Source organism: Nonomuraea sp. NPDC050328 (assembly GCF_044459405.1).
In the GTDB taxonomy this organism is placed as follows: domain Bacteria; phylum Actinomycetota; class Actinomycetes; order Streptosporangiales; family Streptosporangiaceae; genus Nonomuraea.
In genome coordinates, this window is sequence record NZ_JBITIW010000005.1 from 560,012 (window position 1) to 613,589 (window position 53,578).

The window sequence follows — 53,578 nt, forward strand, 5'->3', positions numbered from 1 at the left end:
CACCCGGGTGTGCCCGACCAGGCGGGTGAGCAGGTCCTGGGCGCTGGGCCGCTTGGCCGGGTCCTTGTCCAGGGCCGCGGCCACCAGCGGGCGCAGCCCCGGCTCGACCACGTCCAGGTCGGGGTGGGTGTTGACCACGCGCATCAGCGCCTCGGGCACGGTCCTGGCGGCGAACGGCGACACCCCGGTCGCCGCCGCGTAGACCACGCAGCCCCAGGCGAAGACGTCCGCGGCCGGGGTGAGGTGGTTGGAGTTGATCACCTCGGGCGCCATGTACTCCGGCGTGCCGAGCAGCCGCCCGGTGACCGTCTTGCCGCCGCCGAGGTCGAGCGCGCGGGCGATGCCGAAGTCGATCACGCGCGGGCCGAGCGGCGACAGCAGCACGTTGCCCGGTTTGAGGTCGCAGTGCACCACGCCCGCGCCGTGGATCGCGGTCAGCGCGGTGGCCACGCCGACGGCCAGCGCCTCCAGGTTCGAGCCGGTCAGCGGCCCGCTGTCGCGCAGCACCCGGCCGAGGTCGGGCCCGGCCACGTACTCGGTGACCACCCAGAAGGGGGCCACGTCGAGCTGGTGGTCGAGCACGGGCGCGGTGCAGAAGCGCCGCACCCGGCTGGCCGCGGCCACCTCCCGGCGGAAGCGGCCGGCGAACTCGGGGTCGGCCGCCAGGTGCGGGTTGATCACCTTCACCGCGACCGGCCCCTGCGGGCCCTCCGCCAGGTAGACCGCGCCCATGCCGCCCTGGCCGAGCCGTCCGGCGATCCGGTAGGGGCCCAGCGCGGCGGGGTCGCCTTCACGCAGGTCTTGTACGGCAGGCGGACCGTAGGCACTCATGGGCGGACATGTTAGTTGATTAGGGAACGAGCACCCCAGGGTTCAGGATCCCCGCCGGGTCCAGCCGCTCCTTCACCCCCCGCAGGATCTCCACCCCCAGCGGCCCGATCTCCGCCGCGTAGGCGTCGCGGTGGTCGCGCCCGACCCCGTGGTGGTGGGAGATCGTGCCGCCCGCCGCCACGATCGCCGCGTTCACCTCCCGCTTGGCCTGCTCCCATCCGGGCAGGTCGGCGTTGGTGACGACGGTGAAGTAGAGCGAGGCGCCGGTCTCGTAGACGTGCGAGATGTGGCACATCACGAGCGGGCTCCCGAGCGCGCCGAGCAGCGCCAGCCGGACGGCGTCGTAGAGCCTGGGCAGGTTCGCCCAGAATCCGGCCGTCTCCAGCGTCTCGACGGTCGCGCCCGCGGCCAGGAGGGAGTCGCGCAGGTACGGGGCGGAGAAGCGGCCATGCGCCCAGGCCGTTCCGGGCTCCTCGCCGAGCGGCGTGCCGCCGTGGGCGGCCAGCACGGCTCGCGCGCCCTCGGCCCGGGGCTCGGACTCCTGGAGGCTGTCGAAGCCGAGGACGGCCAGGCAGCCGCCCGGGGCGTCCTGGCCGATGGCGTCCGGCTTGGCCAGGCCGATCATCGTCTCGGTCTCGTCGGACAGCCGCAGCACGGTCGGCAGCGGCCCGCGCTGGGCGAGCGCGCGCAGGGCCGCCGAGCCCTGGGCGAAGCTGTCGAAGCGCCAGCCCTCGTAGGCCTGCCGTACCGGGCGGGGCCGTACCCGCAGGCGCAGTTCGGTGATGACGCCGAACGCGCCTTCGGAGCCGAGGACGAGCTGGCGCAGGTCCGGGCCGGCCGCGGACTTAGGCGCGCGGCCGAGGTCGAGGGTGCCGCGCGGGGTGGCGACCTTGAGCCCGGCGACCATGTCGTCGAAGCGCCCGTAGCCGGCCGAGGCCTGGCCGCTGGAGCGCGCGGCGGCGAACCCGCCGAGGGTGGCGTACTCGAAGGACTGCGGGAAGTGCCCGAGGGTCAGGCCGTGCTCGGCCAGCAGCCGTTCGGCCTCCGGGGCGCGCAGGCCGGGCTCCAGCGTGGCGATCATGCTGTCGGTGTCGACCGCGAGCAGCCGGTCCAGCCGGGCCAGGTCGAGCGCGACCACCCCGGCGAAGCCGGTCCGCTCCGGTGTCAGGCCGCCGACCACCGAGGTGCCGCCGCCGAAGGGGACGACGGCCAGGCGCGCGGCCTCGCAGGCCGCGAGCAGGTCGAGCACCTCCTCGTGCGAGCCGGGCGACACCACGACGTCGGGCGCGGCCGAGCCGTCCCCGGCGCGCATCCGCATCAGGTCGGGCGTGGACTTGCCGCGGGTGTGCCGGACCCGGGTCTCGTGGTCGTCGCGCACGTGCGCCTCGCCCACGACCGCGGCCAGCCGTTCGCGGGCGCCCTCCGGGAGCGCGGGCGGCGTGAGCCGTACCTCGCCGAGCTCCACCGCCGGGATCTCGCGGATCCCGAACAGGTCCTGCAGCAGCTTGACCACCGGCTCGGGCAGCTCTCGCGCCTTGTCCGGATCGCCCCAACCTCGCCAGTTCATCGCATACACCTCTACACTGTGACACATGGTGGCAATTCGTCACAATGACCGAGTGCTGGACGCGGCCCGCGAGTGCGTGCTCGCGTACGGCGTGCGCCGCACCACGCTGACCGATGTCGCCCGCCGGGCCGGGGTCTCGCGCATGACGCTCTACCGGGGCTGGCCGGACGTGCGCAGCCTGGTCGGCGACCTGATGACCCGCGAGTGGACCGCCGTGCTCGGCGAGCTCGACCTGTCCGACCCGGTCCGGGCGATCGTGGCCGGGGTGCGGGCCATGCGGGCGCACCCGCTGTGGCGCAAGATCGTCGAGGCGGACCCCGAGCTGCTCCTGCCCTACCTGCTGGACCGGCGCGGCGGCACGCACGAGGCGATCCTCGCCGCGCTCGAACCCGCCGCCGGGTCCCCCGCCCGGGCGCGGGCGCTGCTGCTGGTCGCGCAGTCGTTCCTGATCTCCGCGCCGACGATGCTCGGCCCGGTGACCCTGGACGAGCTGGACGCCGAGCTCACCCTCCTGCTGGAGCGCTACCTGTCCCCTTCGACACCGGAGTCGCCATGACCTCGCCCACCGGTTCCGCCGGCTCGCTCAACGCCGGGCGGCGCGCCCGCGACCTGCGGCGCGTGGCCGAGGAACAGGTCGACGTCCTGGTCGTCGGGCTCGGCGCCACCGGCGCGGGCGCGGCGCTGGACGCCGCCGCGCGCGGCCTGTCCGTCGCCGCGATCGACGCGCACGACCTGGCCTTCGGCACCTCGCGGTGGAGCTCGAAGATGATCCACGGCGGCCTGCGCTACCTCGCCAAGGGCCAGGTGGACGTGGCCTACGAGAGCGCGGTCGAACGGGGCCGCCTGCTGCGCAACACCCACCTGGTCCGCGCGCAGCCGTACGTCCTGCCGCTCACCCCCGAGGTCGGCCGCGCCCAGGCGGCGCTCACCATGACCGGCTACCGCCTGGGCGACGCCCTGCGCACCGGCGCGCGCACCCCGCGCCCGCTCCTGCCCGGCCCCTCCCGGCTGCCCGCCGCCCGGGTGCGCGAGCTCGCCCCCATGATCTCCCCGTACGGCCTGCGCGGCGGCCTGCTGTCGTGGGACGGCCGCCTCCTGGACGACGCCCGCCTGGTCGTCGCCCTGGCCAGGACCGCCGCCTGGTGCGGCGCCCGCGTCCTGACCCGCTGCCGGGCGCTCAGCCTGGAGCCCGGCGGCGCGGTGGTGGAGGACACGCTGACCGGCGAGCGCCTCACCATCCGGGCCCGCGTCGTCGTCAACGCCACCGGCGTGTGGGCCGGCGGCCTCGACCCCTCGGTGCGCCTGCGCCCCTCGCGGGGCACCCACCTGGTGGTCCGCGGCCTGGAGGGGCTGCGGAGCGGGTTGCACCTGCCGATGCCCGGCTCGCTCAACCGGTTCGCGCTGGTGCTGCCGCAGGCCGACGGGCGGGTGTACGTGGGACTGACCGACGAGCCGGTGGACGGGCCGGTGCCGGACGTGCCCGTCGCTCCCGAGTCCGACGTCTCGGCGCTGCTGGCCCTGCTCAACTCGGTCCTGGACACCCCGCTGGAGCGCTCGGCGGTGACCGGCGCCTTCGCCGGGCTGCGCCCGCTCCTGGACACCTCCGCCGGCGGCCGGGCGGCCACGGCCGACCTGTCGCGGCGGCACGCCGTCCTGTCGCGGAGCGGCGTCGTCACGGTGGTGGGCGGCAAGCTCACCACCTACCGCCGGATGGCAGAGGACGCGATCGACCACGCCGTGGCGCTGCGCGGCCTGTCCGCCGGTCCCTCCATCACGGCGGCCCTCCCGCTCATCGGCGCCGGGCCCGTCCCCGAGGGGGTGCCGCGCCGCCTGGCCGAGCGGTACGGCAGCGAGGCCGCCGAGGTCTGGGCTTTGGCGCGCGAGTTCCCGCAGGAGGCCGGGCTCGGCCTCACCCTGGGCGAGCTGGTGTGGTCGGTGCGGCACGAGGGCGCCCTCGACCCCGCCGACCTTCTCGACCGCCGCACCCGGCTGGGCCTGGTCGCCGCCGACCGTGAGGCCGCCGCGGCCCTGGCGGCGCAGGCCTTCGGCCTCTGAGCGGCCGGGGACAAAACCGATTGTCGCGGCGGCGGCCGTCCCACTAGCGTGTGGCGGTCGCCGTCGGGGAAGAGGGAACGTGTCCGTGTTCGCAGCCGCCGTCCATGCCTACCAGCGGTCCGTGGCCGGGCCTCGGGCCCATCGCTCCGGGCCGTTCGTGATCCGCTTCGACGAGCACGACGCCGCGCTGCCGTTCAACTACGCCGTCCCGGACGACGGCACCGACCCGACCGCGGACGAGGTCGCCGCGCTGGTCGAGACCTTCCGCGACCGGGGCCGCACGCCGCGCCTGGAGTACGTGCCGCAGGCCGCGCCCGGGGTGGAGCCGGCGCTGCTGGCGGCCGGGTTCGCCGTCGAAGGGCGCTTCCCCCTGCTGGTCTGCCCGCCGGAGACGGCGGTGGACGCCCCGGCCGACGCCTCGGTCCGGCTCGCCACCGTGACCTCCGACGCCGGCCTCTGGTCGGCCGCCCGCGTCATGAACGCCGCCTTCGAGGCTCCCGAGGCCACCGAGCACGACGTGGCCCGCCTGCGCGGGGTCCTGGACAAGGGCGGCCTGGTCGCCGTCGGCACCGACACCACGACCGGCCAGGCGGTGGCGGCCGGGCAGCTCGGCGGGCCCCATGAGGGCGTGGCCGAGGTCGCGGGGATCGCCGTCCTGCCCTCGCACCGCCGGCGCGGCCTGGCCGGCGCACTCACCGCCCTGCTCACCCGCGCCGGCGCGGCCCAGGGCGTCGGCACGCCGTTCCTCACCCCGGCCGACGACCACGCCGCCCGCGTCTACGCCCGCGTCGGCTACCGCAAGGTCGGCGAGGCGCTGTTCATCTCCCTGCCCTGACCCACCGGCGGATCGGCCTGCGGATCGGCCGCCGAGAGCTGCCACATCGCGGCGTAACGGCCGCCGAGGCGGAGCAGGTCGTCGTGCGTGCCGGCCTCGGCGATCCGGCCGTCCTCCAGGTAGACGATCTGGTCGGCCCGCTGGACGGTCCGCAGCCGGTGCGCGACCAGGACGACGGTCCGGCCGGCCATCAGCCGGTCGATGCCCGCGTGCACGGCGGCCTCGTTGACCGGGTCCAGCGCCGAGGTCACCTCGTCGAGCAGCACGACGGGGGCGTCCTTCAGCAGCGCCCGGGCGATCGAGACCCGCTGGCGCTCGCCGCCGGACAGCAGCGCGCCGCCCTCGCCGACGCCGGCCGCCCAGCCGCCGGGCAGCCGGTCGATCACCTCGTCCAGCCCGGCGGCGCTCGCCGCGGCCCGGACCTCCTCGGCGCTCGCCTCCGGCCGGCCGAGCCGGATGTTCTCCTCGATGCTGCCGTCGAAGAGGTAGACGTCCTGGAAGACGATGGCGAACTGCGCCATCAGCGCCTCGGTGCTGACCTCCCGCACGTCCACGCCGCCGACGCGCACCGAGCCCGAGTCGACGTCGTGGAAGCGGGCGAGCAGGTGCAGCAGGGTGGTCTTGCCGGAGCCGGAGGGCCCGACGACGGCCAGCCGCCCGCCGGGTGGCACCCGCAGCGACAGCTCGTCGAGGACCGGGCGGCCGTCGCGGCGGAAGGTGACGGACTCGAACTCCAGCCCGGACCCGGCCGGCTGGACCGGGCGGGCGGGCTCGGGCAGCGGCTCGGTCGCCAGGAGCGTCTCCAGCCGGCTCAGCTCGGCCTTGGCCGCCCGCACCTTGCCGCCGAGGTCGGCCAGTGACAGGACGGGGTCGGCGCACCGGGCGGCCAGCAGCAGGATCGCCAGCACCTCGGCCGCCTCGACCGCTCCGCCGAGCGCGAGGTAGGCGCCCAGGACCAGCACGCCGGTGAACACCGCCTGCACCGCGAGGGTCAGCCCCACCGCGCCCGGCACCGCCGCGACCACGCTGCGGCGGGCCGCCCGCTGGAGCCCGGCGAGCGCCTCGTCCAGCAGCCCGAACCGTTCGGCGGTCCGGCCGCCCGCGCGCAGCACCGGCTGCGCCTGCAGGTACTCGATGACGCGCCCGGCCGCCTCGTGGTCGCGTTCGTGCCGCTCGGCGTCGGCCGCGGCGACCGCACGCCCCGCCCAGCGGTCGACCGCCGCGACGACCGGCACGCCGAGCAGCGCGGCCAGGCCCATCCGCACGTCGTAGGCGAGCATCACGGCCACGATGGTCAGGGGCGTCACGACGGCCGAGACGAACGGGCCCAGCAGGTGGGCGAGGATGCTCATCGCCTGCAGCAGGCCCTTGCTGGCGAGGACGGACACCTGGCCGACGCGGGCTCCGCCGTACCAGCCGATGGGCAGCCTGGCGAGGTGGTCGCCGAGCCGGTGGTACATGCCGCGCAACATGGTGGTGCCGACCCGGAACCCGGCCAGGTCGCTGAGGTAGCGGAGCACCGCGTACCCGGCGAACGCGCCGCCGAATCCGGCCAGCCAGGGCCAGGCGGACCCCGGCTCGTCGCCGAGCAGCGCCCGCAGCACCGGGACCAGCAGCGCGTAGGCCAAGCCCTCGGCGATGGCCGCCGCGGTCATGAGGGCGATGGTGCGGCGCACCGGCCCGGCGTAGTGCTCCCCCAGGACGCGTACCAGCATGCGGATCATCGCGAGCCTCCCCGGGCGGCGGTGTGGTGGGTCTGCCAGAAGGCGGCGAACCGGCCGCCGCGGGCGAGCAGGTCAGCGGGCCGCCCGCGTTCGGCGACCACGCCGTCCTCCAGCAGGACGACGGTGTCGGCGTCGGCGATCGTCTCCAGCCGGTGGGCGATGACCAGGATCGTCCGCTCGCCGGCCAGCGTCGCCAGGGCCCGGCGCACGGCCCGTTCGGTGTGCGGGTCGGCGAAGGCGGTCGCCTCGTCCAGCACCAGGACGGGGGCGTCGGCGAGCAGCGCGCGGGCCAGCGACACGCGCTGCGCCTCGCCGCCGGACAGGACGGCCTCCTCGCCGATCACCGTGTCGTAGCCGCGGGGCAGCCGCAGGATCCGCTCGTGGACGCCGGCCAGCTTCGCGGCGCGGATCACCTGGTCGCGGCTCGCTTCGGGTACGGCCAGCGCGATGTTGTCGGCGGCCGAGGCGCGCAGCAGGCGCACGTCCTGGAAGACGAAGGCGACCGTGCGGTGCAGCCGGGCGCTGCCGATCTCCCGCAGGTCGGCCCCGCCCAGCAGGATCGAGCCCTGGACCGGGTCGAAGAAGCGGGGCAGCAGCCGGACCAGCGTGGACTTGCCGCTGCCGGAGGGCCCGACGAGCGCGGTGACCGTGCCAGGTTCGAGCACCAGGTCGATGCCGCGCAGCACCTCGTGGCCCTCCTCGTAGCCGAAGCGCACCCCGCGGAGCTCCACCCGGTGGCCGCGCGGCGGCACCGGGCGGGCCGGCTCGGGCAGGGACGGGACGGCGAGCACGTCGCGGATGCGGCCCACGGCCTGGCGCGCGGCCCGCAGGTCGTCGAAGCCGTGGCCGAGGGCGGCCACCGGCGCGGTCAGGCCCAGACCCAGCAGCAGGAAGGGCAGCAGGTCGGCGGCGGGCAGGCCGCCGCCCGTGATCAGGGCCGCGCCGCCGATCAGCACGACCAGGAGCACGAACACCGGGGACAGCGCGAGCTGCATCGCCGCGGCGATCGGCGACAGCCCGTGCGCCCAGCGCAGGAAGGTGCCGGCGAACTCGTCGGCGGCCGCGCGGAAGCGCCGGTGCGCCCGCCCGCCGCCGCCGAACGCCTTGACCACGGCGATCCCCTGCACGAACTCGATCGCGGAGCCGGCGATGCGTCCCATGCCCGCGTCGAACTCCTCCTGCTCGCGCAGCCGCGCCGGGGTCATCATCAACGGCACCAGAGCCATGGCCAGGACGACGGGGATGAGCGTGATCAGGGTGAGGCGCCAGTCGACGGCGACCAGGTAGGCCAGCGAGACCAGCGGCACCACGAACGCGGAGACCAGCTCGCCGGGCGCGTGGGCGATGAACGGGTGCACCGCGCTCACGGCCTCCCCCACCACCTTGGCCAGCTCGCCGGTGCGCCGCCGGGAGAACCAGCCGATCGGCACCCGGCCGAGCCGGGCGGCCAGCCGCCGCCGGAAGCCGAGCTGGACCCGGCCGTCGAGCAGGTGCCCGGTGGCGGAGGAGGCGGCGGTGAACACCAGCCGGACGAACAGGCCGGCCGCGCCGGCGAGCACGATCGCCCACACGTGCCCGGGATCGAGGGGTCCGGGCGAGAGCAGGACGCGGCCCAGTTCGACGACGGCCAGCAGCGGGGCCAGGCCCGCCACCGCGCCGACCACCTGGAGGAGCACCACGGCCGCGAACGTCCCGAGGTGCGGGCGCAGCAGCCCGCCCAGGCCCGTGGAGCCGGCTTCCGTCTCGGCCGGGTCGAGGGCGGCCGCCGGACCGCCGGAGTTTCGGAACATGTTCCTAAAGTAAGCTCAAACCGCACCGGCTGCCAACCCGGCAGCCACGAACGGACGGCATGATGGGACCGATGACCCGATCCGAAGCACCGAACGGCCGCACCGGCCGCCCCCCGGTCACCTCCCGCGCGCAGATCCTGGCGGCGGCCCGCCGCATCCTGGAGCGCGACGGCTGGGAGAAGCTGACCGTGCGCCGGCTCGCGGGCGAGCTCGGCATCGGGACGACCACCCTGTACCACCACATCCGCGACCGGGAGGACCTCCTGGTCCAGCTCATCAACGAGCTGGCCGAGCCGACGCTGCGCCTGGACCTGCCCGCCGACCCGCGCGAGCGCGTCATCGCCGCGGCGACCTCGATCCACGACTCGCTGGCCGCCGTGCCGTGGGCCCCGGAGATCCTCACCACCGACGGCTTCCTCGGCCGTCTCGGCGAGCCCGCGCTGCGGCTGGTCGAGGCCATCGTCTCCGGGGCGCTCGACTGCGGCTGCACGCCGGAGCAGGCCGTGGCGGTCTTCCGCAGCGTCTGGTACTACACCGTCGGCGAGATCCTGGTCCGGGTGCACTCGGCCGGGCGACCGGCGGCCCAGCCGCCCGGTGGCGGCTTCTTCGGCCCGGACGTGGACACCTCGCGCCTGCCCCACCTCTCCGCCCTGGCCGAGCGATGGGAGGAGCTCGCCGCCCGCGACACCTTCGCCGAGGCCCTGGAGGCGTTCGTGGACGGCCTGCTCGGGCGGGCCGCCCGATCCGGCTGAGCGCCCGGCTTTCCGAGAGGTTTACGCCCCTCCCGCCCGTCCCACGCGTCTCCTAGGTTAGGCTTGCCTAAGTCAGAAGGAGGCGTCGGGGGAGGCAAGACGGTGGCCAGAGGCTGCGACCATCCGGTGGGGTGCCACGAGGGCATCCTGCCGACCTTCGCCAGCGCGACGGTCGGAGCCAGGACGTGGCTGCTCGTCGAGTACCAGGGCCCCTGGGCGGACCGGGTGGAGAATTCAACTCTCCCCGAGGGAATCGCCAAACTCGTGCGCAGGGCCGCCGAACGCGGTATCAGGCCGCAACTCATCCGCCGACCCGGACGCCGGACCCGCCCGCTGGACCAGGGAATCCGTGTGATAGTGGCCTACGCCGCAGGCCCCGACCCCTGGATGGCGCAGGGCATCATCGCAGGTCCGGATGATCTTGACCTGGACGCGCTGATGGCCGGAGTGGTCCCAGAGTCCTGCATACTTGATGACGAGCCGGTATTTCTGGTCTGCACGCACGCCAAGCGCAACGCGTGCTGCGCCCGCATTGGACTACCCCTCGCTCGGTCGCTGGCAGAAATTTTGCCGGACAGAGTGTGGGAAACGTCACACGTTGGCGGCGATCGCTACGCCGCCAACCTCGTGTGCTTGCCACACGGACTTTATTACGGCAGCATGTCTCAGGCTGCCGCGTTGTCGGCGGCTAACGCGTACCGGTCGGGCGAGGTCATCCTCGACCGCTACCGGGGACGCGCAGGCATCCCTGAGCCACTGCAAGCCGCCGAGCATTTCGCCCGCCTCCACACGGGAGAGCTCTCGGTCGGCGGAGTGGCCGTGGAATCCTCCAGGTTGGACGGCGACGTCACCGAAGCCCTCGTGCGCTGCGGTGACGTGCGGCTCCGGGTTGTGGTTGAGCCATCGGTGTTCCAAGCACCGTGTGGTACGGCTTGCGCCGAAACGATCACAACCTATCGGCTGATCTCGCTGGACAGGCTCACCCCTGTGCGGTACGTCACGCCCGCCCTCACCTGACATGGGAACATCCCGGCCAGACCTTGCGTTGGACCAGTGACGCCAAAAGCGTCCAATGCGGCTCAAAAAGACCGAAATACTCTCAAAAAGGTGGATTTCTCATGTCTCAGGTACGTCGGCAGCTCACCCGCCCGCGCCCCAGTTGGGGTTGGCAGGATGATGCCGCGTGCCGGGGTGAGGACCTCGTGCTGTTCTTCGGCCCCGATGGGGAGCGGCAGCCCGAGCGTGACAACCGCGAGAAGAAGGCCAAGGCGATCTGTGGCGGCTGCCCGGTACGCAACGAGTGCCTGGACTACGCGCTGTCCCGTCCGGAGAAGTACGGCACGTGGGGCGGACTGAACGAGGACGAGCGCGCTTCCGAGCGTCGTCGTCGTATGCGGCGCGCCGCCAGCGCCGGCATCTCCGCCGCCTGAGTTTCTCCCGGCACGTTTTCACGGGTCGAACCCCGGCCGTCTCGTTTCGCCGGCCGATAACCGAAATCTCCGCGTGAGCGTGGATTCCGGAACATCAGTGACCCTCCAGAAGTTACGTGATCACGCAGTTGTCCCGATGATGCCCGTCCTGGCGGCGGGCGCGAACCCGGTCGGGACAACTGCCTGATCAGGTGGGTATGTCCTGAACGCCGATCCGGCGGCGGAACACCCAGTAGGTCCAGCTCTGGTAGAGCAACACCACCGGCAGGAAGATCACCGCCACCCACGTCATGATCGTCAAGGTCTTGGCGCTCGCGGCGGCGTTCTCGACGGTCAGGCTGTAGGCCGGATCGATCGTCGAGGGCAGCACGTCGGGGTAGAGCACCGCGAACAGGCTGATCACCGCGAGCCCGACCGCGCCTGCCGACAGGCCGAAGGCCCACCCCTCCCGCCCGCTGAACAGCAACCCGAGCGCGGCGACGAAGGCCAGCGCGGCCAGCGCCGAGACCAGCACGGTCAGCGGCGTGCCACCCATGAACTGCGTCCACGCCAGGAAGCACACCGCCAGCACCGCGGCCACCATGCCCACGCGCACGCCCAGCCTGCGGGCGCGGGCCCGGATGTCGCCGCGCGTCTTGAGCGCCAGGAAGATCGCGCCGTGCGCGGCGAAGAGCGTGAGCGTGGCCAGTCCGCCGAGCAACGCGTACGGGTTGAGCAGGTCCCAGAAGCCGCCCACGTACTCGTGCGAGGCGTCCAGTTCGAGCCCGCGCACGATGTTGGCGAACCCCACGCCCCACAGCAACGCCGGCACGAACGAGCCGAAGACGATCGCCCGGTCCCAGTTCGCCCGCCACCTGGCCGACTCGCGCGTGCCGCGGTACTCGAAGGCCACGCCGCGCAGGATCAGCGCCACCAGGATCAGGAAGAACGGCAGGTAGAGGGCGCTGAACAGGCTGGCGTACCACTCGGGGAAGGCGGCGAAGGTCGCCCCTCCCGCGGTGATCAGCCAGACCTCGTTGCCGTCCCACACCGGCCCGATCGTGTTGATCATCACCCGCCGCTCGACGCCGTTGCGCGCCAGCACGGGCAGCAGCATGCCCACGCCGAAGTCGAAGCCCTCCAGGACGAAGTAGCCGACCCAGAGCACGACGATCGCGACGAACCAGATGGTCTCCAAGGCGGCTCCTAGTACGCGAAGGCCAGTTGTTCCCGATCACGCGGTTGCTCGTCGAGGGGTGGGGCGGCCTTGCCGTACTTGATCATGAGCCCGAGCTCGATGACGGCCAGCGCGCCGTACAGCAGGGTAAAGCCGATCATGGAGAACAGCACGGTGCCGGCCGGGACCGACGGCGAGACGCCGGAGGCGGTCCGCATCAGGCTGAAGACGATCCACGGCTGGCGGCCCATCTCGGTGAAGATCCAGCCGAAGCTGTGCGCGAGCACGGGCAGGGCCACCGACCAGACGGTCAGCCGCCAGATCCACGCGCGTTCGGGCAGCCGGCCGCGGCGGGTGAGCCAGAGCACGGCCAGCGCGATCAGCGCCGCCAGCGCCCCGCAGCCGATCATGAGGCGGAAGCCCCAGTAGGTGATCGGGATGTAGGGGCGGTAGTCGCCGGGCCCGAACCGGTCCTGGTACTGCGCCTGCAGGTCGTTGATGCCCTCGACCCTGCCGTCGAAGCTGCCGGTGGCCAGCCACGACAGCACGTTGGGCAGCTCCACCCGGAAGACCGGCTCGGTGCCGTCGAGGGTCCCGATGGTGAACAACGAGAAGGGGGCCGGCTGCTGGGTCTCGTAGAGGGCCTCGGCGGCGGCCATCTTCATCGGCTGCGTGTCGGTCATGATCTTCCCGAGCGCGTCGCCGGAGACGAAGATCAGCGCGAAGGAGACCAGCGCGGTCCAGAGCCCCAGCTTCATCGACGGGCGGAAGACGTCCAGGTCCCGGCGCCGGGCGAGATGCCAGGCGGAGACCGCCACGAGCAGGATGCCGCCGGACAGCCAGGAGGCGAAGATCGTGTGCGGGAAGGTGGCCAGCAGCACCTTGTTGCTCAGGACCGCCCCGAAGTCGGTGAGCTCGGCCCGGCCGCCGGCCAGGTGGTGGCCGACCGGCCACTGCATGAAGGAGTTGGCGGCCAGGATGAAGTAGGCCGACAGCGCGGTGCCGATGGCGACCAGCCAGATGCACATCAGGTGCAGCCGCTTCGGCAGCCGGTCCCAGCCGAAGATCCACAGCCCCAGGAAGGTCGACTCCAGGAAGAAGGCGAGCAGGGCCTCCAGCGCCAGCGGCGCGCCGAAGATGTCGCCGACGTAGCGGGAGTAGGCGCTCCAGTTCATGCCGAACTGGAACTCCTGGACGATGCCGGTGACCACGCCCATCGCGAAGTTGATCAGGAGCAGCTTGCCCCAGAACTTGGTGGCCCGCCGGTAGGCCGGGTTGCCGGTGCGGACCCACGCGGTCTGGATGAGCGCGACCAGCAGCGACAGCCCGATGGCGATCGGCACGAACAGGAAGTGGTACACCGTCGTGATGCCGAACTGCCAGCGCGCCAGATCCACCACATCCATATGATCACCCTAGGTGTCCTGACGAACACGCCATGTCAGGACACGCGCGTGACATCTGTCATGGATCCTTCCGTGACGTCCGGACCAGGCGCCGCTCCCCCGCCCGCTGGATGATCGGCAGCATGACGAGCGCGATCGGCCTCAGCGGGCTGCGCAAGACCTTCGGCCAGGTGCACGCCGTGGACGGGATCGACCTGGAGATCGCCCCCGGCGAGGTGGTGGCCCTGCTCGGCCCCAACGGCGCGGGCAAGACCACCACGATGGAGATGATGCTCGGCCTCACCACCCCCGACGCCGGCGAGGTCTGGCTGTTCGGCCGCCCCCCGGCCAGAGCCATGGCCGAGGGCCTGGTCGGCGCCATGCTCCAGTCGGGCGGCTTCCTGCGCGAGATGACCGGGCGAGAGATCGTCCAGGTCATGGCGGCCCAGTTCCCCCGGCCGCTCAAGGTGGAGGAGGCCCTGACCCGGGCCGGCGTCGCCGAGCACGCCAAGCTCCGGTACGGCGGGCTGTCCGGCGGCCAGCAGCAGCGGGTGCGCTTCGCCGCCGCGCTGGTCTGCGACCCGGACCTGCTGGTGCTGGACGAGCCCACGGTCGCCATGGACGTGCGCGGCCGGCACGAGTTCTGGGCCGCGATGCGCGCCTACACCGAGGGCGGCAAGACCGTGGTGTTCGCCACCCACTACCTGGCCGAGGCCCAGGATTTCGCCGACCGCGTGGTCCTGTTGCGCCGGGGACGCATCATCGCCGACGGCTCGGTCGCCGAGATCACCTCCCGGGTGGCCGGCCGTACCATCGCCGCCGTGCTCCCGGGAGCAGATCCGGTACGGCTGCGCGGCCTGCCCGGCGTCGACCTGGTCGAGGTGCGCGAGGACCTGGTGACGATGCACTGCCTCGACTCAGACCGGGCGCTGCGGGCGCTGCTGCGCGACTTCCCCGCCGCCCGCGACGTCGTGGTGAGCGCGATGACCCTGGAAGACGCCTTCGTCGCGTTGACCACCAGCACGGACAAGGAGCAGGTCTGACGATGGGCACCCTGATCGGCACCGAGGTCAAGCTGCTCCTGCGCAGCGGCGAGTTCCTGGTCGTGGCCGTGCTCTTCCCGGCCGTGTTCTTCCTGGTCATGTCGGAGGTCTTCGGCACGATGCCGCCGGCCGGCTTCGACATGTCCACCTACATGATGATCAGCATGGCCGCCTTCGGCGCGGTCTGCGGCGCGGTCAACGTCGGCCAGCGCGTCGCCCAGGAGAAGCAGGCCGGCTGGAACCGGCAGTTGCGGCTGACGCCGCTGCCCGGCTGGTCGTACGTGCTCAGCAAGGTGGTCGCCGCGATGGTCGTGGTCCTGCCGTGCGTGGCCCTGATCCTGCTGGTCGGCTTCCTGGTCAAGGGCGTGACGCTCGAACCGTGGCACTGGCTGGTGATCGTGCTGGCCACCTGGGTGGGCTCGATCCCTTTCGCGCTGCTCGGCCTGCTGATCGGGCTGGCGGCCAAGCCCGAGGCGGTCGCGCCGCTGAGCGTGATGGCCTTCCTGCTGCTGTCGATGCTGGGCGGGTTGTGGATGCCGGTCGAGATCCTGCCCTCGGTCATGGCCGCGCTCGCCCGCGCGCTGCCCAGCTACTGGATGGCCGAGAGCGCCCGCGAGCTGGTCGCCGGGCGCCCGCTCGACCTGGCCGGGATGGCCGTGGTGGCCGTCTGGCTGGTGGTGTGCGGGCTGGTGGTGGGCCGGCTGTACCGGCGCGACGCCGCCCGCGCCTAGGCAACCGGCGATCACCCGCATATGGTGTGATCGCCATGAGCCGGACCAACCACGCAACCCCCCGCACCGGCCCGGCGGCCCGGATCAAGCGGGCGGCCGCCGACGAGCTCGTGCAGCCGGCCAGCCCGCCGTGGGTCTGGCTGGCCTTCTCCTTCCCGTTCACCGTCGCGCTCTGGTTCGACCTGGCCGGCTCCACCGGCTTCGCGGCTCGCGCGGTCTGCCTGGCCTTCATCGCCGCCTACTCGCTGGCCTGCCCGTTGACCGTCTACCGGCCGCTGTCCTGGCGGGTGGCCGCCTGCCTGGTGGTCACCGCGATCAACAGCGCGCACGTGTTCGCCTTCGGCCACGACGCGATGACCTACTCCTACTCGATCGTGCTCATGGCGATCCTGCTGCCCTGGCACTGGGCCGCGCTCTGCGGCGGCGGTCTGGCCCTGGTGGTCGTCGCCGTGCTGGCCGTACGGACCGGCGGGGTGCCCACCAAGCACATGCTCCTGCTGCTGGTCGCGCTCAGCGGGATGGGCATCGGCGGCTTCTTCCGGATGGCGCAGCAGCTCAAGGAGGCCAACGCCACCATCGCCGCGCTGGCCGTGCACGAGGACCGCGAGCGCATCGCCCGCGACCTGCACGACGCGCTGGGCGCGGGGCTGACGACGCTGATCGTCAAGGCCGGGCTGGCCCGGCGGCTGCTGGAGAGCGGCGAGCCGCAGGCGGCGACCACCGAACTGCGCGAGGTGGAGGAGCTCGGGCGGCGGGTGCTCGACGACGTCCGCGCCGCCGTACGGGCGACCGGGGAGCTGTCCATGGCCACCGCGCTCGCCGACGCGCGGCGGGCCCTCGGGGCCGCCGGGATCGGCGCGCGGCTGCCCGAACCGGCCGACGGCACGCCGGAGATCTTCGCCTACGTGCTGCGCGAGGGGGTGACCAACGTGATCCGGCACAGCTCCGCCCGCACCTGCGAGGTACGGCTCGGCCCCGGCTTCATCGAGGTGCGCGACGACGGAACCGGCTCGGCGGAGCCGCTGGGCCGCGGGCTGTCCGGGCTGGCCACCCGGCTCGGCGCGCTCGGCGGCACGCTGAGCGCGGGCTCCGGACCGGCCGGCGGCTACCTGCTGCGCGCCGAGCTGCCGTCGTGATCCGGGTCCTGCTCGCCGACGACCAGGCGTTGCTGCGCGGGGCGCTGGCGATGGTGCTCCGGCTGGAGCGCGACATCGAGGTGGTCGGCGAGGCCGGCGACGGTGAGGCCGCGCTGGCGCTCGCCGGCCGGACCCGTCCGGACGTCGTCCTGCTCGACATCCAGATGCCCGGCCGCGACGGGCTGGCCACGGTCACCGCGCTGACGGCGCTGGGCTGCCGGGTGGTGATGCTCACCACCTTCGGCAAGCCCGGCTACCTCAGCCGGGCCATGGCCGCCGGCGCGTCCGGCTTCGTGGTGAAGGACATCCCGCCCGAGCAGCTCGTCGACACGGTCCGCCGGGTGCACGCGGGGCTGCGCGTGGTCGACCCGCACCTGGCCGCCGCCTCGCTCAGCGGCGGCCCGAGCCCGCTCACCGGGCGGGAACGGGAGGTCCTGCTCGCCGCCGCCGACGGCAGCACCGTGGGCGACCTGGCCAGGCGGCTGCGCCTGGCGGAAGGGACCGTGCGCAACCACCTGTCGGCGGCGATCGGCAAGACCGGGGCCCGAACCCGGGCCGAGGCGATCCGGATCGCCGACGAACAGGGCTGGCTCTGACCGCTCACCGGCGGCGGTCAGGGCTCAGGCGATCAGGTCGTCGAACTCGCCGTCCTTGGTGCCGAGGACGAAGGCCTCGATCTCCGCGCGCGTGTAGACGAGCGCCGGACCGTCCGGGAACCGGGAGTTTCGCATGGCGACCTCGCCGGTGGGGAGCGGGGCGAGCTCGACGCAGTTGCCGTTCGGGTTGCTGCGCGCGCTCTTACGCCAGGCGACGGGGAGACGGCTGGCGGAGATGCCGTTCTGGATGCCCTGCATGGGGGATGGCTCCTCGCGATTACGAATGCACGTGCATCCGAGAATAGGGCAGAGTGCCGATCTTCATATACAGGACGACCAAAAAGGGTCAGGCGAGGAGGTTGCGCAGGAAGCGCGTGGAGTCGTCGGGAGTGAGCGCCTGGGCGCTGAGCCGGTCCATGACCTGGATGTAGTGCTCGGTCTCCACCGGCTTGTCCAGGTAGAGGGCCGAGGTGAGCTGCTCCATGTACACCACGTCGGGCAGCTCCGGCTGGGGGAAGCGCAGCAGCGAGAAGGGGCCGCCGGCGGCGGCGTGGGCGCCGCGCTCGAAGGACATGATCTGGATGGTCACGTTCGGCAGCGCGGCCATGGTCAGCAGGTGCTCGATCTGCTCGCGCATCACGCCGGGGCCGCCGTGGCTGCGCCGTACGACGGCCTCGTCCACCACGGCCCACAGGGTCAGCGGCTGGGCGGCGGTGAGCCGGCGCTGGCGGGTCATCCGGACCGAGACGCGGCGGTCGAGCTCCTCGGTGGAGGCGTGCGCGTTGTCCAGCACGATCACCGCGCGGGCGTAGGCCGGGGTCTGCAGCAGGCCGGGCACGAACTGGTTCTCGTAGGTGCGGATGACCGAGGCCGCGCCCTCCAGGCCGATGTAGACCTCGAACCAGCCGGGCAGCACGTCGCCGTACTTGTGCCACCAGCCGGGCGCGTTCGCCTGGCGGGCGAGCTCCAGCAGCGGGGCGCGCTCGGCCTCGTCGGTGACGCCGTAGAGGGTGAGCAGGTCGGCGACGTCGCGTTCCTTGAAGCTGACCTGGCCGAGCTCCAGGCGGCTGATCTTGGCGTGCGAGGCGCGGATGGAGTAGCCGGCGTCCTCGCGGGAGATGCCGCGGGCGGACCGCAGCTTGCGCAGTTGCGTGCCCAGCAGGATGCGCAGGACTGTCGGGCTGCCCTGGTCGAGGGCCAGGAGCCGGCCCTCCCCGATGTTCTCCGCCGCCGCGCCCATGGGCCTCTCCTTGATCAACAGGGCTCAAGTGTTCCACGCTGCACGTGCAAAAGGAATATGCATTGGTAAATCACGAAAAGTCTTGCATCGTGAATCCCGCCACATAAGTATGGTCCCTGAGATCACGCGACGACCGGGGACTGGGATGACGACCTCCGCCGCCCGACCGCATGCCGCCGCTGCCGGTCAGGCACCGCCAGAGTGGTTACAGGCAGTCCTGTCCGACACCGACGCGGACGGGCATCTGGCCGTGTTCGAGCACCCCGCGCCGGTTTCGGCGGCCCGGGTGTTCGTGGCCACCGTGCTGACCGAGTGGCGCAACGCCGACGCGGTCTTCGACGCCCAGCTCATCGTGTCGGAACTGATCACCAACGCGATGCGGCACGGCGGCGGCGCGCAGAGCCTGTCCCTGGTGGTGCGGGGCGCGCACGTGGGCTGCTCGGTGAGCGACTACAACCACCTGCCGCCGGTCGCGGCGGCCGAGGCCGACCACTTCGCCGAGTTCGGCCGGGGGCTCCACCTCATCCAGGCGCTCTCGCTGTGCTGGGGCTGGTACCAGTCGACGCCCGGCAAGCGGGTCTGGGCCGTTCTGCGCTGACCCTGTCAGCCCGGCCCGTCGCGGCCGAGCAGTTCGACCACGTCCTCGTCGCTGAGCTGGTCGAAACTCCCGTACCACTGCCCCACCGAGCGGAAGTCCCCCGGTGTGGCCAGCACGACCACCTCGTCGGCCTCCGCGCGCAACGCCCGGACCGTCTCCGGCGCGGCCACCGGCACCGCGAGGGTGAGCCGACCCGGCTTGGCGCCGCTGACCGCCCGGAGCGCGGCCCGCGCCGTCCCGCCCGTGGCGAGGCCGTCGTCGATCACCACGACCTCGCGGCCGGTCAGCGACGGCAGCCTCCGGTCGCCCCGGTAGACCCGCACCCGGCGCTCCAGCTCCCGCCGCTCGGCCTCGACCACCTCGGCCACCGACTCGGGGGTGAGCCCGAGCCGGTTCAGCATCGCCTGGTCGAGGACGGGCTCGCCGCCCTCGCAGATCGCCCCCACGCCCAGCTCGGGCGAGGGGGGATAGCCGATCTTCCTGGCCACCAGCACGTCCAGCGTGCCGCCGACCCGGCGCACCACCGGGACGGCCACCGGCACCCCGCCGCGCGGCAGGGCCAGCACGACCGGGTCGCGCCGGCCGTGGCCGGGGTGCCCGAGACCGAGATGGAGCAGGCGCTCGGCGAGCAGTGCGCCGGCCTCGGAGCGGTCGGTGAACAGGGGCCCCATGAAAGGGTGCTACCCCGGCCACCCCCACGACACGCCGAAACCCACCCCACGGGGAAGGCAGGTCCGGCGGGTCACCCGCCAGAACCAGCCCGGCCAATGGGGAAGCCGGCGTGCCGGGGTCAGCGACCCTGGTTCTTGTAGTGCTGGCGCAGTTGCTTGGTGACGCTCTTCCACCGGCCGACATGCTCCTTGCGCAGCCGCGCGTCGCCGCGCGCCGCCATCCAGGCCGCCTCCCGCTGGAGCTTGCGCCAGCTCTCCAGCCGCCGCTCGGGCAGCTCGCCGCTCTCCAGCGCCGCCAGTACGGCACAGCCGGGCTCGCTGTCGTGCGCGCAGTCGTCGAACCGGCACTGCTGGGCCAGCTCGTCGATGTCGGCGAAGACCAGGTCCACCCCGTCCGACATGCCGTACAGGCCGACCCGGCGGATACCCGGCGTGTCGATGACCAGCCCGCCCCCGGGCAGCGGGATGAGCTCCCGGTGCACGGTGGTGTGCCGGCCGCGGCCGTCGCCGGCCCTGACCTGCTGGGTCTCCATGACCTCGCCCCCGGCCAGCGCGTTGACCAGGGTGGACTTGCCCGCGCCGGAAGGCCCGAGCACCACCGCGGTCAGCGAGCCGGCGAGGTAGTCGCGCACCAGGTCCACGCCCTCGCCCTGCAGCGAGGAGACCGCGTGCACCTCGACGCCGGGCGCGGCTCCGCGCACGTCGTCGAGCAGGTCGTCGAGCCCCTGCTCGAACAGGTCCGACTTGGTGATCAGCACGACGGGCGTGCCGCCGCTCTCCCACGCCAGCGCCACCAGGCGCTCGATGCGCCCGAGGTCGGCGAAGTCGGTGGCGTGCAGGGCGGGTTCGGCCACGAAGACGAGGTCGACGTTGGCGGCCAGCACCTGCCCCTGGCTGTCGCCGGACAACCCGCCTCGCGAGTCGCGGGCCACGCCGCCCCGCACGAAGGCGCTGCGGCGCGGCAGGACCGCGACGAGCTCGTAGCGGCCCTCGGGCAGCAGGCGCACCGCCGCCCAGTCGCCCACGCAGGGCAGGGCCACGGGGTCGTGCGCGGCGGCCCGCCGCACGTCCGCGCTGTATCGGGCCTGGTGGGTACCGTCCTCGGCGATGACCTCGGCGGCACCGCGGTCGACGCGGGCCACCCGGGCCGGGATGGTGTCGTTGGGCAACTCGGCGGCGAGAGAGTCGGTCCAGCCGAGCAGAGAAAGATCAAAAGACACTGTGGAACACCCTTGGATGAACCCGGGTGTGTCAGGCGACCACCCGGAGGTTGTTGGACGACGGCAGGATCGTCAGAAAGACCCGCATGTCCTCACCTCCTCGGTCGATGTGCCTGCGCTCACTGTAGCACCACAGCCGGTACGGCGAAGCCCCGCCGTACCGCCAGCGGGCCGGTACGGCGGGGCTGTCCTGGTGCTTACAGGCCCGGGGCCGGGAACTGCGCGGTCAGCTCGCTGACCTCGTGGTGCACGCGGGAGATCACGTCCTCGGCGTCGCCCTTGGCCAGCGCGGTGACGACCTCGTCGATCCAGGCGCCGATCTGCCGCATCTCGCCCTCCTTCATGCCGCGCGAGGTGACCGAGGGGGTGCCGATGCGGATGCCGGACGGGTCGAACGGCTTGCGGGTGTCGAACGGCACGGTGTTGTAGTTCGTCTCCAGCCCGGCCCGGTCGAGCGCCTGGGCGGCGGGCTTGCCGCCGATGCCCTTGGGGGTCAGGTCGAGCAGGATGAGGTGGTTGTCCGTGCCGCCGGAGACCAGGTCGAAGCCGCGCGCGGACAGCTCCTCGGCCAGCGCCTTGGCGTTGGCGACGACCTGGTGGGCGTAGGTCCTGAACTCCGGCTGGGCCGCCTCGTGCAGCGCCACCGCGATGGCCGCGGTGGTGTGGTTGTGCGGGCCGCCCTGCAGGCCGGGGAAGACCGCCTTGTTGAGCGCGGTGGCGTGCTCGTCGGTGGTGGCCATGAGCATGGCGCCGCGCGGGCCGCGCAGGGTCTTGTGCGTCGTGGTGGAGATGACGTCGGCGTGGCCGACCGGCGAGGGGTGCGCGCCACCGGCGACCAGGCCGGCGATGTGCGCGATGTCGGCGGCCAGCACGGCGCCCACCTCGCGGGCGATGGCGGCGAAGCCCTCGAAGTCGATGGTGCGCGGGATGGCGGTGCCGCCGCAGAAGATCAGCTTGGGCCGGTGCTCCAGGGCCAGCTCGCGGACCTCGTCCAGGTCGACGCGGCCGGTGTCCTGGCGCACGCCGTACCGGACCGGGTTGAACCACTTGCCGGTGGCGCTGACCGACCAGCCGTGCGTCAGGTGGCCGCCGAAGGGCAGGCCCATGCCCATGACCGTGTCGCCCGGCTGCAGGAAGGCCATGTAGATCGCTAGGTTGGCGGGCGAGCCGGAGTAGGGCTGCACGTTGGCGTGGTTGACGCCGAAGACGGCCTTGGCCCGCTCCTGGGCGAGGGTCTCGATCTGGTCGATGACCTGCTGGCCCTCGTAGTAACGCTTGCCCGCGTAGCCCTCGGAGTACTTGTTGGTCAGCACCGTGCCGGTGGCCTCGAGCACGGCCTTGGAGACGTAGTTCTCCGAGGCGATGAGCTTGACGGTGTCGGCCTGACGCCGCTCCTCGGCCTTGATCAGCTCGGCGAGCTGGGGGTCGACGTTAGCGAGAGAACTCATGACACTCCTGTCAGTGGTGATCATCGGCGAAGACCCAGGCGCCCGGCCTCCGCCCGCTCGCTCCCCGGTGGTGCCCCACCCACGCGCCAGTCGCGCCCTAGACACTATCAGCGGCCGGTACGGCTGGCGGCGTGCGGCCACAGCCGGTCCACCTCGGCGTTGAGCAGCGCGCCGATCAGAACCGCCAAGGCCGTGATGTACAGCCACAAAAGCACCGCGATGGGGGCGGCCAGCGAGCCGTACACGCTCATCGGGGACAGCCACGAGGCCAGCACCGCGCGCAGGACGGCGGCGCAGACGATCCACAGGAACAGCGCCAGGATCGCGCCCGGAAGCTCGCGGAACCACTTCGTCCGCACCGGCACGCTCACGTGGTAGAGCATCGTCAGGAACAGCACCGACCCGATGACCACCACCGGCCAGTAGAGCACGTCCACCAGCACGTCGTACTCGCGGAAGGCGGCCCGCAGCAGGTCGGGGCCGATCAGCATGACCGGCATCACCACCACGCCGATCAGCAGCGCCACCACGTACAGGCCGAAGGACATGAGCCGGGTCCTGATGATCCCCCGCTCCTCCCCCAGCCCGTAGGCCACCGAGATCAGGTCCACGTAGACGTACAACGCCCTCGATCCCGACCAGAGCGACAGCAGGAAACCCAGCGAGATCAGCGGCACGCTGTGGTTGGGATTGAGCACGTCGTCGATGAGCGGTTTCAGCACCCGCTCGATCGCGTCCTCGGTGAACAGGTACTGGGCCTGGTCGAGGACCGCGTCCTTGACCGTGGTGATGGTGTCGGGGCCGAGCAGCGTGCTCAGCGGCGCGAGCACGGCCAGCAGCCCCAGCACGAACGGCGGCAGCGACAGCAGCGCGAAGAACGCCGCCTCCCCCGCCAATCCGGTCACCCGGTAGGTGACGCCCGCGTTGACGGTCGCGCGCACGATGGACCAGGACCTGGTGTCGAGCACCCAGCTCAACCGGGCCCTGGCCTCTCGCAGAGGCGAGCGTTTGGGTTTCGGCGCTCGCGTGCGCGCATCGGTGGACGTCATCTCGCTCAGCATATGACCTGGGGACATCGCTACCCCGATGCGCGCCGTTTACCGGTCGATGTCCACCACTTTCGCCCCCAGCGGCAGCAAGGAGATCGGAATCATCTTGAGGTTGGCGATGCCCAGCGGAATCCCGATGATCGAGACGAACAGCGGGATACTGGTCAGGACGTGCCCGATCGCCAGCCAGATCCCGGCGACCAGCACCCAGATGACGTTCCCGATCGTGGACATGATCCCGGCCTCCGGGTCGCGGACGACCGTCCTGCCGAACGGCCACAACGCGTACCCCGCGATCCGGAACGAGGCGATGCCGAACGGGATCGTGATGATCAGGATGCAGCAGATGACGCCGGCGAGGGCGTAACCGGCCGCCAGCCAGATCCCGGCGAAGATCAGCCAGATGACGTTCAGGATGGTCCGCATACCTTCAGGATGTCATCGCCCTTTCGCTGGGATCATCCGGCATCCCCCTGGTCAGACCCTGATCCGCTACTCAGGGTCACGGGGCGGGCGTCCCGGTCCGGGAGGGCCGGCGAAGGCCTGGGCCACGTCCATCCAGGCGTCGGCGGTGGGGCCGGTGACGTCGAGGGCGGTGTCGGAGCGGTGGACGCGCTGGGTCACCAGCAGGCAGAAGTCGAGGGCCGGGCCCCTGACCACGTCGGCGGCGTCCGCAGGGCCCGCGGCCCACAGGGTGCCGTCGGGCAGGGTGAGCTCCACCCGGACGGGGTCCGTGGGCACGGGCAGGCCGCGTACGGCGAAGCCGTACGGCATGGCCCTGAAGCCGATCGTCGCGACGTGCCGGAGCCGGGCGGTGGGGCGGCGGGTGACGCCGGCCGCGTCGGCGACGTCCTGGCCGTGGGCCCAGGTCTCCATCAGCCGGGCGGTGACGAACGAGGCGGCCGACATGTCCGGCCCGTACCAGGGCACGCGGTCGCGCGGCGCGAGCGTGGCGAAGGTCTCCAGCATGGTCGCGCGGGCGCGCAGGAACCACTCCAGCACCTCGTGCGGGAGCAACGTCCTGGAGTCCTCGGTGACGGTGTCCACGAAGCCCGGGTCGAGCGAGGCGAGCGAGCGCCGGAAGCCGAACGGGTCGGCCACCGCACGGGTGGCGGCCTCGTCGAACCACGCCAGGTGGGCCACCTGGTCGCGGATCGTCCAGCCTTCCGCGGGGGTGCCGGTCTCCCAGTCCTGGGCCCGCAGCGGGCGCAGGATCTCGACCAGCGACTCGGTCTCGGCGCGCAGGTCGGCCAGCAGGCCGGCGATTAAGTCCATGAGGGATGCTGTACCTATGATCTGCGAGCATTGCAAGGACAAACGGCACGAGGAGTGCCGTGGTGGGTCCTGGTGCGACTGCCAGCATCAGCCGCGCGCCCGCCCGGAGGGCCGGGAGGACCGCCTTTCGGAAGGCGAGCCCGACCTGAACTGGAAGCGGCAGGGCTGACGGGTCTTTCTCAGCCACCGCGGGCGGGGCTAGGGTCCTCGCGTGGGTTTACGGTTCCTGGCCGTTTCAGTGACGGTTGCGCCGCTGGTGGCGGCGTTGCGGTGGTTGTTCAGTCCGCCGGACGGGTCTGCTGCCGAGGCGCCGGGTGAGGTCGGGTTCGGGGGGCTGCTCGCCTGGGATGCCGGGCGGCTGGTGCCGGTGTTCGTGCCGATCGTGCTGGCGGTGGCGCTTCGGAGCGGGGCCGGGCGGGTGGCGGCGGGGGTGCCGCTGGTGGCCGCCGGGCTGCTGATCGCGCAGAGGTGGTTGCTGCCCATGCCGGGGGCGCGAGGCTGGGGGTTGCCCTGGGAGGTGCTGGGGCCTTATCTGGCGGCCTCGGCCCTGGTGGTTCTGGCGATCAGGCGAGGCGGGACGCCGGCGGGGTTGAGCGGGCGTCAGTGGGGGCTCTGGGGCGGGGCGGCGGTGGCGGCGGCGTTGCCCACCCTGATCGGGCCGGGGTTCGTGGCGGGGCCGATGAACCGGGTCTCGTACCTGCCGGCGTCGGTGGTGGTGGTGCCCTTCCACGTGGAGCTGGCTCTCGACTACGTGAGGGCGCTCGGGCTGCCGCTGGCCGCGGTGGCGCTGGGGCTGGTGGCCAGCCGGGGCGGGCGGGGTGCCGCGTACGGCGCGGCGGGGGTTCTCCTGGGGATGGCTCTGACGGCGCCGGTGGCATTGCTGCTGGAGGGGGCCGGGCCCGGGACGGTCGTGCGGGCGGTGTGGTGGCCGGTGCTGGGCGCGGCGGTGCTGGTGGCGCTCACCGTGCGAACGACAGCCACGAAACCAGCGGCCCCGCACCCCTCCCCGTGACCCGGAGGGCGGGGAAAGGGGAATGGCCGGAAGAGTCCAAAGTGTGGACCCCGCCTTGGACATCCGTAATCGCCGGGGTATCGTCATGACCATGCCAGCGGACCCCATGCTCACCGGTCGACGCCACGTCGACCTTCAGCGTGTCCGCAGTGCCATCTGTTGCGACGCCCGCTAACCCCTTCCTGCCGAAGCCGGGCTCGTCGCACGCCACCCCACCCTGAACCCCTGCACTCGATGACGAGGCAGGAGGATCGCCGTGCGCGCCCGAAGAACCCAAAGGACGCGCAATGACGACCAGCCCGATCAAGGGAAACGCCAGCCGCCACCACAAGCGCCCGCGCGGCGAGGGCCAGTGGGCGCTCGGCTACCACGAGCCGCTCAACAAGAACGAAGAGAACAAGAAGAACGACGACGGCCTCAACGTCCGCCAGCGGATCATCGACATCTACAGCAAGCGCGGTTTCGACTCGATCGATCCCGCCGACCTGCGAGGGCGGATGCGCTGGTACGGGCTGTACACCCAGCGCAAGCCCGGCATCGACGGCGGGAAGACGGCGATCCTGGAGCCGGAGGAACTGGACGACCGCTACTTCATGCTGCGGGTCCGGATCGACGGCGGCCAGCTCAGCCTGGAGCAGCTCCGGGTGGTGGCCGACCTGGCCAACGAGTACGCCAGGGGCACCGCGGACGTCACCGACCGGCAGAACATCCAGCTCCACTGGGTGGAGATCGAGTCGGTCCCGGACATCTGGGAGCGGCTGGAGGCCGTGGGCCTGTCGACGACCGAGGCGTGCGGCGACACCCCGCGAGTGATCATGGGGTGCCCGCTGGCCGGGATCGACCAGGACGAGCTGCTCGACGCGACGCCGCAGGTGCGGGAGATCCACGACCGGTTCATCGGTGACCCGGCCTACTCCAACCTGCCGCGCAAATTCAAGTCGGCGCTGTCCGGCTGCCCGGCGCACTGCACGGTGCACGAGATCAACGACGTGGCCTTCGTCGCGGTGGACAAGGACGGCGAGAAGGGCTTCGACCTGTGGGTCGGCGGCGGCCTGTCGACCAACCCGATGTTCGCCAAGCGCATCGGCGTCTTCGTCCGCCCGGACCAGGTGGCCGACGTCTACGGCGGCGTGATCGGCATCTTCCGCGACTACGGCTACCGCCGGCTGCGGCACCGGGCGCGGATCAAGTTCCTGGTCAACGACTGGGGCGTGGAGAAGTTCCGCGAGGTGCTGGAGACGGAGTACCTCAAGGAGCCGCTGCCCGACGGCCCGGCTCCGGTCGAGCCGCGCGGGCACCGGCGTGACCACGTCGGCGTCTTCCCGCAGAAGGACGGCAACTTCTACGTCGGTTTCGCGCCCAAGGTCGGCCGCCTGGACGGCGACCGGCTGCACCTGATCGCCGACCTGGCCGAGAAGTACGGCTCGGCCCGGGTGCGCACCACGGTCGAGCAGAAGATGGTCATCCTGGACGTCGCCCCCGACCAGGTGGACGGCCTGGTGGCCGAGCTGGAGGCCAACGACCTGAAGGTCAACCCCTCCACCTTCCGCCGCCAGACGATGGCCTGCACCGGCATCGAGTTCTGCAAGCTGGCCATCGTCGAGACCAAGGCCGCGGGGGCCAATCTCATCGACGAGCTGGAGCGCCGCCTGCCGGACTTCGCCGAGCCGCTGACCATCAACCTCAACGGCTGCCCCAACTCCTGCGCCCGCATCCAGGTCGCCGACATCGGGCTGAAGGGCCAGCTCGTCGACGGCAAGGAGGGCTTCCAGATCCACCTGGGCGGCTCGCTGGGCGTCAACCCCGGCTTCGGCCGCAAGGTGCGCGGTCTCAAGACCACGGCCGAGGACCTGCCCGACTACGTAGAGCGGGTGCTGCGCAACTTCGAGTCCCAGAAGAAGGACGGCGAGCGGTTCGCCGACTGGGTCCAGCGCGCGGACGAGGGTGATCTCTCGTGAGCGAGCGCGCGGTGCCTTTCCACTGCCCCTACTGCGGTGACGAGGACCTGGAGCCCTACGAGCGCGACGGCGGCTGGTACTGCCGCTCCTGCGCTCGCGCCTTCAAGCTGACCTTCCTGGGGATCGGGGTAAAGATATGACGCTCGTCGACATCGAGCTCGGCCTGCGAGAGCAACGCGGCACGCTCGACCTGCAGAGCATCGTGGAGTCCGCCGCGGTCTTCCTGGAGGGCGCGCCGGCCCGCGAGATCATCCGCTGGGCCGCGGCCACCTTCGGCGACCGGCTGTGCCTGACCTCCTCGATGAGCGACGCGCTCCTCATCGACCTGGTCAGCCGGGTCAAGCCGGGCGTGGACGTGCTCTTCCTGGACACCGGCTACCACTTCGCCGAGACCATCGGCACGCGCGACGCGGTGCGGGCGGTCTACGACGTCAACGTGATCGACATCTACCCGAGCCGCAGCGTGGCCGAGCAGGAGCGCGACCTCGGCCCGCGGCTGTTCGGCCGCAACCCGGACCTGTGCTGCTACCTGCGCAAGGTCGAGCCGCTCAACCGGGCGCTGGAGCCGTACCTCGCCTGGATCTCCGGGATCCGGCGCGACGAGTCGCCCACCCGCACCGGCACCAAGGTGGTCGAGTGGGACGCCAAGCGGCAGATGGTGAAGGTCAACCCGATCGCCGCCTGGACGCAGGAGGAGGTCGACAACTACATCGCCGACAACGGCGTGCTGATCAACCCGCTGCACTACGACAACTACCCGTCGATCGGCTGCGCCCCGTGCACCCGGCAGGTGGCCGAGGGCGAGGACCCGCGCAGTGGCCGCTGGGCCGGCCTGGGGAAGATCGAATGCGGCCTGCACACGTGAGTCCCGGCCCGTTGGCAGGCGGGCCGGGCTCCTCCCCCGCGGCCGGGCCTTCGGCCGCGCCCCTCGTCGCGGTGGCGCACGGGTCGCGTGATCCGCGTGCCGCCGCGACGGTGGCGGCTCTGCTCGATCTGGTACGGCTGGCGCGCCCCGGCCTGGAGGTGCGCGCGGCCTACCTCGACCACGCCGGGCCGCGGCTGTCCGAGGCGCTGGACGGGCTGGCGGAGGCGGTGGTGCTGCCGCTGCTGCTGACCGAGGCCTACCACAGCCGGGTGGACCTGCCGTCGGCGCTGGCCGAGGTGCGGGCCCGCACGGGCGTGCGGGTGCGGTACGGCCGCACGCTGGGGCCGCACCCGCTCATGACGCAGATCATGGAGCGCCGCCTGGCCGAGGCCGGGGTGGCGCGCGACGCGGAGACCGCGCTGGTGCTGGTGTCGGCGGGGTCGAGCGACGCCCGGGCCAACGCCGTCATCGCGCGGATGGCGCGGGAGTGGCCGGCCGGCTGGCGGTCGGTCGGCGCGGCCTACGCCTCGGCGACCGGGCCGTCGCCGGAGGAGGCCGTGGCGCGGGCGCGCCAGGCCGGGGCGGCTCGGGTGGTCTGCGTGCCGTACCTGCTGGCTCCCGGGTACTTCGCGGACAAGGTGCGGCGCACGTCGGGCGCGGACGTGACCGCGGACGTGCTGGGCGCGGCGCCTGAGCTGGCCGCGGTGCTGCTTCAGCGTTACGACGAGACTACGCAACGTAGCCAAGGTGTCACGCCGGAGCTACTTCTGCAGGCGGCCGGCCGATAACACGATGACCTTCTGCAGCTCTTCTCACTGAGCTCCCCACTTCCGGCCCCGGGCACGCCGCAACCCGGGGCCGGTCCCATGTTGTCCACATGAAATGCACTATTGCATGCCTTGCGCTCGATGTGTATACATCTCATCAAGAAAGCGCACACCACCGAGGAGGCATGCGTGAGCTGGTTTGCCCTGGGTTCGTATCGGGCCGGCGCGGAGCTGAGACCGGCGCTGGTCCTGGCGCCCGACCGGGTCCACGACCTGGCCGCGCTGTGGGAGGGCCCGCTCCCCGACCTGGTCACCCTGCTGACCGGGCACGAGGAGGAGCTCGTCCGCCTCGCCGAGGCCGCCGCCGCCCGGACCGACCTGCCCGACCACAGCGCCGAGCTGGCCGAGCCGTACCGGCCGGGCCGGATCTTCGCCGCCGCCTCCAACTTCGTCGACCACGCCGACGAGATGGGCACGGTGCTCGCCGCCAAGGCCGACAGCCAGCCGTACGTCTTCATGAAGGCCGACTCCGCGGTGGTCGGCCCCGGACGGGACGTGGTGATGCCGGCCGGCACGCGGCAGCTCGACTGGGAGGTCGAGCTGGCCGCGGTGATCGGCCGCGGCGGCCGGCACATCCCGGCCGAGCGGGCGCTGGAGCACGTGGCCGGCTACAGCATCCTCAACGACGTCTCGGCGCGCGACCTCAACATGCGCGACGACTTCCCCTTCACCTTCGACTGGTTCCGCGGCAAGTGCTTCGACACCTTCGCGCCCTTCGGGCCGTGGGTGGTGCCGGCGCGCTTCGTCCGCGACCCGCAGCACGTCGCGCTGCGCCTGGCCGTCAACGGCCAGATCATGCAGGACGGCAAGACGAACGAGATGATCTTCACGCTGGCGGAGCAGATCGCCTACCTGTCGAGCATCCTCACCCTCCGGCCCGGCGACGTGATCGCCACCGGCACCCCCGACGGCGTCGGCATGGGCCGCGGCGTCTACCTCTCCTCCGGAGACGTCATGCGGGCCGAGATCGACGGCATCGGCGTCCTGGAGAACCCCGTGATCCAGGAGTAGCCATGAAGCATGCAGTGGCCGCGGCCGCCCTGACAGCGTTGCTCGTCGCGTGCGGCTCGGCCGGCGGCGGGGGCGGGACGAAGGTCACCTTCAACCTCGCCTGGTTCCCGCAGGGCAGCCTCGGCGGCGTCTTCGCCGCCATCGACCAGGGGTACTACGAGGCCGAGGGCCTCAGCGTGGAGCCCGTCCGGGGGTACGGCGGCACGCGCACGGTCAACGAGATCGACCAGGGCCAGTGGGACTACGGCTACGGCGACCCGATCAGCGTCATCCTCAACCGCGCCAAGAACGGCAAGACCGTGATGGTCGGCGCGCTCAACACCGTCTGGCCAGGCGGCCTGTGCTACGACGCCGGCAAGCACTCGGTCAACGGCCTGGCCGACCTGAAGGGCCTGGTGCTCGGCGGCGGCGCGACCTCGCCCATCCAGAGCCTGCTGCCGGTCTGGCTGGAGCGCAACCGGTTGCCCAAGGAGCACATCAAGCTGCTCAAGATGGACCCGGCCGTGGTCGACGCCTCGCTGGTCCAGGGCAAGATCGACCTGTCCGACTGCTGGGCCGGCAGCAACCGCGCGACCGTGCTCGACCTGGCCAAGGCGGCCGGGCGTGAGATCAAGTGGCTCGACTACCGCGAGCACGGCCTCGACATGTACGGCAACGGCATCGTCACCTCGGCCGAGCGGCTGAGCAAGGACCCCGAGCAGGTCAGGAAGTTCCTGCGGGCGACCTACAAGGGCTACGCCTTCATGAAGGACAACCCGGCCAAGGTCGTCGAGATCATGCTCAAGCGCTACCCGGAGCTCAAGTCCGACGTGCTGACCCGGCAGGTCGAGGACATGAACCAGCTCCTCGGCGACGGCAGCGGCCGCTTCGACCCGGCCCGGATGGCCAGCACCGCCGAGATCATCGGGACCGCCTACCAGGTGCGGGTCCCACCCACCGACGTCTACAGCAACGACTACCTGAAGTGAGGCGACCCCCATGCCCAAGCCCCGCCCCCGCAAGCTCGGCCACCTGGTCCTGCAGGTGCGCGACATCCAGAAGTCGTACGAGTTCTACACCGAGATCGTCGGCCTGACCCTGTCGGACTGGATCGGCGACTCCATGGTCTTCCTGCGCTGCGGGACCGACCACCACGACCTGGGCCTGGCCCAGCTCCCGCCGGAGACCGCCGCCCTGCCGCCGCGCGAGGTCGGCGAGCGCGCCGGGCTGGAGCACTTCTCCTACGAGGTCGGCGGCCTGGAGGAGCTGGAGGGCATCGCCGACTTCCTGGAGGAGAAGAACGTCGACATCGTCCGCGGCATCGGCAAGCACGGCCCCGGCGAGAACCTCTTCCTGGTCTTCCGCGACCCCGACGGCAACTTCGTGGAGTTCTACGCCGACATGGTGCGGATCGACGCCGAGCACCCCTACGAGCCGGCCGTCTGGGAGGACAACCTGGACGCCTACGACCAGTGGCACTTCAGCCGCTTCCGCGTCACCGCCCCCGCCCTCTACCAGGAGAAGGCGTGAGGCGCTGGGTCGAACCCGCGCTGCTGGTCGTGGCCCTGCTGGCGCTGTGGGAGTGGCTGCCGGGCCTGCTGGGCCTGAAGTCCTACCTGCTGCCCCGGCTCAGCGAGGTGCTCGCGGCGGGCTGGGAGTCGCGGGCCACGCTGGGCGAGTACCTGCTGATCACCACCTGGGAGGTGCTGCTGGGCTTCGCCGCCGCCGCGCTCGGCGGGGTGGTCCTGGCGGTGCTCATCCACGGCTGGCCCCCGCTGCGCCGCACGCTCTACCCCCTGCTGGTGGCGTTGCAGGGGCTGCCGAAGGTGGCGCTGGCGCCGCTGTTCGTCGTCTGGTTCGGCTACGGGCTGGGGTCGAAGGCGCTGATGGCCTTCCTGTTCGCCTTCTTCCCGGTGGCCATCGCCACCCTGGGCGGGCTGGCCGGCACCCCCAGCCACCTGGAGGAGCACTTCCGGGCGCTGAAGGCCACGCGCTGGCAGACCTTCGCCCGGCTGCGCGTGCCGTACGCGCTGCCGGCGGTGGTGGACGGCTGCAAGGTGGCCATGCCGCTGGCGGTCATCGGCGCCATCGTCGGCGAGTTCGTGGGCGCGGAGAAAGGGCTGGGCAGCCAGATCCAGTTCGCCGCCTCCAGCAACCGCACCGACCTGGTGTTCGCCGCGCTGGTGCTGGTCAGCGCGTTGTCGTTCCTGCTCTACGGAGTCATCGAGTTGCTCGGCCGCCTCGTCTGGTGGCGCGGCCGGTCCATCACCTAAGGAGTTCGATCATGGCAAAGCTGCGGCACGTCGCGCTGGCGGTCCAGGACCTGGAGGCGTCGGCCAAGTTCTACTGCGAGGCCTTCGAGATGGAGGTCGTCGGCGAGACCGAGTCGCCGATCGCCTCGGGTCTCTACCTGAGCGACGGGACGGTCTGCCTGGCGCTGCTCAACTACAAGACCGACGAGGCGGCCGGCCTGGAGCGCGGCAAGGACTACGTGGGCGTGCACCACTTCGGCTTCTGGTGCGAGGACCTCGACGAGCAGGCCAAGGCGATCACCGACCGGGGCGGGGTGTACTTCATGGACCTGCCGCTGGAGAAGGACTCGCTCTACTACGAGGCCAAGTACCGCGACCCGGACGGCATCGTCTTCGACATCACCCAGAACGGGTGGGTCGGGGCGCGCAAGTGACGGCGATCTCGCTGGGGAGGGTCTCCAAGACCTTCCCCGGCGGGGTGCACGCGCTCGACTCGGTCGACCTGGAGGTCGGCGAGGGCGAGTTCGTGGCCATCCTCGGCCCCAGCGGCTGCGGCAAGAGCACCCTGCTGCGCATCGTGGCCGGGCTGGAGGAGGCGAGCTCCGGCCGCGTCGAGACCGGCGACGGGATCGGAGTGGTCTTCCAGACCTCCAACCTGCTGCCCTGGCTGACCGTCGAGCAGAACGTCGGGCTGGGCGCCCAGCTCAAGGGCCGCAAGGTGGATACCGCGCCCATGCTGGAGACGCTGGGCCTGTCGGCCTTCGCCAGGAAATATCCGCACGAGCTGTCCGGCGGCATGCGCCAGCGTGCCGCGCTCGGCCAGACCCTGATCTGCGAGCCGCGCATCGTCCTGCTGGACGAGCCGTTCGGCGCGCTCGACGCGCTCACCCGCGACCGGCTCAACGTGGAACTGCTGCGGTTGTGGCAGGACCTGCGCCAGACGGTCGTGCTGATCACGCACAGCATCCCCGAGGCGGTCTTCCTGGCCGACCGCGTGGTCGTGATGACCGGCCGGCCGGGCGCGGTCGCCGAGGAGATGCGCGTGGAGATCCCCCGGCCCCGCGACCCGGCCGTCACCCGCGGCCTGCCGGAGTTCGCCGAGGCCGTCCTGCACCTGAGCAAGCTGATGGGAGTGGTCTGAGATGGCCGTGTTGCAGGGCATCGTCACCGCCACGCCGACCGCCTTCACCAAGGACGGGGACCTGGACGAGACCCGGTTCCGCGAGCTGGTCCGCCACCTGCTGAGCGAGGGCGTGCACGGCGTCTCGGTGGCCGGCAGCCAGGGCGAGTTCGCCGTCCTGGACCGCACCGAGCGGCTGCGGCTGATCGAGATCGCGGTCGAGGAGGCGGCCGGCCGGGTGCCCGTCTACGCCGGCACCGGCGCGATCTCCACCCGCGAGAGCATCGAGCTGACCAGGGCCGCCCAGTCGATCGGCGCGGACGTGGCCATGATCATCACCCCCTACTTCCTGTCGCCCTCCCCCGCCGAGCTGGCCTCGCACTACCGCCAGGTCGCCGCCGCCACCGACCTGCCGGTCCTGGCCTACAACAACCCGCCGCGCACCGGCGTCAACCTCACCGGCTTCACCCCGTTCGGCAACGTCGTCGGCATCAAGGACAGCAGCGGCGACCTCACCCAGGCCGTCGAGTACCTGCGCGGCGGCGCGCTGGTCTTCTCCGGCCGCGACACCATCACCCTGGCCCTGCTGCTGCACGGCGGCGCCGGCGCCATCTCCCCGGCCGCCTGCGTCTTCCCGCGCCTGCTGGTCCGGATGTACGGCGCGGCCAAGTCCGGGCGGCTGGAGGAGGCGCTGGCGATCAGCGACGCCCTCGCGCCGCTGCGCCGGGCCTGGGAGCTGGGCTCCTTCCCGGTCGTCATCAAGGAGGCGATGGCCCTGACCGGCCACGACCCCGGCCCGGCGCGCCTGCCCGTCGCCCCGCTCACCGAACCGGCCCGCGCCAAGCTGGCGGAGGTCGTCGCCAAGATCCAGGCCTTCGAGGCGGAGCTCGCGTGAGAGCCGAGACCGGGACCGTCCTCGACCGCCTGTTCCGGCAGGCCCGCACGGCCAACCGGTTCACCGCCGAACCGGTCGCCGAGGAGGTGCTGCGCGAACTCTACGATTTGGTACGGCTCGGCCCCACCGCGGGCAACCTGTGCCCGGCCCGTTTCGTCTTCGTCCGCACCCCCGAGGCCAAGGAGCGGCTGCTGCGCTGCCTCGACCCGGGCAACGTGGTGCGCACCCGCGAGGCCCCGGTCACCGTGATCATCGGCTGGGACGAGCGGTTCCACCACATGGCACCGGTGCTTTTCCCCGGCCGGGATGATCTGATAACGGCCCACGAGGGGGACAATAGGAGCAGCCACCGCCACGAGGTGGCGCTCCGCAACTCCAGCCTCCAGGGGGCGTATCTCATCATGGCCGCACGGGCGCTCGGCCTCGACTGCGGGCCCATGTCGGGATTCGACCGCGAGCGGCTGGAGGCGGAGTTCTTCCCCGACGGCCGGATCCGGGTCAACTTCCTGTGCAACCTGGGCCGCGCCGACCGGGAGGCACTCTATCCCCGCCTGCCCCGGCTCTCATTCGAGGACGCATGCACGCTTCTGTAGGCCAGACCCGGTCGGAGGAGATCCGGCAGCGCATCGCCGACGACATCGTGTCGGGGCGGCTCCGGCCGGGCCAGAAGCTCGACGAGCCCGCGCTCGCCGAGCGCTACCAGGTCTCCCGCACCCCCGTCCGCGACGCGTTGCGCCAGCTCAGCGGCACGGGGTTGGTGCGCATCCTGCCCAACAGGGGCGCATGGGTGGCCGAGATCGACCCGCAGCAACTGGAGGAGCTCTTCGAGGCGTGCGCCGAGATCGACGCCCTGTGCGCCAAGCTGGCCGCGGTCCGGCTCACCGGCATCGAGCGCCGGCAGCTTGAGCTGGCCCACAGCCAGTCGTCGGCGTTCGTCAGCACCGGCGACGACGCCGGCTACGCGGTCTGCAACGAGCGGCTGCACGACCTGGTCTACCAGGGCAGCCGCAACCGGCCGCTGGTCGAGATCGCGCGCGGGCTGCGGCAGCGCGCCTCGCCCTTCCGGCTGCCGCAGTTCTACGTGCGCAACGAGCGGATGCGGGCCTCCTTCACCGAGCACGGTCAGCTCGTGACGGCCATCCTCGCCGGGGAGGCGGAGGCGGCCTACACCGCGATGCACGAGCACATCACCAACTCCTCGGTGCACGTGATCGAGTTCTTCAAATGACGGACGTCGCGGTGTTCCTGCACGGCATCGGGTCGGACGCGGCGGCCTTCGACCAGGTCGTCGAGTTGCTGCCCGCCGGGGTGCGCGGGGTGGCCTGGACCCTGCCGGGGTACGCGGGCACGCCGCCGCTCGCCGAGTCCGGGAGCTATGCCGACGCGCTCGCCGCCTTCCTGGACGAGCGCGGGATCGGGTCCTGCCACCTGGTCGGCAGCTCCATCGGCGCGCTCATCGCCGCCGAGACCGCCGCGCGCTTCCCCGAGCGGGTGCGGTCGCTGCTGCTGTGCGCTCCGGCGCCCGGTGGCGGGGGCGCGGCCGAACTGGCGGCGCGGGAGGCGCTGATCGCGCTCGGGCCGGAGCGGATGGCGGCCGAGCGGGTGCCCGTGCTCATCGCCTCCGGATCCCCGTCGGCGCTGGCCGCCGCGCGGGCCGCGACGCTGGCCCTGGACGCCTCGGCCTATCTGCGGGCGGCGCGGCTGCTGGCGTTCGGCGACATCCACCGGTGGCTGGCGGGGGTGCCTGCCGTACCGGTGGGGGTGCTGGGCGGGGAGCTGGACGCGGTCACGCCGGTGGCGACCTGCGCCCGGCCGGTGGCGGCGGCGATCCCCGGCGCGCGGCTGACCGTGGTGCCGGGCTGCGGCCACGTGCCCGAGCTCGAAGCCCCGCAGGCGGTCGCGGCGGAGCTGGCCCGGCTGATCGCCGCCACCCTCCCGGACGGGGCCGCGCCGGCCTGAGACCGCTAGTCGATCTCGCGGCGGCGGCCCGTCCACGGGTTGTACTGGCCGCCGTGCAGGCCGTGGAGGCCGTCGTCGCCGACGAGGGCGCGCCAGTGCTCCCGCCAGGCGGACAGGCCGCGGCGGATCGGCTCGGCCTTGGAGTCGCCGATGATCTTGACGTCGCCCATCACGGCGTAGGCCTTGACGTGCACGACCGGGACGTCACGGCCGGGCTCGGCCTCCATGACGTCGACCTTCTTGTCCCCCATGATCGCGATGCCTTCGAGGTCGACGTCCACCCCGTCCGGCACGATGATCTTCACGTCGCCCATGACCGCGGTGGCCACGATGTCGATCCGGTTGCCGCGCACCTCCGCCTCGCGCAGGTCGAGCAGCACGTCGCCCATGACCGCGACGGCCCCGATCTCCGACTCCACCCGCCACTTGCCGCGCCGCTTGGAGTCGCCCATCACCGCCACGAACCAGCGCCGCTTGCGCTCGGTGTCCACCGGCTGCGGCGCGTACGGCGCGGCCGAGACGGCGGGCAGGTCCTGGGTGAGCAGGGCGAGTTCGGCCTGCGTGCTGGCCGTGTAGGCCGCCCCCGTGCGTTCGGTGAGCTCGACCAGGGTCAACCGGCCGTCCACGGAGGCCTGCTTGAGGAGCTCCACCACGGCCTCGCGCTCGGCGTCAGACGCGCGCACTTCGTCCATAAGACGCAACATATCGCGTTTGCCGCCCGCTGCGCGTCCTCCGAAGGAAGGACTTCCGTTTGCTACTAGGGTCCTGAGCTATGCATGAGGAAGAGCTCTACCAGGCGGCGCTGTCCGGCGATCTGACGAAGGTCCGCGGGCTGCTGGAGCGGGGCGCCGATCCGAACCAGCCCGTCGAGGAGGGCCTGCCGCTGTGCGCGGCGGCGGCCTGGGACCGGCTGGACGTCATCGCCGCCCTGCTGGAGGGCGGCGCCGAGGTGGCGGCCCGGGAGGCCGACGGCTGGCACCCGCTGATGTGGGCGGCGGCCAACGGCAACGCCGACGCCGCCCACGCGCTGATCGAGGCCGGGGCGCCGGTGGACGAGCCGAGCGAGGGCGGCGAGACGCCGTTGACGCTGGCCGCGCGCCGCGGCGCGCTGGGCGCGGTGCGGGTGCTGCTGGACGCCGGGGCCGACCCCGAGAAGGCCGACGGCGACGGGGACACCCCGCTCGACATCGCCTCGGCGTGGGTGGGCGTGCACCTGGAGACCGCGCTGCTCGACCAGATCGGGCAGGAGGGCTGGGAGTACGTGGTGACCCGCCAGTTCGCCAAGGACGGCACCGAGCTGGTCACCGTGCACGGCCGCTCGGCCGAGGGCGACAGCGAGCAGGTGCAGGCCCAGCGCGGGCACGCGGCGGTCGCGACGCTGCTGGAGGACGCCACCGGCCTGTACACCCCGGTCGCGCAGCTCGTGGCACGGGCGCTGGCGCACCGCGACGTGGACGAGGACGCCGAGACGTGGTGGGTGGTGGCCGACTCGCTGGGCCGGCGGGCCGGCACGAGCGACGCCGAGGAGACCTACGAGGCGCTGTCCACCCTGTGCGTGAGCGAGGACGCGCGCGAGCGGGAGTTCGGCGTCGACGCCATCGCCCAGTTCGGCGTGACCGAGGACGGCGACAAGCCCTACCGCGAGCGCACGCTGCCGCTGCTGCAGAAGATGGCCACCACCGAGGGCAACCCGCAGGTGCTGCGCTCGGTCCTGTCAGCGCTCGGCCACCAGGGCGACCCGCGGGCGCTGCCGCAGGTGCTGGAGATCATCGGCCGGCCCGGCCACAAGCGGACCATGACCGACGCCATCGCGCTGGCCGACGTGCTGCCTCCCGACGGCGGCGAGGGGCTGGAGCTGCTGATCGAGATGACCGCCGACGAGTCCGACGAGGTGCGCGACTGGGCGACCGCCGGGCTCGCCAACCAGGCGGCCGACACCCCGGCCATCCGGGAGGCGCTGGCCGCGCGGCTGGACGACAGCGACCTGCACACCGTCGCCGAGGCCTCGCGCGGGCTCGCCCAGCGGGGCGACGCGCGCGCCGAGGCGGGGATCAAGCGGGTGCTGGCCGAGAGCGACGACCCGTACGACCGCGAACTGGCCGTGGAGGCCCAGGCCCAGCTCGGCGCCTGACCGCCGGCTCTCCTGAGGGCGGGTCAGGGGCCGGACAGGGCCGGGGCGCTCCGGAGGACCTGCCTGGCCAGCTCGGTGTCGCCGCCGAGCCGGGCGGGCAGGCTCTCGGCCGACCCGCGCCCGCCCAGCAGGAAGCAGAACTCGACCACGTCCGCGCTGATCGACACGTCGGCGTCCGTCCCGGGCGGGTCGCCCAGGCCGAGCGGGACCTGCCACCGCCCGCCGCCGGGCCCGGTCAGCGTCAGCTCCAGCACGTGCCCCGAGCCGTCCAGCCCCGACACCGCCAGCGTCCACGGCAGCAGCCGCGCGCACAGGTCGGCCGTCGGGTGGATGTGCTCGGGCACCGGGTGCGGCAGCGCCAGCCTCGCCGTGCGCGCCGCGTCGTCGGCGTGCACCCACGTCTCCAGGCTCCGGGCGAGCACCTGGTCGCCCAGCGGGGCCTCCAGCCCGTCCACCCGGACCGGGGCCGCCGGGTCCAGGGTCGCCAGGTGCCGGCACAGCGCGTCGGCCTGCGCCCGCCAGTCGCGCCGCGTCTGCTCGGGGCTGCGGGCCCGCTCGTGCTCCTGGACCTGCGCGGTACGGCCCGCCGCGTCAAGCGCGCCGAGCGGCGGCCCCAGCACCGGAGCCCCCACCGCGTGCGCCAGCAGCCCGTCCTTGGCCGCCAAATGCGCCACGAGCTCCTGCAGCGTCCAGCCCTCGACGATGACGCGGTGCCAGTCGTCGTCGACCGCCGCGGCCAGCAGCGCGTCCATCGCCGCCACGCGCCCGGCGAACGGCTCGGCCCAGGGGGCGGTGCGCTCGGCGGGCCGGCGTCGCGCCCGCGCCCCGGCCAGGAGCTGGGGCCGCAGCGAACGGCCCGGCTCGGCCGGCTCGGCCGTCAGGGCGTCGAGGTACAGCCGCTCGACGGGGTCCATCACCCCTCCTCCTCGGTGAGCTCCTCGGCCAGGCGCCGCAGCGCCAGCCGGATCCGCGACTTCGCCGTGCCCTCCGGCACGCCCAGTTCCTGCCCGACCTGGCGGTAGCTCCGGCCGCCGTAGTAGGCCAGTTCCACGACCTCGCGCAGGGCGCCGGGCAGCCGGGTGACCGCCTGCCGTACCCGCTGGGCCTCGTCGGCGGCCAGCACGCGCTCCTCCAGCCGCGCCGGTTCCGGCTCGAAGAGCCGGGGACCCAGCACCGACACCCGGCGGCGCTCCTCGGACCGCACGTGGTCGACCGCGCGGCGGTGCGCGATGGTGGCCAGCCAGGCGCGTAAGGAACCGCGGCCGGGGTCGTAGGCCAGCGGGCGCTCCCAGAAGATCAGGAAGACCTCCTGGGTGATGTCCTCGGCGACCACCCGGTCGCGGGTGACGCGCGCGGCGAGGCCGAAGATCAGCGCGGAGAAGCGGTCGTAGGCCTCCCCGAGCGCCGCCTCCTCGCCGCCGACCACGCGCTGGTGCAGCAGGCGGTCGTCGTCCGGCGCCTCCACTGGCACCACACTCCCAGCGTTCCGGTGATCCGCTGACGCCACTGTCTGAGCATGTCACTATTCGCCGGAAAAGTTGAGGCGGATGGCCTACTCAGGGACGCGTCTCAAGCCGTGGGTGAAGGCGCAGGTGGTCCCGGCGATCGCGATATGTTCGGAGTCGTACGCGAAAGCTCTTGAAGGGATATAAGGCATGGCGACGACTCGCACCGCCACCACCCAGTGGAAGGGCGCCCTGCTCGACGGCTCCGGCACCGTCTCACTCGACTCCTCCGGCGTCGGCACCTTCGACGTCTCCTGGCCCTCCCGGGCCGAGGCGGCCAACGGCAAGACCTCCCCCGAGGAGCTCATCGCCGCGGCGCACTCCTCCTGCTTCTCGATGGCGCTGTCGCACGGCCTCAACGGCGCCGGCACCCCGCCGCAGTCGCTGGAGACCCGCGCGGACGTGACCTTCCAGCCGGGTGAGGGCATCACCGGCATCGTGATCACCGTCAAGGGCCAGGTGCCCGGCATCACCGCCGAGCAGTTCCAGCAGGCCGCCGAGACGGCCAAGGCCAACTGCCCGGTCAGCAAGGCGCTGACCGGCACGACCATCACGCTCGACGCCGAGCTCGTCGGCTGATTCCGCGGGTGGCGCTCGCCCGGCGGCTCTCGCGTGCGACAATCGGGACACATGCGAGAGGTTTGGCCGGGCGAGCCCTATCCACTCGGCGCCACCTGGGACGGGGTCGGCACCGGGTTCTCGGTGTTCTCCGAGGTCGCCGAGCGGGTCGAGCTGTGCCTGTTCCACGACGACGGCACTGAGGAGCGGGTCGACCTGCCCGAGGTCGACGGCTTCGTCTGGCACGGCTACCTGCCGGGCATCGTCCCCGGGCAGCGGTACGGCTACCGCGTCCACGGGCCCTACGAGCCGTCCCGAGGCGGGCGGTGCAACCCCGCCAAGCTGCTCATCGACCCGTACGGCAAGGCGATCGACGGCGACCTGGAGTGGAACGAGGCGCTGTTCTCCTACCACTTCACCGACCCCGCCAAGCGCAACACCGCCGACAGCGCCCCGTACATGCCGAAGAACGTGGTGATCAACCCGTTCTTCGAGTGGGGCAACGACCGCCCGCCCCGCACGCCGTACCACCAGACGGTCATCTACGAGGCGCACGTGCGCGGCCTGACGATGCGTCACCCGGCCGTGCCCGAGGAGCAGCGCGGCACCTACGCGGGCCTCGCGCACCCGGCGATCATCGAGCACCTGCTGGCCATGGGCGTGACCGCGGTCGAGCTCATGCCTGTGCACCACTTCGTGCCCGAGCACTTCCTGGTGGCGCGCGGGCTGACGAACTACTGGGGCTACAACACGATGGCCTACCTGGCCCCGCACGCCGCCTACTCCAGCGCGGGCACCCGCGGCGAGCAGGTGCTGGAGTTCAAGGCGATGGTGCGCGCGCTGCACGAGGCGGGCATCGAGGTCATCCTGGACGTGGTCTACAACCACACCGCCGAGGGCGACCACATGGGCCCGACGCTGGGCTTCCGCGGCATCGACAACCCGGCCTACTACCGGCTGCACGACGGGGACCGGCGCTACTACCTCGACTACACCGGCTGCGGCAACTCGCTCAACGTGCGCTCGCCGCACGCGCTGCAGCTCATCATGGACAGCCTGCGCTACTGGGTGCTGGACATGCACGTGGACGGCTTCCGCTTCGACCTGGCCGCGGCGCTGGCGCGCGAGCTGCACGACGTCGACCGGCTCAGCGCCTTCTTCGACCTGATCCAGCAGGACCCGGTGATCTCGCAGGTGAAGCTGATCGCCGAGCCGTGGGACGTGGGGCCGGGCGGCTACCAGGTGGGCAACTTCCCGCCGCTGTGGACGGAGTGGAACGGCAAGTACCGCGACGCGGTCCGCGACTTCTGGCGCGGGCATGCCGTACTGCCGGAGTTCGCCTCGCGGCTGTCGGGCTCCTCCGACCTGTACGCCTCCTCGGGCCGCCGCCCGGTGGCCTCGATCAACTTCGTCACCTGCCACGACGGCTTCACCCTCACCGACCTGGTCTCCTACGACCGCAAGCACAACGAGGACAACGGCGAGGACAACCGCGACGGCACCGACGACAACCGCTCCTGGAACTGCGGCGCGGAGGGCCCGGTCGAGGACCCGGACATCGTCCGGCTGCGCCGCCGCCAGCGCCGCAACCTGCTGGCCACGCTCTTCCTGTCGCAGGGCGTCCCGATGCTCTCGCACGGCGACGAGCTCGGGCGCACCCAGCTCGGCAACAACAACGGCTACTGCCAGGACAACGAGCTGACCTGGGTGGACTGGTCGATGATCGAGCGCGAGGGCGACCTGCTGGCCTTCGTCCGCAACCTGGCGAAGCTGCGCCGCGAGCACCCGGTCTTCCAGCGCCGCCGCTTCTTCCGCGGCAGCGCGCGCGGGCTGCGCGACCTGGTCTGGCTGACCCCGGCCGGGCGGGAGATGAGCGCCGGCGACTGGCAGACCGGCTACGCCCGCGCGATGGGGGCCTTCCTCAACGGCGAGGCGATCACCGAGCCGGGACCGCGCGGCGAGCGCATCGTGGACGACTCGTTCCTGCTGCTGATCAACGCCCACCACGAGGACATGACCTTCACCCTGCCGGGCGAGGAGTTCGGCGCGTTCTGGGTGACCGAGCTCGACACCAGCGACGAGCTCTCCCGCGACGAGCCGTTCCCGGACGAGCACTGGACGCCCGGCTCGCTGGTCGCGGTCACCTCGCGCAGCGTCCAGGTGCTGCGCCACCCGCGTTCCGGGCGCGCCTGAGCTAGACCCGCGCGGCGGTCAGCAGCACCAGCACGAACGTGGTCAGCCCGGCCAGGCCGTGCACCGCCACGGCCACCAGCGGGAAGCCGCGCTCGGCGCCCTTGGCGTGCCGTCCGGCGCCGAGCCAGCGGGTGAACATGGTGAAGCCCAGCAGCGCGGCGACGGTGAGCACGCCGAAGGCGGCCCATGCCATGGAGCCGGCGCCGGTGACCAGGAAGATCCCCCAGCAGACCAGCGCGCTGACCGCGAAGACGGGGTGGGAGAAGATCAGCAGCACCGGGAAGCGCGTGACCTTCGTGGCCTGCTGCCGTAAACCGCCCCCGGAGAGCCAGATGTAGAGCAGGTAGACCCCGACCAGCGCGGCGACCAACCACGGCACGAGAGTGACCAGCCCCAACCGAGCCTCCCTGGAGTCCCTGATCTCACTCGCCACGTAAGCACATCAGCGCACGTACGTCACGAGATACGGGCAAAGTGCTATGGCCGCCCCGAAAAGCCACCGGTCCGTGGCCGTGTGTCAAGGTAGACGGGTGCGTCGAATCTTTCCCGACCCGGCCGAGGACCCCGACCTGATCCAGGCCTACGCCTATCCGGTCGACCACTGGCTGCGGGTCAACATGGTGGCCAGCGCCGACGGGGCCGCATGGGTGAAGGGCCTGTCCGGTGGCCTGTCCGGCAAGGGCGACCGGCGCATCTTCGGGGTCCTGCGCGGGCTGGCCGACGTGATCGTCGCCGGCGCCGCGACCGTCCGCGCCGAGGGGTACGGCCCGGCCAAGCCGCGCGAGGGCCGGGAGGTGCCGCCGCCGATCGCGGTGGTGACCCGGCGGATGGACCTCGACCTGGGCGGCACGCTGTTCACCGAGGCCCGCACCCGGACGATCGTGATCACCTGCGAGGCGGCGCCGCGCGACCGGGTCGAGGCGGCGGCCGAGCTGGCCGACGTGATCGTCGCCGGTGGCGACCGGGTGGACTTCCCCGCGGCCGTGGAGTTCCTGCGGATGCGCGGGCTGACCCGCATCCTGTGCGAGGGCGGCCCGCGGATCAACGCCCAGCTCGCCGCCGACGACCTGATCGACGAGCTGTGCCTGACGGTGAGCCCGCTGTTGATCGGCGGCGTCGCGGCCCGCATCCTGAACGGCGAGGCGTCGCACGTGCCGCTCCGCCTCACCCAGGTCTTGGAGGAGGATGGGGTCCTCTTCCAGCGATATGTACGGGAGCGTGCCCGATGACCCAGCCGATCGACCCGTACGAGGACCTCCAGCTCGACCTGCCGGTCATGCCGCCGGTCGCGCCGATGCTGGCCAAGGCGGTCAAGGCGATGCCCAAGCAGGACGGCACGCTGTTCTACGAGCCCAAGTGGGACGGCTTCCGCTGCATCGTCTTCCGCGACGGCGACGAGGTCTTCCTGGGCAGCCGCAACGAGCGGCCCTTCACCCGCTACTTCCCCGAACTGGTCGAGGCGATCCGCAAGGAGCTGCCGGACAAGTGCGTGCTGGACGGCGAGATCGTCCTGCGGCAGGGGCAGGAGCTCGACTTCGAGATGCTCCAGCAGCGCATCCACCCGGCCGCCTCGCGGGTGAAGATGCTGGCCGAGACCTACCCGGCCTCCTACATCGCCTTCGACCTGCTCGCGCTGGGCGAGGAGTCGCTGATGGAGACGCCCTTCGCCGAGCGCCGCGCCCGGCTCGTGACGATCTTCCCCGGCGAGTCCGACCCTGCCCGGTCGGTACGGCTGACGCCGGTCACCACCAACGAGGAGCGCGCCGGCGAGTGGTTCGAGATGTTCGAGGGCGCCGGCCTCGACGGCATCATCGTCAAGCCCGGCACCGAGCCGTACGTGCCGGACAAGCGCACCATGTTCAAGGTCAAGCACGACCGCACCGCCGACGTGGTGGTCTGCGGGTACCGCGAGCACAAGAGCGGGCCGATCGTCGGCTCCATCCTGCTCGGGCTCTACAGCCCGGACGGCAAGCTCCACCACGTGGGCGTGGCCGCCTCCTTCCCGATGGCGCGCCGGGCCGAACTCGTCGAGGAGCTCGCGCCCTACCGGGCCGAGCTGGGCGAGCACCCGTGGGGCGAGTGGGCCGACCAGGCGATCCGCAACATGGGCGAGGCGGCGGCCACCCCCTCGCGCGGCGGGCAGCGCATGCCCGGCGCGGTGTCGCGGTGGAACGCCAAGAAGGACCTGTCGTTCATCCCGCTCCGGCCCGAGCTGGTGATGGAGGTCGCCTACGACCAGATGGAGGGCGACCGGTTCCGGCACACCGCCCACTTCCGGCGCTGGCGGCCCGACCGCACCCCCGAGTCCTGCACCTACGAGCAGCTCGAACGGCCGGTGGGGTACCAGCTCGACGACATCCTCGCGCGGTGATCGCCCGGCCGACGTAGGCTCGCGGCATGACCACCCCCTCGCCCGGGGACGAGCTCCGGGCCGCCGTCTCCGCTCGCCGCGACCTCGGACCCGAGTTCGAGGACGCCTTGGTGGAGTCCTTCCTCGACAAACTCGGCAGCGAGGTCGACCGGCGCGTCGATCAGCGGGTCGCCGCCGCCGAGGTCGCTGCCCCGGCCACCCGCGACGGCCGGTCCGACGGCATGCGGCTGGCGCTGGCGATCGTCTCGCTGGCGCTGGGCACGATCGTCACCATCGCCATCCTCGCGACCACCAAGGGCGCGCTCGCGCTGATCCCGGTGTGGGCGGGGATCGTGCTGGTGAACGTGGTGTTCACCCAGTCCACCCGCAAGCCGTAGCCCGCGCTCAGGTGAGCCAGACCAGGCCGGCGAACCGGCCGGTGACCTGCTCCCGGCGGTGGGAGTAGAGCGCCTCGTCCTCGATGGTGCAGCGCGCGTCGTGCCGGACGTCGGAGACGCCCGCGGCGCGCAGCTGGGCCTCGATGCCAGCCCGCAGGTCGAGGGCGGGGGTGCCCCAGGACGTCGTGGACCAGGTCTCCGGCACCTTGGCGGCCACCCGGGCCCGCAGGTCCTCGGGCACCTCGTAGCAGCGCCCGCACGCCCCCGGGCCCACCAGGGCGACCAGGTCGCGGGCGCCCTTGGCCCGCATGGCCTCGACCAGGGCGGTGGCGATGCCCGCCTCGGTGCCCGGGCGGCCGGAGTGGGCCGCGCCCACCAGGCGGGCCACCGGGTCCCCGATCAGGATCGCCGGGCAGTCGGCGCCCAGCGAGGCCAGGGCCAGGCCGGGCACGTCGGTGAAGACGCCGTCCACCGGGGGCGGGTCGGCGCCGAAGGGCTGGGCGGCGTAGGCGATGTCCGCGCCGTGGACCTGGCGCATGAACACGATGCCGTGCACGCCCAGCTCGGCGGCCAGGGCCTCGCGGTTGCCGCGGACGGCCTCGGGGGTGTCGCCCACCAGCCCGCCCAGGTTCCGTGAGCCGTAGGGCGGGGTGGACAGGCCGCCGTGCCGATCGGTGACGGCCACCTGCACGCCGGGTGCGAGAAGCATGCCGCCCAGCATAGAACGCGCCCGCCGATCGCCTGGCCCAGCCTCTCCCTCGCACTGACAAGCAAGCGTATGCTTGGTGACGTGATCGTCTACCGCAACCTGATCGGCGGCGAGCTCCGGCCCGCCGCCGACGGCCGCACACTCGACTCGGTCAACCCCGCCACCGGCGAGACCTGGGCCCGCATCCCCCGCAGCGGACCCGCCGAGGCCGAGGCGGCGGTGGCCGCGGCCAGGGCGGCCCTCCCCCGCTGGGCAGCCATGCCCGCCCTGGGCAGGGCCCGGTACCTGCGCCAGGTGGCCGACCTGTTCACCCGGCACGCCGACGAGCTGGCCAGGCTGGAGACGACCGACAACGGCCGCGTGCTCCGCGACACCCTGCACCGCGACCTGCCCGGCATGGCCTTCCTGTGGCAGCTCGCCGCCGGCCAGGTGCTGGACGCGGTCAAGGGCGACACCGTCCTGCTCGGCCCGGACGCGCTCGGGCTGACCCGGCGCGAGCCGTACGGGGTGGTGGCCTGCGTGATCCCCTGGAACTCCCCCGTCTCCACCTTCTCCGCCAAGGCGGCCTTCGCGCTGGCCGCGGGCAACACCGTGGTGGTCAAACCCGCCGAGCAGGCCAGCGCGTCGGTGCTGCGCCTGGCCGAACTGCTGGCGGAGGTCTTCCCGCCCGGCGTGCTCAACATCGTCGCGGGCCTGGGCGAGGAGGTGGGCGAGGCGCTGGTGGGGCACCGCGGCGTGCAGAAGGTCAGCCTGACCGGCTCCACCGAGACCGCCCTGCGCATCACCCGTACGGCCGGCGTCAAGCCGATGACCTTCGAGCTCGGCGGCAAGTCCCCGGTGATCGTCTTCGACGACGCCGACCTCGACCGCGCCGTGGACGGGGTGACGGTCAACTCGATCTACACCGGCAACGCCGGCCAGGTCTGCGTGGCCGGCAGCCGCATCCTGATCCACCGCCCGATCTGGGCGGAGCTGATCCAGCGCATCGCCGAGCGGGCCGGCAAGCTCGTCCTGGGCGAGCCGCTGGACCTGGCCACCGAGATGGGCCCGATCGTCTCGCGCGAGCAGTACCGGCGGGTGGTCTCCTACCTGGAGCTGGCCGAGGCGGAGGGCGCGGAGCGGGTGTTCGGCGGGCGGTACGGCGCGGCGGTGGTCGAGGCGCTGCCGGGCGGCTACTGGGTCGAGCCGGCGCTCTACACCACCACCGACAACGGCCTGCGGATCTGCCAGGAGGAGATCTTCGGCCCGGTCGCGGTGGCCCTGCCGTTCGACACCGAGGCCGAGGCCGTACGGCTGGCCAACGACTCCCGCTACGGCCTGGCCGCCGGGGTCTGGACCCGTGACCTGGGCCGGGCCCATCGGATGATCCGCGATCTGGAGGCCGGCACGGTCTGGGTGAACACCCACCGGCAGATGCCGCCCGGGCTGCCCTTCGGCGGTGTCAAGGACAGCGGCTACGGTCACGACGCGATGATCGAGTACACCCGGGAAAAGGCGGCGATCATCCAGATATAGTCCGTGCCATGGCCGAGCTTTCCGTGGCGGAAGCCCAGTCGCGGGCATCGCTGCTGCGTTTCCGCGCCGAGTCCTATCTCGCCCTGCACCGCCGCGACGACGCCCTCGCCGACCTGAGCCAGGCGATCGAGCTGGTTCCGGACGACCCGCGCGCCTGGCGCAGCCGGGGCGAGTGCCACCGGCTCAGCGGCGAGTACGAGGCGGCGCTCGCCGACTTCGGCCAGGCGCTCAAGCTGGACCCGGACAGCGCCTACGCGCTCGGCTCACGCGGTCAGGCGTACGCCGCGCTCGGCAACGCCGCCGCGGCGGTCGCCGACTTCGAGCGGGCGCTGGCGCTGGAGCCGGAGACGGCGTGGATCCTGACCTCCTACGCCGACGTCCTGGCCGACCTCGGCCGTTTCGAGGACGCCCTGGCGGTGCACAAGCGGATCATCGGCCGGTACGGCACCGCCGACGCCTACGCGCACCGGGGCGACCTCTACCAGAGCATGGACCTCTACCCCGAGGCGATCGAGGACTTCACCCGGGCCGTCGAGGCCGACCCGGCCCATGCCCGGGCCTACGCGCAGCGCGGGGAGTCGCTGCGCATGCTCGGCCGGGACGAGGAGGCGCTGGCCGACCTCAACCGCTCGCTGGAGCTCGACCCCGACAACGAGCGCACCCTGGGCAGCCGGGGCGCGGTGCTCAGCGACCTGGGACGGCCGGAGGAGGCGCTGGCCGACCTCGACCGGGCGGTGGAGCTCGACCCCGGGTACGTGTGGGCCTTCCGGGTGCGCGGGGAGATCCTGCAGGAGCTCGACCGGCACGAGGAGGCGATCGCCGACTTCTCGCGGGCACTGGAGCTGGAGTTCGGTGAGGCGTAGACACGTGGACAAGGACCGAACAAGGTTCTAGATTCGCCGCATGGGCATCGGACTGACCGACGAACACCGCGCGCTGGCCGCCTCCGCCGCCGGATCGGCCCGCAAGGGCGACCTGCTGCGGCCCGAATGGACGGGCCTGCACGTGCCTGAGGAGTTCGGCGGGCAGGGGTTCGGGCTGCTGGAGCTCTGCGTGGCGCTCGAAGCGGTCGGCGAGGACCTCGACTCCGGCCCGTTCCTGGCCACCGCCCTGGTCTCCGCCGTCCTGACCCGCACCGCCGAGCCCGCCCGCTGGGCCGCGCAGCTCGGCGGCCTGGCCGGGGGCACGCTCACCGCCGCCGCCGGCCTGCTGCCGGGCCGCGCGCTCGGCTCCCCCGACGCCGACCTGTTCCTGCTGCCGACCCCGAACGGCTGGGCCCTGCTCGACCGGCCGGACGCCGCCACCTCGGACAGGGCGGAGAACGGGCTCGATCTGGACCGGCCGTTCTTCGCCGCCGTGCCGCTGGCCGTACCGGCGGAGCGGCTGGTCGGTGAGGCGCCGGTGAAGGAGCTGGCAGCCGTGCTGCTGGGCGCGGAGGCGTGCGGGGTGGCCGCCTGGGCGGTGCGCACCGCGACCGGCCACGCCAAGGTCCGCGAGCAGTTCGGCCGCCCGATCGGCCAGTTCCAGGGCGTCAAGCACCGCGTCGCCGCCGCCTTCGTCGCCCTCGAACAGGCGCGGGCCGCGGTCTGGGACGCCGCCCGGGCCTGGGACGAGGGCGACACCCCGCAGACCCGCCTGGCCACCGCCGTCGCCGCCGTCCTCGCCCCTGACGCGGCCGTCGGCTGCTGCGCCGACGCCATCCAGGTGCTCGGCGGCCTCGGCTACACCTTCGAGCACCCCGCCCACCGCTACTACCGCCGCGCCCTGACCACCCGCCGCCTCACCGCGGGCCCGTGGGCCGAGCAGACCCTCGACCTGGCCCTCTCCGGGGTACGGCGGAGCATGGACCCGGACCTGCCGCCCGAGGCCGAACCCCTGCGCGAGGAGCTGGCCGGGATCGCCGCCGAGCTGCGCGCCGCCGAGCCCCTCGACCGGCTGGCCCGCTTCGCCCGGGACGGCTGGATCATGCCCCACCTGCCCCGCCCCTGGGGCCGCGCCGCCACCCCGCTGGAGCAGGTGATCATCCACCAGGAGTTCCCCAAGCGCCCCAACCTCGGCATCGCCGCCTGGGCCGTCCCCTCCATCGTCCGGTACGGCACGCCCGAGCAGCAGCACCGTTTCCTGTCCCGCACCTTCACCGGCGAGCTGGTCTGGTGCCAGCTCTTCAGCGAGCCCGGCGCCGGCTCCGACCTGGCCGGGCTGTCCACCAGGGCGGTGCGGGTCGAGGGCGGCTGGTCGCTGACCGGCCAGAAGGTCTGGACCTCGCTGGCCCAGTACGCCCACTGGGGCATCTGCCTGGCCCGTACCAGCCCCGACCGGCCCAAGCACGAGGGCCTCACCTACTTCCTCGTCGACATGGCCGACCCCGGCGTCACCGTCCGCCCGCTGCGCGAGATCAACGGCGAGGAGATCTTCAACGAGGTCTTCCTGGACGACGTCTTCGTCCCCGACGACCTCGTGGTCGGCGAGGTCGACCAGGGCTGGCGGGTCGCCCGCGACACCCTCTCCCACGAGCGTGTCGCCCTGGGCGACTCCTGGGGCCCCGGCGCCCGGCACACCGACCTCGCCCGCCTGCTCGCCGAGCTCCCCGGCACCCGCCAGGCCGACCGCGAGCGCGCCGGCCGCCTCTGGGCCGAGGGTCAGGCCACCTCGGCCCTGGGCCTGCGCGTCACCCTGTCCCAGCTCGCCGGCGCCGACCCCGGCCCGGCCTCCAGCGTCCGCAAGCTCCTCGGCATGCGCCACTCCCAGGCCGTCGCCGAGTTCTGCTGGTCCCTCGCCCCGGACGACCCGCACTGGTCCCGCATGATCCTCGCCACCCGCGCCTTCACCATCGGCGGCGGCACCACCGAGATCCAGCTCAACATCATCGCCGAACGAGCCCTCGGCCTCCCCCGCGACCCTTAGTCCTCCTGGTGGCGGGCGCGGCTGGGCTGGACGCGCATGGGCTCGCCGGGCATCTTCGGGTAGTTGGGCGGGTAGGGGAGGTCGCCGCGGTCGTCCTTGGCGAACAGGTCGAGGAGGGGGTCGAGGGAGTAGGCCTGGTCGTCGATGGTGGCGTGGACGTCGCCGAGCTCGGCGAAGCGGGCCGGGACGGTGCGGACGGTGAAGGACTCGGGGTCCACGGTCTCCAGTTCCTCCCAGGTGACGGGCGTGGAGACCTGGGCGTTGGGCTTGGCGCGCACGGAGTAGGCGGCCACGACGGTGCGGTCGCGGGCGTTCTGGTTGAAGTCGATGAAGACGCGCTCGCCGCGCTCCTCCTTCCACCAGGCGGTGGTGACCCGGTCGGGGGCCCGGTCGGCGATGGCGCGGGCCAGGGCGATGCCGGCGTGCCGTACCTGGACGAAGTCCCAGCGCGGCTCGATCCGCACGGCCACGTGCACGCCGCGGCTGCCGGAGGTCTTGGGGTAGCCGGTCATGCCGAGGTCGGCGAGGACGTCACGGCAGAGGAAGGCGGCCTCGCGGACGGCGTCGAAGCCGAGGCCGGGCTGCGGGTCGAGGTCGACGCGCAGTTCGTCCGGGTGCTCGACGTCGGCGGCACGCACCTGCCAGGGGTGGAAGTCGATCGTGCCCAGGTTGGCGCAGTAGGCGATCGAGGCCACCTCGGTGACGCGCAGCGAGTCGGCGGTGCGCCCGCTGGGGAAGCGCACGGTGACCGTCTGCAGCCAGTCGGGGTGCTTGGGCGGCATGCGCTTCTGGTAGATCGCGTCGGTGTGGATCCCGTCCGGGTGCCGTTTGAGGTTGGTCGGGCGGTCGCGCATGGCGCGCAGGGCGCCCTCGCCGACGGCGATGTAGTACTCGACCAGTTCGCGCTTGGTGATCCCGGCTTCCGGGAAGTACACCTTGTCGGGGTTGGTGACCTTGACGGTCCGTTCCCCCACTTCCAGCTCAATGTACGGCGAGGCCATGGCAGCAACCTACCCCCAGGATCATCGCAAGGCCCCCTTGTGGTGGCCGCCGGGCACGCGGGTGTCCACGGCGGGGCGGGGCGGCGGAAGGCGGGTCCGGCCCGGAGCCGCACGATGGCGGGACCGGGGCTCGACGGGCCGGACCCCAGGCGACCACTCGGTCCCGCCGTTCCGGACGCTGGCGCGCCGCCCGGCCGGCCTGTCGATCCTGCCGTCGGCTCCAGCACGGGCGTGGGCTGTGCCGCTCGGCGGATCCGCCGATGGTCCCCTTGGAGAGGCACTCAACCCCTCCATGACGATAAAGACGCAGAATCCCCCCGGAATGGATGCTTGTCCGATGGAGATCTCTTTTTGCGGACACCGTAGGCTGAGGTCATGGACAAGGTGGTCAAGACCGACGCCGAGTGGCGGGTCCAGCTCTCGCCAGAGGAGTTCCACGTGCTCCGGCAGGCCGGCACCGAGCGGCCGTTCTCCGGCGAGTACGTGGACACCAAGACCGAGGGCGTCTACGAATGCCGCGCCTGCGGGGCCGAACTGTTCCGCTCGGACGCCAAGTTCGACTCGCACTGCGGCTGGCCCAGCTTCTTCGAGCCGGGCGATTCCGAGGCGGTCCGGCTGATCGAGGACCGCAGCCACGGCATGGTCCGCACCGAGGTGCGCTGCGCCCGCTGCGACTCGCATCTCGGGCACGTCTTCCACGGCGAGGGCTATTCGACGCCGACCGACGACCGGTACTGCATCAACTCGGTGTCGCTGCGGCTGGTGCCGGCCGAGTAGGTCACCGGCCCGGTTCGGGGTGGGTGACCCGGCAGTTGCCGTCGCCGGGGCCGAGGATGTTGGCCAGGACGGGGTTGCCGTTCTCGCCGAACTCGGCCTGGACGAAGACCACGGGGTCGGCGACGCCCTGCTCCTTCAGGTACTCGACCCCGCGCTCGCACAAAGTGAGCGCGGGTGCGGAGTTGTTCGCCGACTCCGGCAGGTCGGTGTAGATGCGTAAATATCCGCCGACCGTGCGCACGTCCTTGATGCGCTTGACCGCCTTGTCCGCCGGGCCCCACCGCCGGGTGAAGTAGGCCGCGGCCTTGCGGTCGGTGTGCTTGGACGCTCGGGCCGGCTTGTCCGGCGTCTTGGAGGCCGCCAGAGCGGGGGTCTCGTCGACGATCACCGGGACCACCCGGCCGGGGGCCGCCGCCGCGACGGCCGGGCCGGACTGCTCCACCGTGCCGAGGACGAGGTATCCGCCTCCGGCGAGGCCCGCCGCCGTCAGGACGGACAGAGCGAGCCCCCAGCGACCACGCGCCGCCCGACGACGGCGTCCACCACTGGAACGTGCCACCTGCCGATTGTGGCAAAAGCCGTCCGGCGCCGCCTGCCGTACGACCAAACGGGTCTTAGGGCAGCGTGGTGAGCAGTTCGCGGACGGCCTTGCGCACGCCGGTGTAGAACGGCACCTCGATGCGGGTGTGCCGGCGGGCCTCGGCGCCGCGCAGGTGCCGCATGAGGTCGACGATGCGGTGCAGCTCGTCGGCCTCGAAGGCGAGCATCCACTCGTAGTCGTTGAGCGCGAAGCAGGCCACCGTGTTGGAGCGCACGTCGGGGTAGTCGCGGGCCATCTTGCCGTGCTCGGCCAGCATCGTGCGGCGCTCGGTGTCGTCGAGGAGGTACCAGTCGAGCGAGCGCACGAACGGGTAGACGCAGACGTAGCCGCGCGGCTCCTCCTCGGCCAGGAAGGCCGGGATGTGCGACTTGTTGAACTCGGCCGGGCGGTGCAGGGCCATCGCCGACCAGACCGGCTCGGTGCGGCGGCCGAGGCTGGTGCGGCGGAAGCGGGTGTAGACGTCCTGGAGGTCCTCGGGCGTGGGGGCGTGCCACCAGAACATGAAGTCGGCGTCGGCGCGGAAGCC

59 protein-coding genes (2 of these 59 cut by a window edge) are annotated in these 53,578 nt (G+C 72.4%); 37 read left to right on the plus strand and 22 right to left on the minus strand.

The window, feature by feature from the left end; genetic code table 11:
* Together ACIBG7_RS22260 and ACIBG7_RS22265 are read right to left on the minus strand one after the other, a co-directional pair.
* A protein-coding gene (locus ACIBG7_RS22260) for a serine/threonine-protein kinase (RefSeq protein ID WP_397337445.1) crosses the window boundary here: on the minus strand, positions 1 to 831 show its 5' portion. 786 nt of this gene lie to the left of the window's left edge; 831 of the gene's 1,617 nt are visible here — the first part of the coding sequence; it begins with the start codon at positions 829 to 831; its stop codon lies off the left edge, out of view.
* 19 nt (positions 832 to 850) lie between these two features.
* The gene (locus tag ACIBG7_RS22265; RefSeq protein ID WP_397337446.1) at positions 851 to 2,398 is read right to left on the minus strand and encodes an FAD-binding oxidoreductase; all 1,548 of its coding nucleotides are present in this window, start codon (positions 2,396 to 2,398) and stop codon (positions 851 to 853) included.
* Between the two features lie 25 nt (positions 2,399 to 2,423).
* Between ACIBG7_RS22265 and ACIBG7_RS22270 the strand changes: the two genes are divergently transcribed.
* The 3 genes from ACIBG7_RS22270 (at position 2,424) to ACIBG7_RS22280 (ending at position 5,288) form a co-directional block, all read left to right on the plus strand.
* Positions 2,424 to 2,954: a TetR/AcrR family transcriptional regulator gene (locus tag ACIBG7_RS22270; RefSeq protein ID WP_397337447.1), complete on the plus strand. Its 531-nt coding sequence runs from the start codon at positions 2,424 to 2,426 to the stop codon at positions 2,952 to 2,954.
* Complete coding sequence (locus ACIBG7_RS22275; RefSeq protein ID WP_397337448.1) at positions 2,951 to 4,453, plus strand: glycerol-3-phosphate dehydrogenase/oxidase; 1,503 nt, start codon at positions 2,951 to 2,953, stop codon at positions 4,451 to 4,453. Before ACIBG7_RS22270 ends, ACIBG7_RS22275 begins: the two co-directional genes overlap by 4 nt.
* A gap of 79 nt (positions 4,454 to 4,532) precedes the next feature.
* Positions 4,533 to 5,288, plus strand: coding sequence for a GNAT family N-acetyltransferase (locus ACIBG7_RS22280; RefSeq protein ID WP_397337449.1), 756 nt, complete (start codon positions 4,533 to 4,535; stop codon positions 5,286 to 5,288).
* On the opposite strand, the gene ACIBG7_RS22285 is transcribed toward ACIBG7_RS22280, so the two are convergent.
* Together ACIBG7_RS22285 and ACIBG7_RS22290 are read right to left on the minus strand one after the other, a co-directional pair.
* Positions 5,246 to 7,012 carry an ABC transporter ATP-binding protein gene (locus ACIBG7_RS22285; protein ID WP_397337450.1) on the minus strand — a complete coding sequence of 589 codons (1,767 nt, stop codon included), beginning with the start codon at positions 7,010 to 7,012 and terminating at the stop codon, positions 5,246 to 5,248. The two genes, ACIBG7_RS22280 and ACIBG7_RS22285, sit on opposite strands and share 43 nt — an antisense overlap.
* Complete coding sequence (locus tag ACIBG7_RS22290) at positions 7,009 to 8,802, minus strand: ABC transporter ATP-binding protein (protein WP_397337451.1); 1,794 nt, start codon at positions 8,800 to 8,802, stop codon at positions 7,009 to 7,011. The genes ACIBG7_RS22285 and ACIBG7_RS22290 overlap by 4 nt, the downstream gene beginning before the upstream one ends.
* Positions 8,803 to 8,873: 71 nt before the next feature.
* Here ACIBG7_RS22290 and ACIBG7_RS22295 point away from each other — a divergent pair, with 71 nt between their 5' ends.
* From ACIBG7_RS22295 to ACIBG7_RS22305, 3 genes are all read left to right on the plus strand, one after another.
* Positions 8,874 to 9,554, plus strand: coding sequence for a TetR/AcrR family transcriptional regulator (locus tag ACIBG7_RS22295; RefSeq protein ID WP_397337452.1), 681 nt, complete (start codon positions 8,874 to 8,876; stop codon positions 9,552 to 9,554).
* A gap of 102 nt (positions 9,555 to 9,656) precedes the next feature.
* Positions 9,657 to 10,571 carry a sucrase ferredoxin gene (locus tag ACIBG7_RS22300; protein ID WP_357921051.1) on the plus strand — a complete coding sequence of 305 codons (915 nt, stop codon included), beginning with the start codon at positions 9,657 to 9,659 and terminating at the stop codon, positions 10,569 to 10,571.
* Positions 10,572 to 10,672: 101 nt separating this feature from the next.
* Entirely contained in the window at positions 10,673 to 10,984 is a 312-nt protein-coding gene (locus tag ACIBG7_RS22305) for a WhiB family transcriptional regulator (protein WP_357921054.1), read from the plus strand.
* A gap of 187 nt (positions 10,985 to 11,171) precedes the next feature.
* Here the strand turns inward: ACIBG7_RS22305 and cydB are convergent, their stop codons facing one another.
* Both cydB and ACIBG7_RS22315 read right to left on the minus strand, forming a co-directional pair.
* Entirely contained in the window at positions 11,172 to 12,161 is a 990-nt protein-coding gene (cydB, locus tag ACIBG7_RS22310; protein WP_397337453.1) for a cytochrome d ubiquinol oxidase subunit II, read from the minus strand.
* A gap of 8 nt (positions 12,162 to 12,169) precedes the next feature.
* Positions 12,170 to 13,546: a cytochrome ubiquinol oxidase subunit I gene (locus ACIBG7_RS22315; protein WP_397337455.1), complete on the minus strand. Its 1,377-nt coding sequence runs from the start codon at positions 13,544 to 13,546 to the stop codon at positions 12,170 to 12,172.
* 122 nt (positions 13,547 to 13,668) lie between these two features.
* On the opposite strand from ACIBG7_RS22315, the gene ACIBG7_RS22320 reads away from it, so the two are divergent.
* Genes ACIBG7_RS22320 through ACIBG7_RS22335 form a run of 4 tightly spaced genes read left to right on the plus strand, consistent with a single transcriptional unit; the run spans position 13,669 to position 17,031 of the window.
* On the plus strand, positions 13,669 to 14,568 hold the full coding sequence (locus ACIBG7_RS22320; protein ID WP_397337456.1) for an ABC transporter ATP-binding protein: 900 nt from the start codon (positions 13,669 to 13,671) through the stop codon (positions 14,566 to 14,568).
* Between the two features lie 2 nt (positions 14,569 to 14,570).
* A complete protein-coding gene (locus ACIBG7_RS22325) occupies positions 14,571 to 15,299 on the plus strand; it encodes an ABC transporter permease (protein ID WP_397337457.1) in 729 nt (242 codons plus the stop codon).
* A gap of 35 nt (positions 15,300 to 15,334) precedes the next feature.
* Positions 15,335 to 16,435 carry a histidine kinase gene (locus tag ACIBG7_RS22330; RefSeq protein ID WP_357921068.1) on the plus strand — a complete coding sequence of 367 codons (1,101 nt, stop codon included), beginning with the start codon at positions 15,335 to 15,337 and terminating at the stop codon, positions 16,433 to 16,435.
* Positions 16,432 to 17,031, plus strand: a complete 600-nt coding sequence (locus ACIBG7_RS22335) for a response regulator transcription factor (RefSeq protein ID WP_357921071.1) — start codon at positions 16,432 to 16,434, stop codon at positions 17,029 to 17,031. Before ACIBG7_RS22330 ends, ACIBG7_RS22335 begins: the two co-directional genes overlap by 4 nt.
* Positions 17,032 to 17,055: 24 nt before the next feature.
* On the opposite strand, the gene ACIBG7_RS22340 is transcribed toward ACIBG7_RS22335, so the two are convergent.
* Positions 17,056 to 17,289, minus strand: coding sequence for a DUF397 domain-containing protein (locus tag ACIBG7_RS22340; RefSeq protein ID WP_357921074.1), 234 nt, complete (start codon positions 17,287 to 17,289; stop codon positions 17,056 to 17,058).
* 88 nt (positions 17,290 to 17,377) lie between these two features.
* Entirely contained in the window at positions 17,378 to 18,271 is an 894-nt protein-coding gene (locus ACIBG7_RS22345; protein ID WP_357921077.1) for a helix-turn-helix transcriptional regulator, read from the minus strand.
* Positions 18,272 to 18,521: 250 nt separating this feature from the next.
* Between ACIBG7_RS22345 and ACIBG7_RS22350 the strand changes: the two genes are divergently transcribed.
* Positions 18,522 to 18,869 carry an ATP-binding protein gene (locus ACIBG7_RS22350; RefSeq protein WP_357921080.1) on the plus strand — a complete coding sequence of 116 codons (348 nt, stop codon included), beginning with the start codon at positions 18,522 to 18,524 and terminating at the stop codon, positions 18,867 to 18,869.
* A gap of 5 nt (positions 18,870 to 18,874) precedes the next feature.
* Here the strand turns inward: ACIBG7_RS22350 and ACIBG7_RS22355 are convergent, their stop codons facing one another.
* The 6 genes from ACIBG7_RS22355 to ACIBG7_RS22380 form a co-directional block, all read right to left on the minus strand.
* Positions 18,875 to 19,540: a phosphoribosyltransferase gene (locus tag ACIBG7_RS22355; RefSeq protein WP_397337458.1), complete on the minus strand. Its 666-nt coding sequence runs from the start codon at positions 19,538 to 19,540 to the stop codon at positions 18,875 to 18,877.
* Between the two features lie 119 nt (positions 19,541 to 19,659).
* The gene (rsgA, locus tag ACIBG7_RS22360; protein WP_357921087.1) at positions 19,660 to 20,760 is read right to left on the minus strand and encodes a ribosome small subunit-dependent GTPase A; all 1,101 of its coding nucleotides are present in this window, start codon (positions 20,758 to 20,760) and stop codon (positions 19,660 to 19,662) included.
* Between the two features lie 197 nt (positions 20,761 to 20,957).
* On the minus strand, positions 20,958 to 22,208 hold the full coding sequence (gene glyA, locus ACIBG7_RS22365; RefSeq protein WP_397337459.1) for a serine hydroxymethyltransferase: 1,251 nt from the start codon (positions 22,206 to 22,208) through the stop codon (positions 20,958 to 20,960).
* Between the two features lie 107 nt (positions 22,209 to 22,315).
* Positions 22,316 to 23,257: a YihY/virulence factor BrkB family protein gene (locus ACIBG7_RS22370; RefSeq protein ID WP_357921093.1), complete on the minus strand. Its 942-nt coding sequence runs from the start codon at positions 23,255 to 23,257 to the stop codon at positions 22,316 to 22,318.
* Between the two features lie 48 nt (positions 23,258 to 23,305).
* The gene (locus ACIBG7_RS22375) at positions 23,306 to 23,683 is read right to left on the minus strand and encodes a YccF domain-containing protein (RefSeq protein WP_397337460.1); all 378 of its coding nucleotides are present in this window, start codon (positions 23,681 to 23,683) and stop codon (positions 23,306 to 23,308) included.
* A 66-nt stretch (positions 23,684 to 23,749) separates the two neighbouring features.
* Complete coding sequence (locus ACIBG7_RS22380; RefSeq protein WP_397337461.1) at positions 23,750 to 24,532, minus strand: TIGR03084 family metal-binding protein; 783 nt, start codon at positions 24,530 to 24,532, stop codon at positions 23,750 to 23,752.
* A gap of 211 nt (positions 24,533 to 24,743) precedes the next feature.
* Between ACIBG7_RS22380 and ACIBG7_RS22385 the strand changes: the two genes are divergently transcribed.
* The 16 genes from ACIBG7_RS22385 to ACIBG7_RS22460 all read left to right on the plus strand — a co-directional run bounded on the left by ACIBG7_RS22385 (position 24,744) and on the right by ACIBG7_RS22460 (position 36,410).
* Positions 24,744 to 25,544 (plus strand): hypothetical protein, encoded by an 801-nt coding sequence (locus tag ACIBG7_RS22385; protein WP_397337462.1) that lies wholly within the window; start codon positions 24,744 to 24,746, stop codon positions 25,542 to 25,544.
* Between the two features lie 91 nt (positions 25,545 to 25,635).
* Positions 25,636 to 25,719, plus strand: coding sequence for a putative leader peptide (locus tag ACIBG7_RS22390; protein WP_357922150.1), 84 nt, complete (start codon positions 25,636 to 25,638; stop codon positions 25,717 to 25,719).
* Between the two features lie 112 nt (positions 25,720 to 25,831).
* Complete coding sequence (locus tag ACIBG7_RS22395) at positions 25,832 to 27,502, plus strand: nitrite/sulfite reductase (RefSeq protein WP_397337463.1); 1,671 nt, start codon at positions 25,832 to 25,834, stop codon at positions 27,500 to 27,502.
* Positions 27,499 to 27,642, plus strand: a complete 144-nt coding sequence (locus ACIBG7_RS22400) for an Insertion element protein (RefSeq protein ID WP_357921107.1) — start codon at positions 27,499 to 27,501, stop codon at positions 27,640 to 27,642. The genes ACIBG7_RS22395 and ACIBG7_RS22400 overlap by 4 nt, the downstream gene beginning before the upstream one ends.
* Positions 27,639 to 28,367 (plus strand): phosphoadenylyl-sulfate reductase, encoded by a 729-nt coding sequence (locus tag ACIBG7_RS22405; RefSeq protein ID WP_357921110.1) that lies wholly within the window; start codon positions 27,639 to 27,641, stop codon positions 28,365 to 28,367. The genes ACIBG7_RS22400 and ACIBG7_RS22405 overlap by 4 nt, the downstream gene beginning before the upstream one ends.
* On the plus strand, positions 28,349 to 29,155 hold the full coding sequence (locus ACIBG7_RS22410; protein ID WP_397337465.1) for a sirohydrochlorin chelatase: 807 nt from the start codon (positions 28,349 to 28,351) through the stop codon (positions 29,153 to 29,155). Before ACIBG7_RS22405 ends, ACIBG7_RS22410 begins: the two co-directional genes overlap by 19 nt.
* A 168-nt stretch (positions 29,156 to 29,323) precedes the next feature.
* Positions 29,324 to 30,205 carry a fumarylacetoacetate hydrolase family protein gene (locus ACIBG7_RS22415; RefSeq protein WP_397337466.1) on the plus strand — a complete coding sequence of 294 codons (882 nt, stop codon included), beginning with the start codon at positions 29,324 to 29,326 and terminating at the stop codon, positions 30,203 to 30,205.
* A 2-nt stretch (positions 30,206 to 30,207) separates the two neighbouring features.
* Positions 30,208 to 31,173 (plus strand): ABC transporter substrate-binding protein, encoded by a 966-nt coding sequence (locus ACIBG7_RS22420; RefSeq protein ID WP_397337467.1) that lies wholly within the window; start codon positions 30,208 to 30,210, stop codon positions 31,171 to 31,173.
* Between the two features lie 10 nt (positions 31,174 to 31,183).
* Positions 31,184 to 31,714 (plus strand): VOC family protein, encoded by a 531-nt coding sequence (locus ACIBG7_RS22425; protein WP_357921122.1) that lies wholly within the window; start codon positions 31,184 to 31,186, stop codon positions 31,712 to 31,714.
* The gene (locus tag ACIBG7_RS22430; protein WP_357921124.1) at positions 31,711 to 32,457 is read left to right on the plus strand and encodes an ABC transporter permease; all 747 of its coding nucleotides are present in this window, start codon (positions 31,711 to 31,713) and stop codon (positions 32,455 to 32,457) included. The genes ACIBG7_RS22425 and ACIBG7_RS22430 overlap by 4 nt, the downstream gene beginning before the upstream one ends.
* Positions 32,458 to 32,468: 11 nt before the next feature.
* Positions 32,469 to 32,870 (plus strand): VOC family protein, encoded by a 402-nt coding sequence (locus ACIBG7_RS22435; protein ID WP_357921127.1) that lies wholly within the window; start codon positions 32,469 to 32,471, stop codon positions 32,868 to 32,870.
* A complete protein-coding gene (locus tag ACIBG7_RS22440; protein ID WP_357921130.1) occupies positions 32,867 to 33,577 on the plus strand; it encodes an ABC transporter ATP-binding protein in 711 nt (236 codons plus the stop codon). The genes ACIBG7_RS22435 and ACIBG7_RS22440 overlap by 4 nt, the downstream gene beginning before the upstream one ends.
* A 1-nt stretch (position 33,578) precedes the next feature.
* Complete coding sequence (locus tag ACIBG7_RS22445; RefSeq protein ID WP_357921133.1) at positions 33,579 to 34,451, plus strand: dihydrodipicolinate synthase family protein; 873 nt, start codon at positions 33,579 to 33,581, stop codon at positions 34,449 to 34,451.
* On the plus strand, positions 34,448 to 35,044 hold the full coding sequence (locus tag ACIBG7_RS22450; RefSeq protein WP_357921135.1) for a malonic semialdehyde reductase: 597 nt from the start codon (positions 34,448 to 34,450) through the stop codon (positions 35,042 to 35,044). Before ACIBG7_RS22445 ends, ACIBG7_RS22450 begins: the two co-directional genes overlap by 4 nt.
* Positions 35,029 to 35,679 (plus strand): GntR family transcriptional regulator, encoded by a 651-nt coding sequence (locus ACIBG7_RS22455; RefSeq protein ID WP_357921137.1) that lies wholly within the window; start codon positions 35,029 to 35,031, stop codon positions 35,677 to 35,679. Before ACIBG7_RS22450 ends, ACIBG7_RS22455 begins: the two co-directional genes overlap by 16 nt.
* On the plus strand, positions 35,676 to 36,410 hold the full coding sequence (locus ACIBG7_RS22460; protein ID WP_397337468.1) for an alpha/beta fold hydrolase: 735 nt from the start codon (positions 35,676 to 35,678) through the stop codon (positions 36,408 to 36,410). Before ACIBG7_RS22455 ends, ACIBG7_RS22460 begins: the two co-directional genes overlap by 4 nt.
* A 5-nt stretch (positions 36,411 to 36,415) precedes the next feature.
* Here ACIBG7_RS22460 and ACIBG7_RS22465 read toward each other — a convergent pair whose 3' ends face one another.
* Complete coding sequence (locus ACIBG7_RS22465; protein ID WP_397337469.1) at positions 36,416 to 37,102, minus strand: DUF1707 domain-containing protein; 687 nt, start codon at positions 37,100 to 37,102, stop codon at positions 36,416 to 36,418.
* An 80-nt stretch (positions 37,103 to 37,182) separates the two neighbouring features.
* Between ACIBG7_RS22465 and ACIBG7_RS22470 the strand changes: the two genes are divergently transcribed.
* The gene (locus tag ACIBG7_RS22470; RefSeq protein ID WP_357921144.1) at positions 37,183 to 38,541 is read left to right on the plus strand and encodes an ankyrin repeat domain-containing protein; all 1,359 of its coding nucleotides are present in this window, start codon (positions 37,183 to 37,185) and stop codon (positions 38,539 to 38,541) included.
* Between the two features lie 23 nt (positions 38,542 to 38,564).
* On the opposite strand, the gene ACIBG7_RS22475 is transcribed toward ACIBG7_RS22470, so the two are convergent.
* Both ACIBG7_RS22475 and ACIBG7_RS22480 read right to left on the minus strand, forming a co-directional pair.
* Positions 38,565 to 39,455 (minus strand): maleylpyruvate isomerase family mycothiol-dependent enzyme, encoded by an 891-nt coding sequence (locus ACIBG7_RS22475; protein WP_397337470.1) that lies wholly within the window; start codon positions 39,453 to 39,455, stop codon positions 38,565 to 38,567.
* Positions 39,455 to 40,015 carry a sigma-70 family RNA polymerase sigma factor gene (locus tag ACIBG7_RS22480; protein WP_357921150.1) on the minus strand — a complete coding sequence of 187 codons (561 nt, stop codon included), beginning with the start codon at positions 40,013 to 40,015 and terminating at the stop codon, positions 39,455 to 39,457. The genes ACIBG7_RS22475 and ACIBG7_RS22480 overlap by 1 nt, the downstream gene beginning before the upstream one ends.
* 181 nt (positions 40,016 to 40,196) lie before the next feature.
* Between ACIBG7_RS22480 and ACIBG7_RS22485 the strand changes: the two genes are divergently transcribed.
* Together ACIBG7_RS22485 and glgX are read left to right on the plus strand one after the other, a co-directional pair.
* The gene (locus ACIBG7_RS22485; RefSeq protein WP_357921152.1) at positions 40,197 to 40,625 is read left to right on the plus strand and encodes an OsmC family protein; all 429 of its coding nucleotides are present in this window, start codon (positions 40,197 to 40,199) and stop codon (positions 40,623 to 40,625) included.
* Between the two features lie 51 nt (positions 40,626 to 40,676).
* Entirely contained in the window at positions 40,677 to 42,797 is a 2,121-nt protein-coding gene (gene glgX / locus ACIBG7_RS22490; protein WP_357921155.1) for a glycogen debranching protein GlgX, read from the plus strand.
* A 1-nt stretch (position 42,798) separates the two neighbouring features.
* On the opposite strand, the gene ACIBG7_RS22495 is transcribed toward glgX, so the two are convergent.
* Positions 42,799 to 43,194, minus strand: a complete 396-nt coding sequence (locus ACIBG7_RS22495; protein WP_357921158.1) for a hypothetical protein — start codon at positions 43,192 to 43,194, stop codon at positions 42,799 to 42,801.
* Between the two features lie 133 nt (positions 43,195 to 43,327).
* Between ACIBG7_RS22495 and ACIBG7_RS22500 the strand changes: the two genes are divergently transcribed.
* The 3 genes from ACIBG7_RS22500 to ACIBG7_RS22510 are packed head-to-tail and all read left to right on the plus strand — an operon-like array spanning position 43,328 to position 45,545.
* Positions 43,328 to 44,026 carry a pyrimidine reductase family protein gene (locus ACIBG7_RS22500; RefSeq protein WP_357921161.1) on the plus strand — a complete coding sequence of 233 codons (699 nt, stop codon included), beginning with the start codon at positions 43,328 to 43,330 and terminating at the stop codon, positions 44,024 to 44,026.
* The gene (locus ACIBG7_RS22505) at positions 44,023 to 45,168 is read left to right on the plus strand and encodes an ATP-dependent DNA ligase (RefSeq protein ID WP_357921164.1); all 1,146 of its coding nucleotides are present in this window, start codon (positions 44,023 to 44,025) and stop codon (positions 45,166 to 45,168) included. The genes ACIBG7_RS22500 and ACIBG7_RS22505 overlap by 4 nt, the downstream gene beginning before the upstream one ends.
* A 26-nt stretch (positions 45,169 to 45,194) precedes the next feature.
* Positions 45,195 to 45,545, plus strand: coding sequence for a hypothetical protein (locus ACIBG7_RS22510; RefSeq protein WP_397337471.1), 351 nt, complete (start codon positions 45,195 to 45,197; stop codon positions 45,543 to 45,545).
* A 7-nt stretch (positions 45,546 to 45,552) separates the two neighbouring features.
* Here ACIBG7_RS22510 and pgeF read toward each other — a convergent pair whose 3' ends face one another.
* On the minus strand, positions 45,553 to 46,254 hold the full coding sequence (gene pgeF, locus ACIBG7_RS22515; protein ID WP_357921170.1) for a peptidoglycan editing factor PgeF: 702 nt from the start codon (positions 46,252 to 46,254) through the stop codon (positions 45,553 to 45,555).
* 69 nt (positions 46,255 to 46,323) lie between these two features.
* Between pgeF and ACIBG7_RS22520 the strand changes: the two genes are divergently transcribed.
* From ACIBG7_RS22520 to ACIBG7_RS22530, 3 genes are read left to right on the plus strand one after another with little or no spacing between them, the layout of a single operon-like run.
* The gene (locus tag ACIBG7_RS22520; RefSeq protein WP_397337472.1) at positions 46,324 to 47,769 is read left to right on the plus strand and encodes an aldehyde dehydrogenase family protein; all 1,446 of its coding nucleotides are present in this window, start codon (positions 46,324 to 46,326) and stop codon (positions 47,767 to 47,769) included.
* Between the two features lie 8 nt (positions 47,770 to 47,777).
* Positions 47,778 to 48,632, plus strand: coding sequence for a tetratricopeptide repeat protein (locus ACIBG7_RS22525; RefSeq protein ID WP_397337473.1), 855 nt, complete (start codon positions 47,778 to 47,780; stop codon positions 48,630 to 48,632).
* A 40-nt stretch (positions 48,633 to 48,672) separates the two neighbouring features.
* Positions 48,673 to 50,673, plus strand: a complete 2,001-nt coding sequence (locus tag ACIBG7_RS22530) for an acyl-CoA dehydrogenase (protein WP_397337474.1) — start codon at positions 48,673 to 48,675, stop codon at positions 50,671 to 50,673.
* Here the strand turns inward: ACIBG7_RS22530 and ligD are convergent.
* Positions 50,670 to 51,674, minus strand: coding sequence for a non-homologous end-joining DNA ligase (gene ligD, locus ACIBG7_RS22535; protein WP_397337475.1), 1,005 nt, complete (start codon positions 51,672 to 51,674; stop codon positions 50,670 to 50,672). The two genes, ACIBG7_RS22530 and ligD, sit on opposite strands and share 4 nt — an antisense overlap.
* Before the next feature lie 375 nt (positions 51,675 to 52,049).
* On the opposite strand from ligD, the gene msrB reads away from it, so the two are divergent.
* On the plus strand, positions 52,050 to 52,451 hold the full coding sequence (gene msrB / locus ACIBG7_RS22540) for a peptide-methionine (R)-S-oxide reductase MsrB (RefSeq protein ID WP_357921187.1): 402 nt from the start codon (positions 52,050 to 52,052) through the stop codon (positions 52,449 to 52,451).
* Position 52,452: 1 nt separating this feature from the next.
* On the opposite strand, the gene ACIBG7_RS22545 is transcribed toward msrB, so the two are convergent.
* The gene (locus ACIBG7_RS22545; protein ID WP_397337476.1) at positions 52,453 to 53,010 is read right to left on the minus strand and encodes a hypothetical protein; all 558 of its coding nucleotides are present in this window, start codon (positions 53,008 to 53,010) and stop codon (positions 52,453 to 52,455) included.
* 55 nt (positions 53,011 to 53,065) lie between these two features.
* Positions 53,066 to 53,578, minus strand: the 3' portion of a protein-coding gene (gene hemQ, locus ACIBG7_RS22550) for a hydrogen peroxide-dependent heme synthase (RefSeq protein ID WP_357921193.1). 180 nt of this gene lie beyond the right edge of the window; the window shows 513 of its 693 coding nt (coding positions 181–693); its start codon lies off the right edge, out of view; the stop codon is at positions 53,066 to 53,068.

Excerpts from the sequence above, each read along its gene's own strand:
- ACIBG7_RS22265 (WP_397337446.1), bottom strand. The coding sequence starts at position 2,398 with ATGAACTGGCGAGGTTGGGGCGATCCGGACAAGGCGCGAGAGCTGCCC.
- ACIBG7_RS22270 (WP_397337447.1), top strand. The coding sequence starts at position 2,424 with ATGGTGGCAATTCGTCACAATGACCGAGTGCTGGACGCGGCCCGCGAG.
- ACIBG7_RS22275 (WP_397337448.1), top strand. The coding sequence starts at position 2,951 with ATGACCTCGCCCACCGGTTCCGCCGGCTCGCTCAACGCCGGGCGGCGC.
- ACIBG7_RS22285 (WP_397337450.1), bottom strand. The coding sequence starts at position 7,012 with ATGATCCGCATGCTGGTACGCGTCCTGGGGGAGCACTACGCCGGGCCG.
- ACIBG7_RS22290 (WP_397337451.1), bottom strand. The coding sequence starts at position 8,802 with ATGTTCCGAAACTCCGGCGGTCCGGCGGCCGCCCTCGACCCGGCCGAG.
- ACIBG7_RS22295 (WP_397337452.1), top strand. The coding sequence starts at position 8,874 with ATGACCCGATCCGAAGCACCGAACGGCCGCACCGGCCGCCCCCCGGTC.
- ACIBG7_RS22305 (WP_357921054.1), top strand. The coding sequence starts at position 10,673 with ATGTCTCAGGTACGTCGGCAGCTCACCCGCCCGCGCCCCAGTTGGGGT.
- ACIBG7_RS22315 (WP_397337455.1), bottom strand. The coding sequence starts at position 13,546 with ATGGATGTGGTGGATCTGGCGCGCTGGCAGTTCGGCATCACGACGGTG.
- ACIBG7_RS22320 (WP_397337456.1), top strand. The coding sequence starts at position 13,669 with ATGACGAGCGCGATCGGCCTCAGCGGGCTGCGCAAGACCTTCGGCCAG.
- ACIBG7_RS22325 (WP_397337457.1), top strand. The coding sequence starts at position 14,571 with ATGGGCACCCTGATCGGCACCGAGGTCAAGCTGCTCCTGCGCAGCGGC.
- ACIBG7_RS22330 (WP_357921068.1), top strand. The coding sequence starts at position 15,335 with ATGAGCCGGACCAACCACGCAACCCCCCGCACCGGCCCGGCGGCCCGG.
- ACIBG7_RS22340 (WP_357921074.1), bottom strand. The coding sequence starts at position 17,289 with ATGCAGGGCATCCAGAACGGCATCTCCGCCAGCCGTCTCCCCGTCGCC.
- ACIBG7_RS22345 (WP_357921077.1), bottom strand. The coding sequence starts at position 18,271 with ATGGGCGCGGCGGCGGAGAACATCGGGGAGGGCCGGCTCCTGGCCCTC.
- ACIBG7_RS22355 (WP_397337458.1), bottom strand. The coding sequence starts at position 19,540 with ATGGGGCCCCTGTTCACCGACCGCTCCGAGGCCGGCGCACTGCTCGCC.
- glyA (WP_397337459.1), bottom strand. The coding sequence starts at position 22,208 with ATGAGTTCTCTCGCTAACGTCGACCCCCAGCTCGCCGAGCTGATCAAG.
- ACIBG7_RS22370 (WP_357921093.1), bottom strand. The coding sequence starts at position 23,257 with ATGACGTCCACCGATGCGCGCACGCGAGCGCCGAAACCCAAACGCTCG.
- ACIBG7_RS22375 (WP_397337460.1), bottom strand. The coding sequence starts at position 23,683 with ATGCGGACCATCCTGAACGTCATCTGGCTGATCTTCGCCGGGATCTGG.
- ACIBG7_RS22380 (WP_397337461.1), bottom strand. The coding sequence starts at position 24,532 with ATGGACTTAATCGCCGGCCTGCTGGCCGACCTGCGCGCCGAGACCGAG.
- ACIBG7_RS22390 (WP_357922150.1), top strand. The coding sequence starts at position 25,636 with ATGCCAGCGGACCCCATGCTCACCGGTCGACGCCACGTCGACCTTCAG.
- ACIBG7_RS22395 (WP_397337463.1), top strand. The coding sequence starts at position 25,832 with ATGACGACCAGCCCGATCAAGGGAAACGCCAGCCGCCACCACAAGCGC.
- ACIBG7_RS22405 (WP_357921110.1), top strand. The coding sequence starts at position 27,639 with ATGACGCTCGTCGACATCGAGCTCGGCCTGCGAGAGCAACGCGGCACG.
- ACIBG7_RS22410 (WP_397337465.1), top strand. The coding sequence starts at position 28,349 with ATGCGGCCTGCACACGTGAGTCCCGGCCCGTTGGCAGGCGGGCCGGGC.
- ACIBG7_RS22420 (WP_397337467.1), top strand. The coding sequence starts at position 30,208 with ATGAAGCATGCAGTGGCCGCGGCCGCCCTGACAGCGTTGCTCGTCGCG.
- ACIBG7_RS22425 (WP_357921122.1), top strand. The coding sequence starts at position 31,184 with ATGCCCAAGCCCCGCCCCCGCAAGCTCGGCCACCTGGTCCTGCAGGTG.
- ACIBG7_RS22435 (WP_357921127.1), top strand. The coding sequence starts at position 32,469 with ATGGCAAAGCTGCGGCACGTCGCGCTGGCGGTCCAGGACCTGGAGGCG.
- ACIBG7_RS22445 (WP_357921133.1), top strand. The coding sequence starts at position 33,579 with ATGGCCGTGTTGCAGGGCATCGTCACCGCCACGCCGACCGCCTTCACC.
- ACIBG7_RS22455 (WP_357921137.1), top strand. The coding sequence starts at position 35,029 with ATGCACGCTTCTGTAGGCCAGACCCGGTCGGAGGAGATCCGGCAGCGC.
- ACIBG7_RS22460 (WP_397337468.1), top strand. The coding sequence starts at position 35,676 with ATGACGGACGTCGCGGTGTTCCTGCACGGCATCGGGTCGGACGCGGCG.
- ACIBG7_RS22465 (WP_397337469.1), bottom strand. The coding sequence starts at position 37,102 with ATGGACGAAGTGCGCGCGTCTGACGCCGAGCGCGAGGCCGTGGTGGAG.
- ACIBG7_RS22470 (WP_357921144.1), top strand. The coding sequence starts at position 37,183 with ATGCATGAGGAAGAGCTCTACCAGGCGGCGCTGTCCGGCGATCTGACG.
- ACIBG7_RS22475 (WP_397337470.1), bottom strand. The coding sequence starts at position 39,455 with ATGGACCCCGTCGAGCGGCTGTACCTCGACGCCCTGACGGCCGAGCCG.
- ACIBG7_RS22485 (WP_357921152.1), top strand. The coding sequence starts at position 40,197 with ATGGCGACGACTCGCACCGCCACCACCCAGTGGAAGGGCGCCCTGCTC.
- glgX (WP_357921155.1), top strand. The coding sequence starts at position 40,677 with ATGCGAGAGGTTTGGCCGGGCGAGCCCTATCCACTCGGCGCCACCTGG.
- ACIBG7_RS22505 (WP_357921164.1), top strand. The coding sequence starts at position 44,023 with ATGACCCAGCCGATCGACCCGTACGAGGACCTCCAGCTCGACCTGCCG.
- ACIBG7_RS22510 (WP_397337471.1), top strand. The coding sequence starts at position 45,195 with ATGACCACCCCCTCGCCCGGGGACGAGCTCCGGGCCGCCGTCTCCGCT.
- pgeF (WP_357921170.1), bottom strand. The coding sequence starts at position 46,254 with ATGCTTCTCGCACCCGGCGTGCAGGTGGCCGTCACCGATCGGCACGGC.
- ACIBG7_RS22520 (WP_397337472.1), top strand. The coding sequence starts at position 46,324 with ATGCTTGGTGACGTGATCGTCTACCGCAACCTGATCGGCGGCGAGCTC.
- ACIBG7_RS22525 (WP_397337473.1), top strand. The coding sequence starts at position 47,778 with ATGGCCGAGCTTTCCGTGGCGGAAGCCCAGTCGCGGGCATCGCTGCTG.
- ACIBG7_RS22530 (WP_397337474.1), top strand. The coding sequence starts at position 48,673 with ATGGGCATCGGACTGACCGACGAACACCGCGCGCTGGCCGCCTCCGCC.
- ligD (WP_397337475.1), bottom strand. The coding sequence starts at position 51,674 with ATGGCCTCGCCGTACATTGAGCTGGAAGTGGGGGAACGGACCGTCAAG.
- msrB (WP_357921187.1), top strand. The coding sequence starts at position 52,050 with ATGGACAAGGTGGTCAAGACCGACGCCGAGTGGCGGGTCCAGCTCTCG.